Source organism: Streptomyces sp. OR43 (genome assembly GCF_008042275.1).
Lineage (GTDB): Bacteria > Actinomycetota > Actinomycetes > Streptomycetales > Streptomycetaceae > Streptomyces.
The window spans coordinates 625351-683021 of sequence record NZ_RDBK01000008.1; the positions used below are offsets into that span (position 1 = coordinate 625351).

A 57671-nucleotide genomic window follows, 5' to 3' on the forward strand; every position below is an offset into this window, starting at 1 on the left:
CCCACAGCCCGCCCAGCCGGCTCACCGGACCCACCAGCACCACCGCCACCGGGGCGGCCGCGTACAGCACCGACAGGGCCGCCACCGCACCCGCGGCCCACACGAGCCCCTGCCCGGCCGGACGCCCCAGCGGAGCCCGTACGCCCAGCAGGACCAGGCCGCCGCACACCAGGTAGACCTGCACCGCCCAGCCACCGGGCACCCCGGCCGCCGCGACCCCGCCCACCGCGGCGACCGCGGCCAGTCCGGCCACCGCGCCCGCGGCCACCGCGACCGTCACCGGCGCCCGGCGGGCTCCCGCGAGAGCGATCGCCGCACCGGCCAGGAGCAGGACCCCCGGCACCACCGCAGCGGCCGGTCCACCGGCCGACAACGACTCCACCAGAGCCACCAGCAGACCCGCACCGCCGGTGACGCAGAGACCGGCACAGGCCGTGACCCGCACCGCAACTCCCTTGAACCACACCGCGATCGCACAGTCCAGCGCCGCCGTCGCCAGCAGCGCGACGGAGAAGACCAGAGCGTCCGCCTCCGCGGCCCACGCCCACAGCACCAGCGGCAGCTGCGTACTGACCACGGCCAGCGGCAGCGGGAGCCGCAACCGGTCGAGCAGCAGACCGTAGGCAGCCCAGAGCACCGCGAGCACGGCCGAGGCCACGGCCGCGTACCCGAGCCCGCCGGTGTCCGGAACCGCGACCAGGTACAGCGCGACGGAGTCCAGCACCATCAGCACCGAGGCCACCGCCCCGAGCGCCTCCGCCGTCGAGGACAGACCCCGTCGCAGCAGCACCGCGGGCGCGGACAGCGCCGCCACCGTCACGGCGGTCAGGACCGCCGAACGCCCTCCGATCCCCAACTGACCCCAGCTCACCAGGGTGAACGCGATCGCGGCGATCGCCAGCAGCAGACCACCGAGGGTGAGCAGCACGTTCTGCGCGCTGCGGGTACGGACCGGGGGAGCGGGCGGCGCGGACGGCGAACCGGACGAGGCCGGAGTCCCGATCCAGCCCGCACCCCACGCCGCGGCACGCGCCGCGGGCGGCGGGAACTGAGGCGTGTGGGGAGCGGCCGCCCGGGGGCCGGGTGTCTGCAGCACGCTCAGCAGCCAGGTGCGGCGGGTCAGCAGCTCGGACCGGCGCAGATCGAGCCGGGCGAGCTCACGGTCGAGGATGACCAGTTCCTCGGCGGGTGGCGGCACATGTTCCATGGAGGCGAGTGTGGTGCGGGCCACGCGGGCGGGCATGCGCACAGGTACTCAGATACCCGGCTGAGTACGTGCGTAGCGGGCCTCGCGAGCCCGGCCCGGTCCGAACGAGAGGAACCGGGTTCGGCGGCTCGGCCGGAAGCGGTTTGAAGCAGACCCGCCGAGCCCTGTATGGTTCAACCCGTTCCCGGGCGATTAGCTCAGTGGGAGAGCGCTTCGTTCACACCGAAGAGGTCACTGGTTCGAACCCAGTATCGCCCACCCCGGGAGAGGCCGGTCCGTCAGCACCACCGACGGACCGGCCTCTGCGCGTCCGGGGACCGGGACCCGCATGGGCTTGCGCCGTGSCACGGGGCGCAGGGATGCACCCGCTTACGGCGTGGCTCGGAATTCCGGGCACACGCGCTCACGCGGTAGCACGGGACTCCGGCGCCGTATCCGCCTGCGCCGTGGCACGGAACTTCGGGTGCGCCCGCTCACGCCGCAGCGCGGGACTCCGGGCGCATCCGCTCACGCCGCGGCACGGAACTCCGGGCGCAGTGGCCAGGCCGGATCCACCGTCTCGGGTGTCCCGCTCTTGGCGAACCAGGCCTGAAGGCCCCGCGCCTGGGCCGCGTGCCACACCGCCTGGAGGGTGTGCAGCTCCGCCGGGGTCAGCCGCTCCAGACGGGTGGCGAACCGCCGCCCCACCGCCCGGACCAGCTCCAGCGAGGCCGCCGCGTCGGCCGCCGCGTCATGGGCCCCGTCCAGGACCACTCCGTACAGCTCGCAGAGATCCGTGAGCGTACGACGGCCCTTGCGGTAGCGGTCCAGGTGCTTGTCCAGCACCCGCGGATCCAGCACGCACAGCGAGGCGTTCTCCAGATAGCCGCCGAGCGACGATGCCCGGTGCCGTCGCAGCTCGCGGTCCAGCAGCGTCAGATCGAACGGCGCGTTCATCACGACCAGCGGCCGGCCCGCCGCGCTCTGCTCGGCCAGCGCCCTGGCTATCTCCTCCACCACCGGCGCGGGCCACCGCCCGTTGCGCTGGAGATGGTCGTCGGTCAGACCGTGGATCTCCGTCGCCCCCACGGGCACCGGAATCCCCGGATTCACGAGCCAGCGGGTGACGTGCGTCCGCCCGCCGGAACTGTCCTGGACGACGAGCGCGGCCGAAACGATCCGGTCCTGCTCGACGTCCACTCCCGTCGTCTCGGTGTCGAAAGCGGCCAACGGCCCCTCATACCAATGAGTCATCCCCGAACTCCTCGCGCCCGAGCGGCAGATGGTGTGATTCCTCTGCCCGGTTCGGTGATACCCGCACCCTTTGCCTGATACGCCGTTTGAGGGCGGTCCTGTGCGGTGACAACACAGGTGACGGGGACGGAAGTTGAATTACCGCCACGTCCCACACCCATCGGCACAGCCCGGAAGGCATACGGAGCCATGGCGCTCGCGCAGCCCGAACCGAGTGGGCTGCTGCCCCAGCGGACCGCACCGCTGCGCGGCGCACTCGCCACCACCGCCTGCATGGAGACCCTCCAGGTGGGTTACCTGCACGCGGTCGCGGCCGCGGCGGGGTGCTCCCTGTCGCAGCCCTTCCCCGACAACGGCATCGACTGGCACGTCAGCCACGGAGCCCCCGGCCACGTCGTCGACGACGAGGTGACCATCAAGGTCCAGCTGAAGTGCACCTACCAGATACCGCCCCGGCCGCCCGGCCCGACCTTCGCCTTCACGCTCGACAACGCCCACCTCGTGAAGCTCGCCCGGACCCCCGTGTCCGTGCACAAGATCCTCGTCGTGATGCTCGTGCCCCGGAGCCAGGACGACTGGCTGCGCGCCGGACACGACCGCCTCGACCTGCGGCACTGCTGCTACTGGACCAACCTGGCCGGCCACGCCGTGACCGGCCGGCACCGGACGACCGTGCGGATCCCGACCTCGCGCATCTTCGACGACCGAGCCCTCTGCGAGATCATGACCCGCGTCGGGGCGGGAGGGAGACCCTGATGCACCGGCCGATGGACGAGCCCGTCCACGAAGTGTTCCCGTCAGCCGTCCGACCCCACCCCGCCGAACCGGCGGGCCCCTGGCCCACGGCCTCGCCCGCCCATGGCCTCCCCGACCCCGCACGCGTCGACCCCGCGGTCCTCGGCGTCCTGCTCGCCCGCCACGGCTGGCAGCGCCGTGGTGGAGGGTCCAGCGGCTGTACCGCCCGGCCCCTCCACCAGCCTGCTCGTACCCGACACCACCGCGTTCCCCGACAGCGAGGACCTGCTGGCGGAGGCCCTGACCGCCCTCGCCCGCAGCGCCGCTCCCTCCGCCCGCGAGGTCCTGATCGCCCTCGCCGTCCCCAGCGACGAGATCCGCTGGTGGCGCGAGGTGCCCGAACCCGGGACCGGAACCGCCGGGGCGGCCGGCTGGACCGGGGCGGAGCAGCTGCACGGCGCCGCCCGCCAGATCCTGCTGGCCGGCGCACTCGCCGTGCGCGGCCGGGCCGGCTACCACGGCGCCCGCCACCGTCGCCGCGCCATGGCGACGCTCGGCTCGCTCCTCATCGGCCCCGCACCCGGTGGCCGCGAGCTCACGGCGTTCCTCCCCGTCGAGGCGGGCCGCCCCCTCGCCGTCCGGCTCCACCACGCCCTGCATGCCGCCCGGGAGGCCGTCGACTACCAACGGGCCACCGGCGGCATGGAGGCCTTCGACTCCGCGGTCGAGGCGGGCGTCAGCCGGGAACTGACCGAGGCGGTGATCGCGCTCGTCCGGGGCTCGGAGGGGGCCGGCATCGCGCTGGACTGGGCGCCCGCCGCCGGGGCCCCCGACGGCTGCCCGGCACGCCCCGAACCGGTCGAGTTCTCCCCGGGCGACCTGCCGGCCCTGCGCCGGGCCGGTGCCCGCTATCTCCGGGACGAGCCCGCGGTGACCGTACGGATCACCGGCGCCGTCGTGCGCCTGCGCCGCTCGGGGCCGCGCGGAGCCGGGATCGTACGGCTGCGGGTCCTGGCGGGCGCCGAGGTGCCGCACGTGCGACTGGAGCTCGACGAGGAGGCGTACCGGATCGCGGGGCAGGCCCATCTGGTGGGGCTTCCCGTGCGGGTCGAGGGCAGGCTGGAGAGCCGGGGCGGCTTCCGGCGTCTGACCCGGGCCTCGCAGGTGGTTCCGGTGCAGGTCGACGAGGAGGAGCGGGACCGGCTGATGAAGTCGCTCCAGGAGAACGTCGACTCCTTCGAGGAGGCATGCACGGGGGAGTAGCGGGGCGCAGGCGGCCCATTTCGCTAAGGGGGCCGTCGGCTCGGTACGATTCTCCTTGCGTCCGCCATGGGAATGCGGGTGCGCCCCCTCAGTCAGGAGAGACCGGTGTCAGACGTCCGTGTGACCATCCAACGCGATTCCGAGCGGGAAGAGCGCGTGGTGACGACGGGCACTACGGCAGCCGAGCTCTTCCCCGGCGAGCGCACCGTCGTCGCCGCCCGCATCGGCGGTGAACTGAAGGACCTCGCGTACGAGCTCAAGGACGGCGAGAGTGTCGAGCCCGTCCTGATCTCCTCCGAGGACGGCCTCAACATCCTGCGGCACTCCACCGCACACGTGATGGCACAGGCCGTGCAGGAGCTGCACCCCGAGGCCAAGCTCGGCATCGGCCCGCCGGTCAAGGACGGCTTCTACTACGACTTCGACGTCGAGAAGCCGTTCACGCCCGAGGACCTCAAGGCCATCGAGAAGAAGATGCAGGAGATCCAGAAGCGGGGCCAGAGGTTCTCCCGCCGGGTCGTGACGGACGAGGCGGCCCGCGAGGAGCTCGCCGACGAGCCGTACAAGCTGGAGCTCATCGGCATCAAGGGCTCCGCCTCCTCGGACGACGGCGCGGACGTCGAGGTGGGCGGCGGCGAGCTGACCATCTACGACAACCTCGACCCGAAGACCAGCGAGCTGTGCTGGCGCGACCTCTGCCGGGGCCCGCACCTGCCGACCACCCGGTTCATCCCGGCGTTCAAGCTCATGCGGAACGCGGCGGCGTACTGGCGGGGCAGCGAGAAGAACCCGATGCTCCAGCGCATCTACGGGACCGCCTGGCCGACCAAGGACGAGCTGAAGGCGCACCTGGAGTTCCTGGAGGAGGCCGCCCGGCGCGACCACCGGCGACTCGGCAACGAGCTGGACCTCTTCTCCTTCCCCGACGAGATCGGTCCCGGCCTCGCCGTCTTCCACCCCAAGGGCGGCGTCATCCGCCGGGCCATGGAGGACTACTCGCGGCGCCGCCACGAGGAGGAGGGCTACGAGTTCGTCTACTCGCCGCACGCCACCAAGGGCAAGCTCTTCGAGAAGTCCGGCCACCTGGACTGGTACGCCGACGGCATGTACCCGCCCATGCAGCTCGACGACGGGGTGGACTACTACCTCAAGCCGATGAACTGCCCCATGCACAACCTGATCTTCGACGCGCGCGGTCGTTCGTACCGTGAACTGCCCCTGCGCCTCTTCGAGTTCGGCACGGTGTACCGGTACGAGAAGTCGGGCGTCGTACACGGTCTGACCCGCTCCCGCGGCTTCACGCAGGACGACGCGCACATCTACTGCACCAAGGAGCAGATGGCGGAGGAGCTGGACCGGACGCTCACCTTCGTCCTGAACCTGCTCCGCGACTACGGTCTGACCGACTTCTACCTGGAGCTGTCCACCAAGGACCCGGAGAAGTACGTCGGCTCGGACGAGACCTGGGAAGAGGCCACCGAGACGCTGCGCCAGGTCGCCGAGAAGCAGGGTCTGCCCCTGGTCCCGGACCCGGGCGGTGCCGCGTTCTACGGCCCGAAGATCTCGGTGCAGGCGCGGGACGCCATCGGCCGGACCTGGCAGATGTCGACCGTGCAGCTCGACTTCAACCTGCCGGAGCGCTTCGACCTGGAGTACACGGGCCCCGACGGCACCAAGCAGCGCCCGGTCATGATCCACCGCGCCCTGTTCGGCTCCATCGAGCGCTTCTTCGCGGTGCTCCTCGAGCACTACGCGGGCGCGTTCCCGGTGTGGCTGGCGCCCGTCCAGGCGGTCGGCATCCCGATCGGCGACGCGCACATCCCCTACCTCCAGGAGTTCGCGGCGGAGGCACGGAAGAAGGGGCTGCGCATCGACGTGGACGCTTCCTCGGACCGGATGCAGAAGAAGATCAGGAACCACCAGAAGGCCAAGGTGCCGTTCATGATCATCGTCGGTGACGACGACATGAACGCGGGCACGGTGTCGTTCCGGTACCGCGACGGCTCGCAGGAGAACGGCATCGCCCGTGACGAAGCGATCGCCAAGCTCGTTGGCGTGGTGGAGCGTCGCGAACAGGTGTGATGCGTTCCCCGCGTGAGCGGGGGTGACCCGCGCGAGCACCGCAAGCTTGGCAACGCGCTTGATTGCTCCCCGCACACGCGGGGCCCGGCCCCCGGTGAGCTACCCGCTCACCGGGGGCCCTTTCTCGTCCTCCCGCCGGAACACCTGGATCAGCCACGACGAGAACGAGCCCGTCACCGCCCCCAGCAGCGCCAGCCCGCAGGCCATCAGGAACGCCGCGACCACCCGGCCCCACGGCGTCACCGGTACGGCATCCCCGTACCCCACCGTCGTGAGCGTCGCGCACGCCCACCAGACCGAGTCGCCGAAGGTCCGGATCGACGCGTCCGGCGCGTCGTGCTCCTGGTGGTAGACCGCGAGAGCCGCCGAGAAGCCGAGCAGCAGGGCCGCCAGGCCGGCGTACGACATGACCCGTGCGTACAGGCTCAGCCGCGGTTCGTCGTGACGCTTCTGGATGGCCGTGTAGACCTTGATCAGGCGCAGCGGGCGCAGCAGCGGAAGCAGGAGCACGAGCGTGTCGAGCCAGCGGACCCGGACGAAGCGGTGGCCCAGGCCGCTGAGACGGAGCCGTACGGCGTAGTCGATGACGAAGAGGAGCCAGGTGGCGGCGACCAGGGCGAGGGCGAGGTCGTGCCACGGTTCGGCGTCGTGCGGTGCGAGGACGCGGGTCGCGTAGCCGAGGAGGAAGATCAGCGAGGCGGCGAAGAGGGGTAGCTCGGTGCGCTGCTCCCAGAGGGTCAGAGCGGGTGAGGGCCGGGCCGGGCTGCGGTCGCGCATCGGGCCAGCATCGCGCCGGGCGGACGGGATCGGCCCCGGCGACACGCTTCGCGTGGGGTACGCAATATGCTGATCGGCATGACGAGTGAGCCGGAGCAGCAGATCGGAGTGGGGACGCCCGATGCGTTCCAGCGCCTGTGGACGCCCCACCGGATGGCGTACATCCAGGGCGAGAACAAGCCGACCGGCCCGGAGGCCGGCGACGGCTGTCCGTTCTGTGAGATCCCCTCGAAGTCGGACGAGGACGGGCTCGTCGTCGCGCGCGGCGAGAAGGTCTACGCGGTGCTCAACCTGTATCCGTACAACGGCGGGCATCTGATGGTGGTGCCGTACCGCCATGTCGCGGACTACACCGAGCTGGACGGTCCGGAGACGGTGGAGCTCGCCGATTTCACCAAGCGTGCGATGACCGCGCTGCGCGGGGCGTCGGGGGCGCACGGGTTCAACATCGGGATGAACCAGGGTGCTGTGGCGGGTGCGGGGATCGCCGCGCATCTGCACCAGCATCTGGTGCCGCGATGGGGTGGCGACACCAACTTCATGCCGGTGGTGGGTCACACCAAGGTGCTGCCGCAGCTGCTGGCGGACACCCGCGCGATGCTGGCCGACGCCTGGCCGCGCGAGGTCTGACTCCGGCTTCTTTTCTCCGCACCGCGAGGGGCGCCCCCGGAAGACCCGGAGGCGCCCCTCGCGTCTGTCGTCAGGCGTCGTAGAGGTCGGCCTTGCGCGGGGTGGGGTCCTGGACCAGTCCGCTCAGTATCGACGAGCGGTTGTCGAAGCGGTCCGTGTCGACGCCGTTCTCCTCCAGGACCTTCATGGCGGCGCTGTGGACGACGCGCAGGACGGGTGTGGCGGCCCGCATCGCGTCGTCGGCCATGAAGCGGTGGCGCCACGGCTTCTCGGCCCAGGCGTGCCGCAGTCCGAAGGGTTCGGGCAGGGCGATCTTGCCGCCCAGGTAGTCGAGGAGCGGCGGGTACCAGGTGAAGGGGGCGCGCAGGGCGAGGCGGACGACCTCCTTCGACTCGACCAGGGCCAGTGTGATGTCGCGCGTCTCCCAGAACCTGACGGTCTTGTTGACCGTCTTCTTCTTGGCGGCGGGCTTGCTGGTGAACAGGGAGTGGACGGGGCCGAGGGCGTGTCCGGTGACCTCGATGCGCAGGGTCTCGAAGAGCACCGTGACGGTGATCATCATGGTGATGACCAGCTGGCCGTCCCAGAGGGTGAACTGGACGCCCAGGTAGTGGCGGTCGCCGCCGCCGAACTGCTGGTGATTGCAGATCCGCTGTATCTCGTGGGGCTTGACCTGGAAGGTGGCGACGTCCTCGCCCTCGGGGCGGGACACCTCGTCGGTGTTCTCCCCGACGGGCGACACGATCCAGTGGGTGACGGACGGGGTGGGGAATCCGCCGGTGTTCAGGGGGCCGCGCTCCAGCATCTTGAGCTGGTCATGGATGACCCTGATCAGGTCCCAGCTGCGGAACTGGTGGAACTCCTTGGCGGGGTCCTTGGCGACGAGGTCTTCGGCGAGCTGCCAGCTGCCCCAGCGGGTGCCCATGCCGAGGATGCCCTTGGGGCCGGCGTAGAAGACGGAGTTGGACTGCTGTTCGGCGGAGAGCTTCTCCAGGCCCTGGCGGAGTGCCTCGCGGGCGGTCTCGTTGGGGTTCTTCGGCACGGCTTCCGGGATCTTCGCGATGACGCCGCCGCCGGAGAGGAGCCCTTCCCAGCGGGCGCGCATGTCCTGGGCCGACTTCTCGGCGATCCGTTTGGCGATCAGCCAGCCGATGACGGGCGCCACGATCATCGCGCGGAGGTACAGCGCCAGGAGCCCGTCGAGGGGCATGGCGACCAGGAGGAACAGGGCGCCGATGCCGACGATGGGCAGCAGCGCGTTGCCGAGGGCGGCGAGGCCCTTGTCCTTGGTGTTGGCGAGGCCGTCGCGCAGCCGGAACGCGATGACCCACAGCAGCATCCCGGGCAGGAAGACGAAGCCGAACAGGGCGGTCACCGCGGTGAGTTTGGTGTCGCGTGCCTTGCGCAGGCGGGTCGCGGAGAGGCAGTGCTCGACGACGGTCTGGGGGTCGCTGCCGAAGGACTGGATGAGGGCCTTCCGGGCGCCGCCCAGCATGCGTTCCTGGACGGCGCGGGAGAAGGCCTCGCCGAGGTTGGGTTTGAAGTAGTCGGACTTGAAGAGCTTGGAACGCCCCGCCTTGACTTCCGACTTGTGCCATTCGCTGTTGGCTTTGAGGATCTCCTCCACCGGGCTGTCCCGGTACGCGGCAGAGGCGAGGGCGTTGGTCGCCACCGCCGCTCCAGCCGCCCCCTGGAGCGGAATCTGCGCTCCGGGAGAGAAATCGAATCCGTTGCTGGCCACTGTCGCCCCCACTCGCCGCCGAGGAACCGCTCCTGCGGCTGTTTCCCAACTGCCGGGCCCGGCACACTTTCTGACCTGGCAGCACAGCGTATCGTCCGGATCGCCGCCCCGTCCGGCCCTGTGGACAACGCTGTGGACGACGGTGGGCAGCCCGGGGCTCTATGTCCCTTTAGCGCCGTTTTCCTGCTGTCCGTGGAGGCGGTCGGCGAGCTGCGGGGGCATCGCCTCGTGGCGGGCGTACGAGCGGTCGAACCGGCCGGTTCCGTGGGACAGGGAGCGCAGGTCGACCGCGTAGCGTCCGATCTCCAGCTCGGGGACCTCGGCCCGTACGAGGGTGCGTCCGCTGCCGGACTGCTCGGTGCCGGTCACGCGGCCGCGGCGGCCGGAGAGGTCGCTCATCACCGGGCCGACGTAGTCGTCGGGGATCAGGACGCGGACCTCGGCGACGGGTTCCAGGAGCCGGATGCGGGCGTCGCCCGCCGCCTCGCGCAGGGCCAGGGCGCCCGCGGTCTGGAAGGCGGCGTCGGAGGAGTCCACGGAGTGCGACTTGCCGTCCCGCAGCGTGACGCGGACGTCGACCAGGGGGTGTCCGGTGGTCAGGCCGCGGGCGGCCTGGGCGCGGACGCCCTTCTCGACGGAGGAGACGAACTGGCGGGGTACTGATCCGCCGGCCACCTTGTCGACGAATTCGATGCCCGAGCCCGGCGGCAGCGGCTCGACGTCGATCTCGCAGATGGCGTACTGGCCGTGGCCGCCGGACTGTTTGACGTGGCGGCCGCGTCCGGTGGACGGCCCGGCGAACGTCTCACGCAGCGCGACGCGGTGGGGGACGGCGTCGACCTGGACGCCGTAGCGGCTGCGCAGCCGGTCCAGCGCCACGTCCAGATGGGCTTCCCCGAGGCACCACAGGACGACCTGGTGCGTGTCCTGGTTCTGTTCCAGGCGCATGGTCGGATCCTCGGCGACGAGGCGTGCCAGGCCCTGGGAGAGCTTGTCCTCGTCGGCCTTGCTGTGTGCCTCGATGGCGAGCGGCAGCAGGGGATCGGGCATCGTCCACGGCTGCATCAGCAGGGGATGGCCGGGGGCGGAGAGCGTATCGCCGGTCTCCGCGGTGTCCAGCCGGGCGACGCAGACGAGATCGCCGGCGACGCACGCGGTGACGGGCCGCTGCTGCTTGCCGAAGGGGGAGGACAGCGCCCCGACGCGGATCTCGGTCTCGTGGAGGGGCCGGGCGTCGTGACCGGGGTCGTCCAGTCCATGGCCGGAAACGTGCACCGTGTCGTCGGGGCGCAGGGTGCCGGAGAAGACGCGTACGAGCGAGAGCCGGCCGATGTACGGGTCGGAGTCCGTCTTGACGACCTCGGCGGCCAGAGGGCCCTGCGGATCGCAGTCCAGGGCGGGGAGCGAGGCGCCGTGCAGGGTGGTGACGGCGGGCAGTGGGCGCTCGAGCGGCGTGGGGAAACCGCCGGTGATCAGGTCGAGGAGTTCGACGGTGCCGATCCCCTGGCGGGCCCCCTCGGCGGCGGGGGCGGCGGTGAGGACGGGATGGAAGGTGCCGCGTGCGACAGCGCGTTCGAGGTCGTCGACGAGTGTCTTGATGTCGATGCCGGCGCCGCCGAGGTAGCGGTCCATCAGGGTCTCGTCCTCGCTCTCGGCGATGATGCCTTCGATCAGCCGGTTGCGGGCATCCGTCAGGGGCGCCTGCTGGGAGTCGGCCGGCGGCTGCTCCCGCCGTTCGCCGCCGGAGTAGTCGAAGATCTTCTGCGAGAGCAGTCCCGTGAGCCCGGTCAGCGGCGCGTGTCCGTCCGCGGCCTCGGGTCCCTGCACCGGCAGGTAGAGCGGAAGCACGGCGTCTGGGTCGTCGCCGCCGAAGATCTCGCCGCAGATCCGGGTCATCGCGTCGAAGGAGGTGCGGGCGGTGTCCAGGTGGGTGACGACGATGGCACGCGGCATGCCGACCGCCGCGCACTCCTCCCACACGGCGCGGGTGGTGGCGGCGACGGCGTCGGCCTCCTGGGCGGCCGAGACGACGAAGAGGGCCGCGTCCGCCGCGCGCAGACCGGCCCTGAGCTCCCCGACGAAGTCGGCGTATCCGGGAGTGTCCAGCAGGTTGATCCTGACTCCGTCCCAGTCGACGGGGACGAGGGTGAGGGAGATCGAGCGTTGCCTGCGCTGTTCGATCCCGTCGTGGTCGGAGACCGTGGTGCCGTCCTCGACCCGGCCGGCCCGGTTGACCGCGCCCGCGGTCTGTGCCAGGGCCTCGACGAGAGTGGTCTTGCCTGATCCACTGTGGCCGACCAGTACCACGTTCCTGATGGCGGAGGGGTGGCCGGCCGTGGCTGCCCTTCCGGCGGCTCCGATGTGCGTGTGTGCCTTGTCGCCCATGACGCGTGCCTCCCGGGTGGTGGCGCCGGGCGGGGGGACCGCCGGCGCGGGATGGGGAGTGGCTGCGCGGGCACGAAGGAGAGCCGCCGCGGCGGCTACGACGACGCCCGCGGTAGTTCCGAGCTTGGCACTGTGTCCGGGTTGCGTCCATACGCCGTGCACCGCCGCACGGAACCGGGCCTCACGTCCCCGGCCGGTCGACGGCGTCTCCCAGGGTGCCCGGACAGTGGATCCCCGCGGTCGTGACTACGATGGGCCAGCCGGTGGCCGATGGGGCCATGCGGCCCACCGACCCTCGGGAAGGCCATGCTGAACAAGTACGCGCGTGCATTTTTTACGCGTGTCCTCACGCCGTTCGCCGCACTGCTGCTGCGTCTGGGCGTGAGCCCTGACGCGGTCACTCTGATCGGCACGGCCGGGGTGATGGCAGGTGCGCTGGTCTTCTTCCCGATGGGGGAGTTCTTCTGGGGCACGATCGTCATCACGATCTTCGTCTTCTCCGACCTCGTCGACGGCAACATGGCGCGGCAGGCGGGCATCTCCAGCCGCTGGGGCGCGTTCCTCGACTCGACGCTCGACCGGGTCGCCGACGGGGCGATCTTCGCCGGTTTCGCGCTCTGGTACGCGGGCAGCGGCGACGACAACGTCCTGTGCGCGGTCGCGATCTTCTGCCTGGCGAGCGGCCAGGTGGTCTCGTACACCAAGGCGCGCGGCGAGTCGATCGGGCTGCCGGTCGCGGTCAACGGACTCGTGGAGCGTGCCGAGCGCCTGGTGATCTCGCTGGTCGCCGCCGGTCTGGCCGGTCTGCACGCGTTCGGTGTGCCGGGGATCGACATCCTGCTCCCGATCGCCCTGTGGATCGTCGCCGTCGGCAGCCTGGTGACGCTGGTGCAGCGGGTCGTGACCGTGCGCCGTGAGTCGGCCGAGGCCGACGCGGCCGCCGCGGTATCGGCTGCCGGGGACCGGGGGAGCGAGGCGGCGCAGTGAGCGGCGCGGCCGGGGACACCAAGCCCGGTGCCGGCGAGCGGCTGAGCGACGGCCTCTACGGACTGGGCTGGGCCGCGGTCAAGAAGCTGCCCGAACCCGTCGCGAAGGCGCTCTTCCGCACCATCGCCGACCAGGTCTGGAAGCGGCGCGGCAAGAGCGTGCTGCGGCTGGAGTCGAACCTGGCGCGGGTCGTGCCGGACGCGAGCCCGGCCCGGCTCGCGGCACTCTCCAAGGCCGGCATGCGCTCGTACATGCGCTACTGGATGGAGTCGTTCCGGCTGCCCACCTGGACGCCCGAGCGGATCAAGGCGTCCATCGACGTGACGGACGCGCACCGGCTGACCGAAGGGCTCGACGCGGGGCGCGGGGTCGTCCTCGCCCTGCCGCACCTGGGGAACTGGGACCTGGCGGGCGCGTGGGTCACCACGGACCTGAAGGTTCCGTTCACCACGGTCGCCGAGCGGCTCAAGCCCGAGTCGCTGTACGACCGGTTCGTGGCGTACCGCGAGGGCCTGGGCATGGAGGTGCTCGCGCACAACGGCGGGACCGCGTTCGGGACGCTGGCGCGCCGGCTGCGCGAGGGCGGCCTGGTCTGCCTGGTCGCCGACCGCGACCTGTCGGCCTCGGGCGTCGAGGTGTCGTTCTTCGGTGACACGGCCCGGATGCCCGCGGGCCCGGCGCTGCTGGCCCAGCAGACCGGTGCGCTCCTGCTGCCGGTCACGCTCTCGTACGACGACACGCCGGTGATGAAGGCGCGGATCCATCCGCCTGTCGAGGTACCCGGCTCAGGTGACCGCACGGAGAGGACGTCTGTGATGACACAGGCCCTGGCCGACGCGTTCGCCCTGGGCATCGCCGAGCACCCGGAGGACTGGCACATGCTGCAACGGCTCTGGCTCTCCGACCTCGAACCCCGCGGAGACGAGCAGTGAAGATCGGCATCGTCTGCCCGTACTCCTGGGACGTTCCGGGCGGCGTGCAGTTCCACATCCGTGATCTGGCCGAGCATCTGATCCGGCTCGGACACCAGGTCTCCGTGCTGGCCCCGGCCGACGACGAGACGCCGCTGCCGCCCTACGTGGTGTCCGCGGGCCGGGCCGTGCCCGTCCCGTACAACGGCTCCGTCGCCCGGCTGAACTTCGGTTTCCTGTCCGCTGCCCGGGTGCGGCGGTGGCTGCACGACGGCACGTTCGACGTGATCCACATCCATGAGCCGACCTCACCGTCGCTGGGGCTGCTGACCTGCTGGGCGGCGCAGGGGCCGATCGTCGCCACGTTCCACACGTCCAATCCGCGCTCGCGGGCGATGATCGCCGCCTATCCGATCCTCCAGCCGGCGCTGGAGAAGATCAGCGCCCGCATCGCGGTCAGCGAGTACGCGCGCCGGACCCTGGTCGAGCACCTGGGCGGCGACGCGGTCGTCATCCCCAACGGGGTGGACGTCGGCTTCTTCGCGGCGGCCGAGCCCAGGCCCGAGTGGCAGCGCGGCACGATCGGCTTCATCGGGCGCATCGACGAGCCCCGTAAGGGCCTGCCCGTCCTGATGCGCGCCCTGCCCGCGATCCTCGCGGCACGCCCGGACACCCGGCTGCTCGTGGCGGGCCGGGGCGACGAGGAGGAGGCCGTGGCCTCGCTCCCCGAGGAGATGCGCGCACGCGTCGAGTTCCTCGGCATGGTGAGCGACGAGGACAAGGCGCGGCTGCTGCGCAGCGTCGACGTGTACGTCGCGCCCAACACGGGCGGCGAGAGCTTCGGCATCATCCTCGTCGAGGCCATGTCGGCGGGCGCGCCGGTCCTGGCCAGCGACCTGGACGCGTTCGCCCAGGTCCTGGACCTGGGCGCGGCGGGCGAGCTGTTCGCCAACGAGGACGCGGACGCCCTGGCCGCTTCGGCGATCCGGCTGCTGGGGGACCCGGAACGGCGTGCCGAGCTGCGCGAGCGCGGCAGCGCGCACGTGCGGCGCTTCGACTGGTCGACGGTCGGGGCCGACATCCTCGCGGTGTACGAGACGGTGGCGGACGGTGCCGCGTCGGTGGCGACGGACGAACGCACGGGGCTGCGGGCCCGGTTCGGGCTGGCCCGGGACTGATCCCGGGCCGGCGGGCGGGGACCGCGGGCCCCGGACGGCCCCCGCTCACCGGTAGCGTTGCCGCCCGTGACCGAAACCCTCATCTGGACCGCCGTCGTGCTCATCGCGATCGGCCTGTACCTCAGCTGGACCGCGGGCCGTCTCGACCGGCTGCACACCCGGATCGACGCGGCCCGGGCCGCCCTCGACGCCCAGCTCCTGCGCCGCGCCTCGGTCACCCAGGAACTCGCCACGTCCGGTGTCCTCGACCCGGCGGCCTCCATCGTGCTGTACGAGGCGGCGCACGCCGCCCGGCAGTCGGAGGAGGAGCACCGCGAGGTGGCCGAGAGCGAGCTCAGCACCGCCCTGCGCGCGGTCTTCGGCGAGCGGGCACAGGTCGACGCCGTGAAGGAGATCCCGGGCGGCGAGGAGGCCGCCTCCGAGCTGGCCGCGGCCGTGCGCCGGGTCCCGATGGCGCGCCGGTTCCACAACGACGCCGTACGGGCGGCGCGGGCGCTGCGCCGCCACCGCACCGTGCGCTGGTTCCGGCTGGCCGGGCACGCCCCGTTCCCCCTGGCCTTCGAGATGGACGACGAGCCGCCGGTCGCCCTCGCGGACCGCCCGGTGAGCTGACGGCGGGCTGACGGCGGCGGGCGCGGCACGACTCGGCATGCCCGCGCCCGCCGCCACGCCGGGCCGAAGCGATGCGCCCGCCGCCACGCCGGTCCGAACCGATGCGCCCGCCGCCACGCCGGTCCGAACCGGTCCAGCAGGCCAAAGCCCGATTTCCCGTGCCCAAAGCCCGATTCCGCGTGCCCAAAAACGATCCACCGGGCCAAAACGATCCACCGGCCTCCCATTGGCCCTTGCTGTGGACTGGTGCCGGAGCGTTTGCTCAGCAATGCATCAGCCGTGCATCAGCCGTGCACCTTCAGCAGCCCTTTCTCCCAGTGAGGTCGATCCGTGTCCACGAATCCCGCCACCCCGCAGTCCGCCGACGCCCCCGCCACCGGCACCGCCCGCGTCAAGCGCGGCATGGCCGAGCAGCTCAAGGGCGGCGTGATCATGGACGTCGTCAACGCCGAGCAGGCGAAGATCGCCGAGGACGCGGGCGCCGTGGCCGTCATGGCCCTGGAGCGGGTTCCGGCCGACATCCGCAAGGACGGCGGCGTGGCCCGGATGTCGGACCCGACCATGATCGAGGAGATCATCGAGTCCGTCTCCATCCCGGTGATGGCCAAGTCCCGCATCGGTCACTTCGTCGAGGCCCAGGTGCTCCAGTCCCTCGGCGTCGACTACATCGACGAGTCCGAGGTCCTCACCCCGGCCGACGAGGTCAACCACAGCGACAAGTTCGCGTTCACCACCCCGTTCGTGTGCGGTGCCACCAACCTGGGCGAGGCCCTGCGCCGCATCGCCGAGGGCGCGGCCATGATCCGCTCGAAGGGCGAGGCCGGCACCGGCAACGTCGTCGAGGCCGTCCGCCACCTGCGCCAGATCAAGAACGAGATCGCCCGCCTGCGCGGCTACGACAACAACGAGCTGTACGCCGCCGCCAAGGACCTCCGTGCCCCGTACGAGCTGGTCAAGGAGGTCGCCGAGCTCGGCAAGCTGCCCGTCGTCCTCTTCTCCGCGGGCGGCGTCGCCACCCCGGCCGACGCCGCGCTGATGCGCCAGCTCGGCGCCGAGGGTGTCTTCGTCGGCTCCGGCATCTTCAAGTCCGGCGACCCGGCGAAGCGCGCCGCCGCCATCGTGAAGGCCACCACCTTCTACGACGACCCGAAGATCATCGCGGACGCCTCCCGCAACCTGGGCGAGGCCATGGTCGGCATCAACTGCGACACGCTGCCCGAGGCCGAGCGCTACGCCAACCGCGGCTGGTAGTCACTGATGAGCGACACCCCTGTGATCGGAGTCCTGGCCCTCCAGGGCGACGTACGGGAACACCTGATCGCCCTGGCCTCGGCGGACGCCCTGGCCAGGCCGGTCCGGCGTCCCGAGGAACTCGCCGAGGTCGACGGGCTCGTCATTCCGGGCGGCGAGTCCACCACGATGTCCAAACTGGCCGCCCTGTTCGGCATGCTGGAACCGCTCCGCGAGCGGGTACGGGCCGGGATGCCGGTCTACGGCACCTGTGCCGGGATGATCCTGCTCGCCGACAAGATCCTCGACCCGCGCTCGGGCCAGGAGACCCTCGGTGGCATCGACATGATCGTGCGGCGTAACGCTTTCGGGCGGCAGAACGAGTCGTTCGAGGCGGCCGTGGAGGTCGCCGGGATCGAGGGCGGCCCGGTCGAGGGCGTCTTCATCCGGGCCCCGTGGGTCGAGTCCGTGGGCGCGCAGGCCAAGGTGGTGGCCGAGCACGGCGGGCACATCGTGGCGGTACGGCAGGGAAACGCCCTTGCCACGTCATTCCACCCGGAACTGACCGGCGACCACCGGGTCCACGCCTACTTCGTCGACATGGTGCGCGCGGTCACCTGACTCGACCCCGGTAGGATCTCTCGGGTTCGTACGGATTTTGGTGACGCGAAGGAGAAGGCAGATGTCCGGCCACTCTAAATGGGCTACGACGAAGCACAAGAAGGCCGTGATTGACGCCAAGCGCGGCAAGCTCTTCGCGAAGATGATCAAGAACATCGAGGTCGCGGCCCGCACCGGCGGTGCCGATGTGTCCGGCAACCCGACCCTCTTCGACGCCATCCAAAAGGCGAAGAAGAGCTCGGTCCCGAACAAGAACATCGATTCGGCGGTCAAGCGCGGCGCCGGTCTCGAGGCCGGCGGCGCCGACTACGAGACGATCATGTATGAGGGCTACGGCCCGAACGGTGTCGCCGTGCTCATCGAGTGCCTCACCGACAACCGCAACCGCGCCGCGTCCGACGTCCGCGTCGCCATGACCCGCAACGGCGGCTCGATGGCCGACCCGGGCTCGGTCTCCTACCTGTTCAACCGTAAGGGCGTCGTGATCGTCCCCAAGGGTGAACTCACCGAGGACGACGTCCTCGGCGCGGTGCTCGACGCCGGCGCCGAGGAGGTCAACGACCTCGGTGACACGTTCGAGGTCCTCAGCGAGGCCACCGACATGGTCGCGGTCCGCACCGCGCTCCAGGATGCGGGCATCGACTACGACTCGGCCGAGGCCAACTTCGTCCCGACCATGCAGGTCGAGCTGGAGGAGGAGGGCGCGCGCAAGATCTTCAAGCTGATCGACGCGCTCGAGGACAGCGATGACGTGCAGAACGTCTTCGCCAACTTCGACGTCTCCGACGAGGTCATGGAGAAGGTCGACGCCTGAACGGCTGCCGGGCGACCGGCACAGCATTCCGTGGACGGGCCGACGGGGACACACCCCGTCGGCCCGTCGCATTGTCAGTGCGAGCCGATAGCCTGCGGGAACAGTTGACCGATCGGCAGGGAGGGGGCGAAATCGTGCGGGTACTCGGCGTGGACCCCGGGCTCACCCGGTGCGGCGTCGGAGTCGTCGAGGGCGTCGCGGGCCGGCCCCTGACGATGATCGGGGTGGGCGTCGTGCGCACCGCGGCCGACGCGGAGCTCGGCCACCGCCTGGTGGCCATCGAGCGCGGCATCGAGGAGTGGCTCGACGAGCACCGGCCCGAATACGTCGCCGTGGAGCGGGTGTTCGCCCAGCACAACGTCCGTACGGTGATGGGCACCGCCCAGGCCAGCGCGGTCGCCATGCTCTGCGCCTCCCGTCGCGGCATCCCGGTCGCCCTGCACACGCCCAGCGAGGTCAAGGCCGCCGTCACCGGCAGCGGGCGCGCGGACAAGGCGCAGGTCGGCGCCATGGTCACCCGACTCCTGCGCCTGGACGCCCCGCCGAAACCGGCGGACGCCGCCGACGCCCTCGCCCTCGCCATCTGCCACATCTGGCGCGCCCCCGCGCTCAACCGCCTCCAGCAGGCGCACGCGGCGGCCGCAGCGGCTGCCCGCACCCCGCGCGTCCCGCGCACCGCAGCAGCCCCCGTCCGGAAGGTCCCCCGATGATCGCCTTCGTCAGCGGCCCCGTCGCCGCGCTCAGTCCGACCACGGCCGTCATCGAGGTCGGCGGCATCGGCATGGCCGTCCAGTGCGCACCGAACACCCTCGCCGGCCTCCGCACCGGCAAGGAGGCCAAGCTCGCCACCTCCCTCGTCGTACGGGAGGACTCGCTGACGCTCTACGGCTTCGCCGACGACGACGAACGGCAGGTCTTCGAGCTCCTCCAGACCGCCAGCGGAGTCGGGCCCCGGCTCGCCCAGGCCATGCTCGCCACACACAGCCCGGACGCCCTGCGCATCGCCGTGGCCACCGGCGACGAGAAGGCGCTCACCGCCGTCTCCGGCATCGGCAAGAAGGGTGCCCAGAAGCTCCTGCTCGAACTGAAGGACAGACTCGGCGAGCCCGTCGGCGCCCACATCGGCCAGCAGGGCATCGGCACCGCGGTCACCTCCTCCTGGCGCGACCAGCTCCAGGCCGCCCTGATCGGGCTTGGCTACGCCACCCGCGAGGCGGACGAGGCGGTGTCCGCCGTGGCACCGCAGGCGGAGGCGGCCCTCGCGGACGGCGCCCAGCCGCCCGTGCCGCAGCTGCTGCGCGCCGCCCTGCAGACCCTCAACCGCGCGCGCTGAGCGGACCCGGGCACCACCCCTGACGCCCGGCCTGGCACCCCACGGCACGGCACCGAGACACCCGAGGCGGGACTGACGAGATGAACTGGGACGAGACCGGACCCGACACCGACGAGCTCCTCGACGAGCGGCTCGTCGACGCCGGAGCCGACGGCGAGGACACCGCGGTCGAGGCGGCGCTGCGCCCCAAGGACCTCGACGAGTTCGTCGGCCAGGAGAAGGTGCGCGAGCAGCTCGACCTGGTCCTCAAGGCGGCCCGCGCCCGCGGCGCCACCGCCGACCACGTGCTGCTCTCCGGCGCCCCCGGCCTGGGCAAGACCACCCTCTCCATGATCATCGCAGCCGAGATGAACGCGCCGATCCGGATCACCTCCGGCCCCGCCATCCAGCACGCGGGGGACCTGGCCGCGATTCTGTCCTCGCTCCAGGAGGGCGAGGTGCTCTTCCTCGACGAGATCCACCGCATGTCCCGGCCCGCCGAGGAGATGCTCTACATGGCCATGGAGGACTTCCGGGTCGACGTGATCGTCGGCAAGGGTCCCGGGGCCACCGCCATCCCGCTGGAGCTGCCGCCCTTCACCCTGGTCGGCGCGACCACCCGGGCCGGACTGCTGCCGCCCCCGCTGCGCGACCGCTTCGGTTTCACCGGGCACATGGAGTTCTACGCCCCCACCGAACTGGAACGGGTGATTCACCGCTCGGCGGGCCTTCTGGACGTCGCGATAGACGTCGAGGGCGCCGCCGAGATCGCCGGGCGCTCCCGTGGCACGCCCCGCATCGCCAACCGGCTGCTGCGCCGCGTCCGGGACTACGCCCAGGTCAAGGCGGACGGCAGGATCGACCGCGAGATCGCCGCCGCGGCCCTCAGGGTGTACGAGGTCGATGCCAGGGGCCTGGACCGGCTGGACCGCGCGGTGCTCGGCGCCCTGCTGAAACTCTTCGGCGGCGGCCCGGTGGGCCTGTCCACCCTCGCGGTAGCGGTGGGCGAGGAGCGCGAGACGGTCGAGGAGGTCGCGGAACCCTTCCTCGTACGGGAAGGACTGCTGGCCAGGACGCCGCGGGGGCGCGTCGCCACTCCGGCCGCCTGGGCTCATCTCGGGCTGGCTCCTCCGCAGCACGGCGGAAAGGGACAACAGGGCCTGTTCGGGGCGTGATGCATCACAGGTTGACCCACAGAGGAACCACGGTGCCATGCTGGGCGTTGTTCCATCGATGCGGACTCGCTTAGACTCCGCCGATGCCGCCCTTAAAGGTCGGTGTACCCACCCCCGTAGACCAGGCCGCCTTCCAGCGCGGTCGTGCGAAGGAAAATCGTCCCGTGAATCCCGTGACTCTCCTCCCCTTCATCGTGCTCATCGGGGCCATGTTCCTGATGACGCGGTCCGCCAAGAAGAAGCAGGCGGCGGCTGCGAACATGCGCAATGAAATGCAGCCCGGCACCGGCGTCCGGACGATCGGGGGCATGTACGCCACCGTCAAGGAGCTTCACGACGACACGGTCCTCCTTGAGGTCGCCCCCGGCGTCCACGCCATCTACGCCAAGAACGCCATCGGCGCCGTCCTCGACGACGCGGAGTACAACCGCATCGTCCACGGCGACACCGAGGAGCTCGACGTCGACGGCACGGTCGTGCCGGACGACGCCTCCTCGCTGACCGAGGCCGACGAGGCCGCCGACGAGGACGCGAAGACCGACCTGGTCAAGAAGACCGAGGCGGACGACGCGGAGCCGGCCGACGACAAGGCCGACAAGAAGTCCGATGGCAAGGCCGACGGCGAGGCCGACGCGAAGTAGCACACGACCCGGGGATGCCGTGAGCCCACAGGCATCCGGCCATCCCCGGACCGTGCGGTCTTCTGCGGGGGCGGGTCCCCACTAAACTTCGTGGCCGCTCGGGCGCGTACCCGGCGCGGGGCGGTTGGACAGGGAGAAACGAGAAGGTGGCAGCACCGAAGAAGGGCCGAGGACCGGCCGGCGGTCAGGGCAGGCCGGGGCGTTCCCTGGCTCTGATCCTGATCGCCATGGTCGCTCTCACCGGCGGGATGTTCCTGGCCGACCAGCCGACGCCGCGACTCGGCATCGACCTGGCCGGCGGTACGTCCATCACGCTGGAGGCGAAGGCCGAGCCCGGCCAGGAGTCGGCGATCAACAAGACCAACATGGACACGGCGGTCCAGATCATGGAACGCCGCGTCAACGGTCTTGGCGTCTCCGAGGCCGAGGTCCAGACCCAGGGCGATCGCAACATCATCGTCAACATCCCCAAGGGCACGAACTCCGCCCAGGCCCGTGAGCAGGTCGGTACGACCGCCAAGCTCTACTTCCGGCCCGTGCTGACCGTCGCCCAGGGAACGCCGACGCCCCAGCCGAGCGCCTCGTCCACGGACAAGGCCAGCCCGTCCGCGAAGCCGAGCGCCTCGGCGTCGGACAAGGCGAGCCCGTCCGCGAAGCCCAGCACCAGCGCCACCACGCAGGGCCGCGCGGTCACCGGCGCCCTGAAGGCGGACCCCACGCCTTCGCCGAAGACGAGCACCACGCCGAAGGCGAGCGCCACCCCGACCGCCTCCGCCGAGGAGCAGGCGGCCGCCGCCGATCTGCAGAAGAAGTTCGAGGCGCTGGACTGCTCCAGCAAGGCCTCCCGCTCCAAGGCGAGCCAGGGCACCAAGGCCACCGACACGGTCGTCGCCTGTGAGCAGGACGGCAGCGCCAAGTACGTCCTCGGCCCGGCCGAGGTCGACGGCACGGACGTGGACAGCGCCAAGGCCGCGATCAACCAGCAGACCGGTCAGTGGATCGTCCAGATGGAGTTCACCGACGGCGGCTCCAAGAAGTTCAACAAGACCACGGGCAAGCTCGCCCAGCAGCAGCAGCCGCAGAACCAGTTCGCCATCGCGCTCGACGGCGAAGTCGTCTCGGCGCCGTCCGTGAGCCAGGCGCTGAGCAAGAACGCCGAGATCTCCGGCAGCTTCACCCAGCAGTCCGCCGAGGAACTGGCCAACGTGCTCTCCTACGGTGCGCTGCCGCTCTCCTTCCAGGAGCAGAGCGTCACCACCGTCACGGCCGCCCTCGGTGGCGAGCAGCTCCGCGCGGGTCTCATCGCCGGTGCCATCGGTCTGGCCCTGGTGGTCATCTACCTGGTGGCCTACTACCGCGGACTGGCGTTCATCGCGCTGCTCAGCCTCCTGGTCTCCGGCATCCTGACCTACACGATCATGTCGCTCCTCGGCCCGGCCATCGGCTTCGCGCTGAACCTGCCCGCGGTCTGTGGCGCCATCGTCGCGATCGGTATCACCGCGGACTCGTTCATCGTGTACTTCGAACGCATCCGGGACGAGATCCGCGAGGGCCGCACACTGCGCCCGGCCGTCGAACGGGCCTGGCCGCGCGCCCGGCGCACCATCCTCGTCTCCGACTTCGTGTCGTTCCTCGCGGCGGCGGTCCTGTTCGTGGTCACCGTCGGCAAGGTCCAGGGCTTCGCGTTCACGCTGGGTCTCACCACCCTGCTGGACGTGGTCGTGGTCTTCCTCTTCACCAAGCCCGTCATGACGCTCATGGCCCGCACGAAGTTCTTCGCGAGTGGTCACCCGTGGTCCGGACTGGACCCGAAGCGGCTCGGCGCCAAGCCCCCGCTCCGCCGTTCGCGCCGTGTCAACGCCCCCACCGACCCGAAGGAGGCGTGAGATGTCGCGACTCGGCAATCTCGGCGCCCGTCTCTACCGCGGCGAGGTCGGCTACGACTTCATCGGCAAGCGCAAGATCTGGTACGGCATCTCGATCCTGATCACCATCACGGCCATCGTCGGCCTGGCGGTCAGCGGCCTGAACATGGGCATCGAGTTCAAGGGCGGCGCCGTCTTCACCACCCCGAAGACGAGCGTGTCCGTCGACAAGGCGGAGACACTGGCGTCCGACGCCTCGGGGCACCAGGCCATCGTCCAGAAGCTGGGCAACGGCGGTCTGCGTATTCAGATCACCGAGGTCGACACCGCGAAGTCCGACCAGATCAAGGGTGAACTCGCCAAGGGCCTGGACGTCTCCGAGGAGAAGATCGCGGCGGACCTGGTCGGCCCCAGCTGGGGTGAGCAGATCGCCAACAAGGCCTGGACCGGCCTCGGCGTCTTCATGGTCCTCGTCGTGATCTACCTGGCGATCGCCTTCGAATGGCGTATGGCCATCGCGGCCCTCGTCGCGCTGATCCACGACATCACCATCACGGTCGGTGTCTACGCGCTGGTCGGCTTCGAGGTCACCCCGGGCACGGTGATCGGTCTGCTGACGATCCTCGGTTACTCCCTCTACGACACGGTCGTCGTCTTCGACAGCCTCAAGGAGGGCACGAAGGGGATCACCAAGCAGACCCGGTGGACGTACAGCGAGATCGCCAACCGTTCCATCAACGGCACGCTGGTCCGTTCGATCAACACCACGGTCGTCGCCCTGCTGCCGGTCGCCGGCCTGCTGTTCATCGGTGGCGGTGTCCTCGGTGCCGGCATGCTGAACGACATCTCGCTGGCCCTCTTCGTCGGCCTCGCCGCCGGTGCGTACTCCTCGATCTTCATCGCCACTCCGCTCGTCGCCGACCTCAAGGAACGCGAACCGCAGATGAAGGCGCTGAAGAAGCGGATCCTCACCAAGCGCGCCGCGGCCGCGGCCAAGGGCGAGCTCAACGAGGCCGAGCAGGAGGACGAGCGGTCCGCCGAGGACGCCGCGCCCGCCGGTGCGGTCGTCGGACAGCGCCAGGAGCCCCCGAGGGGCCACGGCCGGACTCCGGGGAAGCGTCGATGACCAGCACCACCGAGAGCACCAGGGAACTGCTGCTCAGCCGGATCCGTGATGTGGCGGACTACCCGAAGCCGGGCGTGATGTTCAAGGACATCACCCCGCTGCTGGCGGACCCGGTCGCGTTCACGGCGCTCACCGACGCCCTCGCGGAACTGTGCGTGAAGCACGGCGCCACGAAGATCGTCGGCCTGGAGGCCCGCGGCTTCATCCTGGCCGCACCGGTCGCGGTACGGGCCGGCCTCGGCTTCATTCCGGTCCGCAAGGCCGGGAAGCTGCCCGGAGCAACGCTCGGCCAGGCGTACGAGCTGGAGTACGGCACCGCGGAGATCGAGGTCCACGCGGAGGACCTGTCGGCCGACGACCGCGTCATGGTCATCGACGACGTCCTGGCCACCGGCGGTACCGCCGGTGCCTCGCTGGAGCTGATCCGGCGGGCCGGAGCCTCGGTCGCCGGTGTCTGCGTCCTCATGGAGCTGGGATTCCTGTCCGGCCGGGAAGCCCTGGCACCGCATCTGCGGGGCGCCCCGCTGGAGGCCCTGATCACGGTCTGAGCGGACGCCGGACGGCAGTCGCCACAGCCGGCCGCACCACGCGACGGGCACCTGGGAACAACCGGGTGCCCGTTCCGCGTTGTGAGGGCTCCCACCGTCCCCGGGGGAGCTCCGGCCGCAGGGTCGATACGATGGCCTTTCCGGGTGTCCGGATCCGCACGAGGAGCGCTCTTGCCAGACGAGGCCCAGCCAGTCGCCGCCCCGCAGCCCGACAAGCCCGCGGCGGCCCCAGCCACGCCCGCGAAGCAGCAGCCCCGCCATCAGAGTGGCCGGATCCATACCCAGCTCGGCGAGGATCGTCGTCACGGCGAGCGGATGCGTGATGTACGGATCACCGCTCTTGCGCTTCTGGCCCCGGTGCCAGCGCTCGGCGACCTGGTAGGCCTTCTCGATCTGGCGCAGCGTGGCGCTCTCGATCTTGGCGTCGTTGCTGCGGACGGTACGGAGCAACGGTTCCAGGACCGGGTTGTACGGGCTGGAGCGCTGCACGCCCCCACCGCGCCGAAGCCGCCCGCCAAGCCCGCGGCGACGCCGACCGCCCCCGCAGGCCCGGTGGCCCGAACCGGCGGCGGCTCGTCCAACCGGGTCCGGGCCAGGCTGGCCCGCCTCGGCGTGCAGCGCTCCAGCCCGTACAACCCGGTCCTGGAACCGTTGCTCCGTACCGTCCGCAGCAACGACGCCAAGATCGAGAGCGCCACGCTGCGCCAGATCGAGAAGGCCTACCAGGTCGCCGAGCGCTGGCACCGGGGCCAGAAGCGCAAGAGCGGTGATCCGTACATCACGCATCCGCTCGCCGTGACGACGATCCTCGCCGAGCTGGGTATGGATCCGGCCACTCTGATGGCGGGGCTGCTGCACGACACGGTCGAGGACACCGAGTACGGCCTGGACACCCTGCGCCGCGACTTCGGCGACCAGGTCGCGCTCCTCGTCGACGGCGTCACCAAGCTGGACAAGGTCAAGTTCGGCGAGGCCGCGCAGGCCGAGACCGTACGCAAGATGGTCGTCGCCATGGCCAAGGACCCCAGGGTCCTCGTCATCAAGCTCGCCGACCGGCTGCACAACATGCGCACCATGCGGTATCTCAAGCGGGAGAAGCAGGAGAAGAAGGCCCGCGAGACGCTGGAGATCTACGCCCCCCTGGCCCACCGCCTGGGCATGAACACCATCAAGTGGGAGCTGGAGGACCTCGCCTTCGCGATCCTCTACCCCAAGATGTACGACGAGATCGTCCGCCTCGTCGCCGAGCGGGCCCCCAAGCGCGACGAATACCTCGCCATAGTGACCGACGAGGTCCAGTCCGACCTGCGCGCCGCCCGGATCAAGGCCACCGTCACCGGACGGCCGAAGCACTACTACAGCGTCTACCAGAAGATGATCGTGCGGGGCCGGGACTTCGCCGAGATCTACGACCTGGTCGGCATCAGGGTGCTCGTCGACACGGTCCGTGACTGCTACGCGGCGCTCGGCACGGTGCACGCGCGATGGAATCCGGTCCCCGGCCGGTTCAAGGACTACATCGCGATGCCCAAGTTCAACATGTACCAGTCGCTGCACACCACGGTGATCGGCCCCAGCGGCAAGCCCGTCGAGCTGCAGATCCGTACGTTCGACATGCACCGCCGTGCGGAGTACGGCATCGCCGCGCACTGGAAGTACAAGCAGGAAGCCGTCGCGGGCGCCTCCAAGGTGCGCACCGACGTCCCCAAGAACACCGGCCGCGGCCAGGACACCGTCAACGACATGGCGTGGCTGCGCCAGCTCCTGGACTGGCAGAAGGAGACCGAGGACCCCAGCGAGTTCCTGGAGTCCCTGCGCTTCGACCTCTCCCGCAACGAGGTCTTCGTCTTCACGCCCAAGGGCGACGTCATAGCGCTTCCCGCGGGGGCGACCCCGGTCGACTTCGCGTACGCCGTCCACACGGAGGTCGGCCACCGGACGATAGGAGCACGGGTCAACGGGCGGCTCGTACCGCTCGAGTCGACGCTCGACAACGGCGACCTGGTGGAGGTCTTCACCTCCAAGGCGGCCGGCGCCGGGCCCTCCCGCGACTGGCTCGGCTTCGTCAAGTCACCGCGTGCCCGCAACAAGATCCGTGCCTGGTTCTCCAAGGAGCGCCGTGACGAGGCGATCGAGCAGGGCAAGGACGCCATCGCCCGGGCCATGCGCAAGCAGAACCTGCCGATCCAGCGGATCCTGACGGGCGACTCCCTGGTCACGCTCGCCCACGAGATGCGCTACCCAGACATCTCGTCCCTGTACGCCGCGATCGGCGAGGGACATGTGGCGGCGGCCGGCGTCGTACAGAAACTGGTGCAGGCGCTCGGCGGCGAGGACGCGGCCAACGAGGACCTGGCGGAGAGCTCCCCGCCCTCGCACGGACGCAACAAGCGCCGCGCGAAGGCGGATCCCGGCGTGGTCGTCAAGGGCGTCGAGGACGTCTGGGTCAAGCTGGCCCGTTGTTGTACGCCCGTACCCGGCGACCCGATCATCGGCTTCGTCACCCGCGGCAGCGGCGTCTCCGTGCACCGCGCCGACTGCGTCAACGTGGACTCGCTCTCGCAGCAGCCGGAACGGATCCTCGAGGTCGAGTGGGCGCCCACCCAGTCCTCGGTCTTCCTGGTGGCCATCCAGGTAGAGGCACTGGACCGGTCGCGGCTGCTGTCCGACGTCACCCGGATCCTGTCCGACCAGCACGTCAACATCCTGTCCGCGGCCGTGCAGACGTCCCGCGACCGGGTCGCCACCTCGCGCTTCACCTTCGAGATGGGCGACCCCAAACACCTGGGACACGTCCTGAAGGCCGTACGCGGCGTGGAGGGCGTCTACGACGTCTACCGGGTCACCTCGGCCCGCCGGCCGTAGCGACGACGAGGAGGGCCCCGGTACGCGCCGCGTACCGGGGCCCTCCTTTCGTGCCGGCGGACGGCCGTCAGCCGCCGAACTCCTCCAGGCCCTTGAGTGCCTGGTCCAGGAGCGCCTGGCGGCCCTCCAGCTCACGGGCCAGCTTGTCGGCACGGGCGTTGTTGCCCTGGGCGCGAGCACTGTCGATCTGCGTACGCAGCTTGTCGACGGCCGCCTGGAGCTGCCCGGTCAGACCCGCGGCACGGGCCCGTGCCTCCGGGTTGGTCCGGCGCCACTCCGACTCCTCGGCCTCCTGGAGCGCCCGCTCCACCGCCTGCATCCGGCCCTCGACCTTCGGACGGGCGTCACGCGGTACGTGGCCGATGGCCTCCCAGCGCTCGTTGAGGGACCGGAACGCGGCCCTGGCCGCCTTCAGGTCCTTCACCGGCACCAGCTTCTCGGCCTCCACGGCGAGCTCCTCCTTGAGCTTGAGGTTCTCGCCCTGCTCCGCGTCACGCTCAGCGAAGACCCCGCTGCGCGCGGCGAAGAAGACGTCCTGGGCGCCGCGGAAGCGTTCCCACAGGTCGTCCTCGGCCTCGCGCTGGGCGCGGCCCGCCGCCTTCCAGTCGGTCATCAGGTCGCGGTAGCGGGCCGCGGTCGCGCCCCAGTCCGTGGACCCGGAGAGCGCCTCGGCCTCGACGACCAGCTTCTCCTTGACCTTGCGGGCCTCCTCGCGCTGGGCGTCCAGCGAGGCGAAGTGGGCCTTGCGGCGCTTGGAGAACGCCGAGCGCGCGTGCGAGAAGCGGTGCCACAGCTCGTCGTCCGACTTGCGGTCGAGCCGCGGCAGGCCCTTCCACGTGTCGACGAGTGCGCGCAGCCGCTCACCCGCGGAGCGCCACTGCTCGCTCTGCGCCAGCTCCTCGGCCTCGACGACCAGCGCCTCCTTGGCGTGCTTCGCCTCGTCGGTCTGCTTCGCCTTCTGGGCCTTGCGCTCCTCGCGCCGCGCGTCGACCGTCGCGACGAGCGCGTCAAGACGCTTGCGCAGCGCGTCCAGGTCGCCGACGGCGTGATGCTCGTCGACCTGCCCGCGCAGATGCTCGATGGCGGTCGTCGCGTCCTTCGCCGACAGGTCGGTGGTCTTCACCCGCCGTTCGAGGAGGCCGATCTCGACCACGATGCCCTCGTACTTGCGCTCGAAATAAGCCAGGGCCTCCTCCGGAGAACCGGCCTGCCACGATCCGACGACCTGCTCGCCGTCGGCTGTACGCACGTACACGGTGCCTGTCTCGTCGACACGGCCCCACGGGTCGCTGCTCACAGCGCCTCCTCCACCTGATACCTGTGAGGGGGTTCGCCCCCCTGGCATCGTCCACAGTTTCCTGGGGCGGGCTGCGCGCCCGCCCTGCACAACGCCAATCTAGGCGACAGGCCGCCCGGCTGTCCGCACTCAGCACGGCCGAAATTGGACCGACGGGTCCTGTCCGGCCGCACCGGACGACCGCCGGGCGGATCCTGCCGGTTCTGCCAAGGCTCAGGCCTTGTCGACGGCAGCCTTCGAGATGTTCACGGCCTTCGTCGGCGCCCCGTCGGCTCCGCCGCCGGTCACCCCCGCCTTGCCGATGGCCTCGACGGCCTCCAGGGAGTCCTTGTCCATCGTGCCGAACGGCGTGTAGCTGGGCGGCAGTTTGCTGTCCTTGTAGACCAGGAAGAACTGGCTGCCGCCGGTGTGCGCCTGGCCGGTGTTGGCCATCGCCACCGTGCCGGCCGGATACGTCACCGTGCCGTCGGCGCCCGCCTTGCCCAGCGCGGTCAGGTTCTCGTCGGGAATCGTGTAACCCGGACCACCGGTACCGTCGCCCTTCGGGTCACCGCACTGCAGGACGAAGATGCCGTCCGTGGTCAGCCGGTGACACTTCGTGCCGTCGAAGAACTTCTTGTCCGCCAGGGACTTGAAGGAATTCGTGGTGTGCGGGGTCTTCGCGGCGTCCATCTCGAACGCTATGTCGCCCTGGCTGGTCTTGAGCGACATCGTGTACTTCGACTTCTTGTCGATCTTCATCGCGGGCTCGGGCACCGTCTTCTCGCTCGCCGAGGGCGACGGCTCCGCCGACGGGCTCTGGCTCGCGGCCGCGTCCGCCTTGCTGTCCTTGTCGTCGCCGCTCGTGGCGAAGTACGTGGCACCGCCGATGACCGCCACCACGGCCACTGCGGAGGCGATGACGACGGTCAGCCGCCTCGTCCTCCGACGGGCGTCCTCCCGGCGCTGCTGCTGCCGCTCGAACTTCTCCCTGGCGAGCTGCCGCCGCCGCTGATCGCTGCTGACCACCGGGTGATCTCCTTGTACGTCGTGTGATCGGGCCTGGGTTGCCCCGTACCGTATATGGGTTAGCTGTGGAATGAGGAGCGCCGGTAGGCTCTGAACTGCTGCGACCGCGCAGCCGACCTCCCTCGTCGGACGACCATTAAGGACGATCGTGCTCATTGCCGGGTTCCCCGCCGGGGCCTGGGGGACCAACTGTTACCTGGTCGCCCCCGCCGCAGGTGAGGAGTGCGTGATCATCGACCCGGGCCACCAGGCCGCCTCCGGTGTCGAGGAAGCACTGAAGAAGCATCGGCTGAAGCCCGTCGCCGTCGTCCTCACCCACGGCCACATCGACCATGTCGCCTCGGTCGTGCCGGTGTGCGGCGCGCACGACGTCCCCGCCTGGATCCACCCCGAGGACCGCTACATGATGAGCGACCCGGAGAAGGCCCTCGGCCGCTCCATCGGGATGCCGCTCATGGGCGAACTGACCGTGGGGGAGCCGGACGACGTCAAGGAGCTGAGTGACGGCGCGCAGCTGCTGCTGGCCGGTATGGAGTTCGGCGTCTCGCATGCGCCCGGCCATACGAAGGGGTCGGTGACGTTCAGGATGCCCGAGGCCGCGGACGTTCCGCAGGTCCTCTTCTCGGGCGACCTGCTCTTCGCCGGCTCCGTCGGACGCACCGACCTGCCCGGCGGCGACCAGGCCGAGCTCCTCGAGTCGCTGGCCCGTGTGTGCCTGCCGCTCGACGACTCGACCGTGGTGCTGTCCGGCCACGGCCCCCAGACGACCATCGGCCGCGAGCGCGCCACCAATCCGTATCTGAGCGGTATGGACGCGCCCCGACGAGGAATGTGACGAGAGCGACATCGTGAGCACCTTCAAGGCCCCCAAGGGCACGTACGACCTGACCCCGCCCGACTCCGCGAAGTACCTCGCGGTGCGCGAGGCGATCTCCGCACCGCTGAAGAACTCCGGCTACGGCTACATCGAGACGCCCGGCTTCGAGGACGTGGCCCTCTTCTCCCGCGGCGTCGGTGAGTCCACCGACATCGTGACCAAGGAGATGTACACCCTCACCACCAAGGGCGGCTCGGAGCTCGCCCTGCGCCCCGAAGGCACCGCGTCCGTGCTGCGGGCCGCCCTGGAGGCCAACCTCCACAAGCTCGGCAACCTGCCGGTGAAGCTCTGGTACTCCGGCTCGTACTACCGCTACGAGCGCCCGCAGAAGGGCCGCTACCGCCACTTCTCGCAGGTCGGTGCCGAGGCGATCGGCGCCGAGGACCCGGCGCTGGACGCCGAACTGATCATCCTGGCCGACCAGGCGTACCGCACCCTGGGTCTGCGCGAGTTCCGCATCCTGCTGAACTCGCTGGGCGACAAGGAGTGCCGGCCCGTCTACCGCGACGCGCTCCAGGGCTTCCTCCGCGAGCTCGACCTCGACGAGGAGACCCGCCGGCGGATCGAGATCAACCCGCTGCGGGTCCTCGACGACAAGCGCCCCGAGGTCCAGAAGCAGCTGACCGGCGCGCCCGTGCTGCGCGACTACCTGTGCGACGCCTGCAAGGCGTACCACGAGGAGGTCCGCGACCTGCTGAACGCGGCGGGCGTCGTCTACGAGGACGACGAGAAGCTCGTCCGCGGCCTCGACTACTACACCCGCACCACCTTCGAGTTCGTCCACGACGGTCTGGGTTCGCAGTCGGCCGTCGGCGGTGGCGGCCGCTACGACGGCCTGTCCGAGATGATCGGCGGCCCCGCGCTGCCTTCGGTCGGCTGGGCGCTCGGCGTGGACCGCACCGTGCTCGCGCTGGAGGCGGAGGGCATCGAGCTCGAACTGCCCTCCACGACCAGCGTCTTCGCCGTTCCGCTCGGCGAGGAGGCACGGCGGGTCCTGTTCGGCGTCGTCACACAGCTGCGCCGCGAGGGCGTGGCCGCGGACTTCGCGTTCGGAGGCCGCGGCCTCAAGGGAGCGATGAAGAGCGCCAACCGCTCGGGCGCGCGCTTCACCATCGTGGCCGGCGAGCGTGATCTGGCCGAGGGGAACGTCCAGCTCAAGGACATGGAGTCCGGCGAGCAGACGGCCGTGCCCCTGGCCGAGGTGACCGAGGCGGTCCGTACCCGCCTGGCGTGAACCACCTGTCGTGGGCGGGCCGCTTGGTCCGCCCACGACGGAGGACCCCGCGGTGGTCCCCCCGGCCCGTCAACCTGATGGGTTCGCCTTCATCCGGCCGGGCGATTTCCGTCCGCGGGTGGACGTGACATCCGAGGGCGGGCGGGAACCCGCCGGGAACGACGGCGAAGKCGCTCGTCGCAGCGGTGACGGCCCAACACCCCCTGGTTCCGGGGCGTGTGGCTCCGCGCCCGGACGCACATCTTTATGTTCATCGAACGGAAGACCGGTGCGCCCGTGCGGCACAATGACCGTGCCCCAGCAGGCCACTCACTGACGGAACGGCGATATGACGACTGCAGCGGTTGACCATCCCTCCTCCGACCAGGACGAGGACAGCGGGAAGCGGACCATCGGCGGCAGTCGCGCGCTGGCACTGCTGCTGGTCATCACGGGCGCTGCCGGACTCCTCGCCGCGTGGGTCATCACCATCGACAAGTTCAAGCTGTTGGAGGACCCCAGCTTCGTTCCGGGCTGCAGTCTCAACCCGGTGGTGGCCTGCGGCAACATCATGAAGAGCGACCAGGCTTCGGCCTTCGGCTTCCCGAACCCCATGCTCGGCATGGCGACCTATCCCGTGATCATCGGCATCGGGCTGGCGCTGCTGGCAGGAGCGCGCTTCCGCAGCTGGTACTGGCTGGGGATGAACGCGGGCACGCTGTTCGGCGTCGGCTTCTGCACCTGGCTCCAGTACCAGTCGCTGTACAACATCAACTCGCTGTGCCTGTGGTGCTGCCTGGCCTGGGTCGCCACGATCCTGATGTTCTGCTACGTCACCACGCACAACATCAAGCACCGGATCATCCCGGCGCCGAGCTGGCTGCGCAACGGGCTCACCGAGTTCCACTGGGTGCCCCCGGTCCTGTGGATCGGCATCATCGGCATGCTGATCCTGACCCGCTGGTGGGACTTCTGGACCAGCTGACCGGTCCGTCCGCCGCTGCCGGGCCGGCAGCGGGCCCGGCAGCGATGTCAGTGCGGTGACATAGGCTTCAAAACGTGGAGCCCGACCTCTTTACCGCAGCTGCCGAAGACCGCCAGGAGAAGGACCCGTCCAGCAGCCCTCTCGCTGTCCGGATGCGTCCGCGTACCCTCGACGAGGTCGTGGGCCAGCAGCATCTGCTGAAGCCGGGCTCGCCCCTGCGCCGCCTCGTCGGCGAGGGGAGCGGGGGACCGGCCGGCCCTTCGTCGGTGATCCTCTGGGGCCCGCCCGGCATCGGGAAGACGACCCTGGCGTACGTGGTCAGCAAGGCCACGAACAAACGGTTCGTCGAGCTCTCCGCGATCACCGCGGGCGTCAAGGAAGTGCGCGCCGTGATCGAGGGCGCCCGTCGAGCCACCGGTGGCTACGGCAAGGAGACCGTCCTCTTCCTGGACGAGATCCACCGCTTCTCCAAGGCGCAGCAGGACTCGCTGCTCCCGGCCGTCGAGAACCGCTGGGTCACCCTGATCGCCGCCACCACCGAGAACCCCTACTTCTCGATCATCTCGCCGCTCCTGTCGCGTTCGCTGCTGCTGACGCTCGAGTCACTGACCGACGACGATCTTCGCGGACTGCTGCACCGGGCCCTGACCGACGAGCGCGGACTCGGCGGCGCGGTGACACTGCCGGGGGACGCGGAGGAGCATCTGCTGCGCATCGCCGGGGGCGACGCGCGCCGGGCGCTGACGGCGCTGGAGGCGGCGGCCGGCGCGGCGCTGTCCAAGCACGAGGCGGAGATCAGCCTCGTCACCCTGGAGGAGACCGTCGACCGGGCGGCCGTGAAGTACGACCGGGACGGGGACCAGCACTACGACGTGGCGAGCGCGCTGATCAAGTCGATCCGCGGTTCCGACGTGGACGCGGCGCTGCACTATCTGGCCCGGATGATCGAGGCGGGGGAGGACCCCCGGTTCATCGCCCGCCGGCTGATGATCTCGGCCAGCGAGGACATCGGTCTGGCCGACCCCACGGCGCTGCCCACCGCGGTCGCGGCAGCCCAGGCGGTGGCGATGATCGGTTTTCCCGAGGCGGCGCTCACCCTCAGCCACGCCACCATCGCGCTGGCCCTCGCCCCGAAGTCCAACGCGGCGACGCTGGCGATCTCCGCAGCGCAGGACGACGTACGGAAGGGGCTGGCGGGCCCGGTCCCGGCCCATCTGCGCGACGGCCACTACAAGGGCGCCGCCAAGCTGGGCCACGCGCAGGGCTACGTCTACCCGCACGACGTCCCCGGCGGCATCGCCGCCCAGCAGTACGCCCCGGACGCCGTCCGCGACAAGCGCTACTACCGGCCCACGCGGTACGGGGCCGAGGCGCGCTACGCCGATGTGGCGGACCGGGTCCGCGAGCGGCTGGGCCGTGCGGACACCGATGGCGGCGCGAGCGCGCCGGACGGTGCGTAGCGGCCGGATCCCGATGCCGCGCCGCTCCGGCAGCGGTCCGGCCACGCAGGACTCAGCGGACGGGCAGGGCTCATCGGCCACGCATGGGCTCGTCGGGCGGGCCGGGCTCATAGGACGGGCACGAATCAGCGGACGGGCGGGTCTCAGTGGGCGGCCGCGTCGAAGAGGGTGCGCATGGCATGGCGCAGTTCCGTCATGTCGCGCACCGGCTCGGGGAACTCGAAGCGGGCGTCGAAGCAGGGCCCGTTCCGCTCGAAGAAGCGGACCCGCAGTCCGAGACGGTCCAGCGCGACCGGCACGACGGAGGGCCGGCTCCCGGCCGCGGACCGGTCGCCGAGAAGTTCGCACAGCGTCCCCAGCCGTTCGCCGTGGGCCGCGTGCAGATGCTGCAGCAGCTCCGCCTCGTGGGCGGCGAGCGGGTCGGCGGCCGCGTCCCGCAGCTCCTCCGGCTCGACCGCCTCGGCGCCCCACAGGTCCTCGACGTGGGCCTCGCCCGTCTCCAGCCGCAGCAGCATCCTGCCGGGGCCCGCCATTCCGGGTACGGACGTGAGCCATCCGCAGACCCGGGCCCGGCCGCGGATGCGGTGCGGGACGGAGACGGGGGCGACGTCCGTGATCTCCAGCACGGCCGCCAGCTCGTCGTCCTGCGCGTGCGTCGCGGCCCGCACAGCCGGGGAATCAGCGGGGAATTCGAGGAAGAGATCGCCGTCCGGACCCACGGTCCTGGACAGCGGCATCAGCTGGTCCGAGCCCGCTGTCTCCAGCCCGGGGATGAGCAGCACCGCGGAGCAGGTACTCTGTACGAGAGTTCGTGTGCGCTCGGCTGCTGACGGCATCCGTGTGTTTTCAAGCCCGCTGGGACGCGGCTGACCACGATCAGATCGGCCTTCCGTCGTAGCAGCACCTTTGTGTGTGCTGCCGCTGTCTGTGCTGTCCGTGACGTGTGTGGTGTTCCCAGGGCGAGACATGCGATCTCCTTGAGTAAGGTGAGCCTAACCTAACCTACAACGGAGGTCTGGAGAACGTGCCTAATCAGTCGCGTCCCAAGGTCAAGAAGAGCCGCGCGCTCGGCATTGCGCTGACGCCGAAGGCCGTCAAGTACTTCGAGGCCCGCCCCTACCCGCCGGGCGAGCACGGCCGTGGCCGCAAGCAGAACTCGGACTACAAGGTCCGTCTGCTCGAGAAGCAGCGTCTGCGCGCCCAGTACGACATCAGCGAGCGCCAGATGGCGCGCGCCTACGACCGCGCCAAGAAGGCCGAAGGCAAGACGGGCGAGGCGCTGGTCGTCGAGCTCGAGCGCCGCCTCGACGCGCTGGTCCTGCGTTCCGGTATCGCCAAGACGATCTACCAGGCGCGCCAGATGGTCGTCCACGGCCACATCGAGGTCAACGGTGGCAAGGTCGACAAGCCGTCGTTCCGTGTCCGTCCGGACGACATCGTGATGGTCCGCGAGCGCAGCCGCGAGAAGTACCCCTTCCAGGTGGCCCGCGAGGGTGGTTACGACACCGACGGTGAGACCCCGCGCTACCTGCAGGTGAACCTGAAGGCCCTGGCCTTCCGCCTTGACCGGGACCCGAACCGCAAGGAAATCCCCGTGATCTGCGACGAGCAGCTCGTCGTCGAGTACTACGCCCGCTGATTCAGGCGTAGCCGCTCAACACCGGCGCTCAGGCCCGCCCCTCTCCGATCGGGGAGGCGGCGGGCTTTCGCGTTGTCCCGGCCGGGGACGGCGCCGGCGGCTGCGGCCGCCGCTCGCCGGGCCTGCCCGACAGGGCCCTGGCCACCACCGCGTCGATGCCCAGCCCGGCGCCCGCGCTCCGCTCCGACGCGTACAACGCCTCGCCCAGTTCATGGCGGGCCAGCTCCTCGCACCGGGCCCGGGGCCCGCCGTAGTGCGACGAGCCGAACAGCGGCAGCCCCACCGACGGCCAGATCCGGTCGGCGGCGCCCTGCAGCAGAGCCGCCTCCGCCGCGTCGCCCTCGACCACCGTCACGAGCGCCAGCAGCTCCAGCGTGAGCACGGTGCCCAGGCGGTCATGAAACGTGTGGCTGATGGCCAGCGACTCCCCGAGCAGCTCGCGGGCCCGGGCGGGGCGGCCCCGCTGGAGTGCCGCGAAGCCCAGGACGTACATCGCGTAGCTGAGCGCCCACCGCTCCCCGTGGTCCTCGCAGATCTCCCGTACCTCTTCGCAGATCACGGCCGCGCCGTCCAGATCGCCCTGGAACCCGACCGTCATGGCCAGTTCGATCTGGGCCATCAGCACGTTGCTGTTCAGTTCGCCGAGCTCCCGGTAGCGGCCGAGCGCCTCCTGCAGCAGTTCGTGCGCGCGCGCCATGTCGTCCGTGACCAGGGCCAGGCAGCCCGTGCGGTGCACCGCGTACGCCGATGCCACGGCGTCCCCCGCCCGATCCGCCTCCTCCCGGCACTCCGTCAGCGCGGAGATCGCGCCCACCGGATCGCCCTGGAGTACCGCGACGTACCCGAGCACCCACAGCGCCTTCAACCGTGAACTGTCGTACGGCGTCTCCTCCTCGCGTACGTGCTCCAGCCAGTGCCGGCCCTCCGAGAGGCGTCCGCAGCCGACCCACAGGAACCAGAGCGTGCCCGCCAGGTACTGGGCGAGGTGAGCTTCCTCGGGGCTCTCCAGCGAACATTCCATGGCCCGCCGCAGATTCGGCAGCTCGCTCTCCACCCGGGCGGCCACCTCCGCCTGCCGCGGGCTGAACCAGTCCAGCTCGCACCAGGTCGCCAGCCCCAGGAACCAGTCCCGGTGACGCCGGCGCAGCCGGTCCGTGTCCCCCGTGGCCGCGAGCCACTCGGCGCCGTACTCCCGCACCGTGTCCAGCATCCGGTACCGGGCGCCCACACCGGACTCCTCGCGCAGGACCACGGACTGCGCCAGCAGCCCGGACAGCACGTCCAGCACCGTGTCGGCCGGCAGATCGGGACCGCTGCAGATGTACTCGGCCGCCTCCAGGTCGAACTGTCCGGCGAAGACGGACAGCCGCGCCCACAACAGCCGCTGCTCGGGCGCGCAGAGCTCATGGCTCCAGCCGATGGCCGTACGGAGCGTCTGATGGCGGCCGAGCGCGCTGCGGCTGCCACCGGTCAGCAGCCGGAAACGGTCGTCCAGGCGCTGCAGCACCTGCTCCGTCGACAGCGCCCGCAGCCGGCCGGCGGCCAGTTCCAGCGCGAGCGGAATGCCGTCGAGGCGCCGGCACAGCTCCAGGGCGGTGCCCCGGCTGTGCTCGGACAGCCGGAAGTCGGGCTGCACCGCGGCGGCCCGCTCGGCGAAGAGCAGCAACGCGTCCTCGTCGCACATCGTCGCGAGCGGGTAGCCGCTCTCTCCATCGAGGTCCAGCGGCAGCCGGCCCGCGGCCAGTACCCGCAGCCCCGGTGCGCGGCGCAGCAGATCCCGTACCAACTCCGCACAGGCGTCGACCAGATGCTCGAAGCCGTCGATCACCAGCAGGAGCCGGCGCTCGGCACAGTGTTCGAGGAGTGTCGAGCGGGGCGGCCTGCTCGTGTGGTCCGTGAGGCCCAGCGCGTCGACCAGGGCGTGCTCCAGCAGCGCCACGTCGTGGACCGCCGACAGCTCCACCAGCCAGACGCCGTCGCAGTACCGTTTCTCCACGAGCGCCGCCACCCTGGTGACCAGCCGGGACTTGCCGACCCCGCCCACCCCGACGACGGTGACGAGCCGCGACTCCTCCAGCAGCCCGGCGACGTCGGCCACTTCTCTGTCGCGACCCACGAACCTGTTCAGCTCCGCCGGCAGATTGCCCGGGTGACGGGGCGTCGGAGCCCCGGGGGAGGCGGTCGGGGGGCCGGGATCGTCGGAGGACGGAAAGGGGCGCTGAGTGCGTCGCATGAAACACGCAGAGTACTGGCCCGAAAGCGCTCCGTACAATCTCGTTGCCGGAACTCCCGCCGGGCCGACCGGTCATGCGGTACAGGGCGCGAGCCCCGGCGCGATAGGCTCGGGGCACGGCGACCGGCCGCCGCGACGGCCCCGCCGAACAGCAGGAAACAAGACAGACAGACGACAAACCAGAGAGCGGTGCACTGTGTCCGGTGGTGAGGTGGCCGGGATCCTGGTGGCCGTCTTCTGGGCGATCCTGGTCTCGTTCCTCGCCGTCGTACTGGTGAGGCTCGCCCAGACGCTCAGGGCGACCACGAAACTCGTGGCGGACGTGACCGAACAGGCCGTCCCGCTGCTCGCCGACGCCTCCGCGACCGTACGTTCCGCGCAGACCCAGCTCGACAAGGTCGACGCGATCGCGACGGACGTCCAGGAAGTCACCTCCAACGCCTCGGCCCTCTCCACCACCGTCGCCTCCACGTTCGGCGGCCCGCTGGTCAAGGTCGCGGCGTTCGGCTACGGGGTCCGGCAGGCCATCGGCCGCAAGGCGAGCCCCGAACCGGAAGCGCGCTCGCGGCGCGCGGTGATCGTCGGCCGGACCGTGCCGTCCGCGCGCGCGAAGAAGCGCAACGGCAGAAACTCCCGCGGATCGAAGGACTGACGCAGCGATGTTCCGCCGTACGTTCTGGTTCACCGCCGGCGCAGCCGCCGGCGTCTGGGCCACCGCCAAGGTCAACCGGAAGATCAAGCAGCTGACCCCCGAGAGCCTCGCGGCGCAGGCCGCCGACAAGGCGCTCGTGGCCGGTCACAAGCTCAAGGACTTCGCCCTGGACGTCCGCGAGGGCATGGTCAGGCGCGAGGCCGAACTGGGCGAGGCGCTCGGGCTCGAAGCCCCCGTCGACCCCGATCTCCCCGTGCGGCGCCACTTCGCCGTCGAGGCGCCCGAGCCCGAGGCGCCCCGCAGACTTCCCCCCACGTCACGCACCTACAACTCGTACAACCGGAATGAGGACCACTGATGGAGTCGGCAGAAATCCGCCGCCGCTGGCTGAGCTTCTACGAGGAGCGCGGTCACACCGTCGTTCCTTCGGCGTCGCTCATCGCGGACGACCCGACTCTGCTGCTGGTCCCGGCCGGCATGGTGCCCTTCAAGCCGTACTTCCTCGGCGAGGTCAAGCCGCCCGCCCCGCGCGTCACCAGCGTGCAGAAGTGCGTCCGTACACCGGACATCGAAGAGGTCGGCAAGACCACCCGGCACGGCACGTTCTTCCAGATGTGCGGGAACTTCTCCTTCGGTGACTACTTCAAGGAAGGCGCCATCGAGTACGCCTGGGAGCTGCTGACCAGCTCCGTGGCGGACGGCGGCTTCGGTCTCGACCCCGAGCGGCTGTGGATCACGGTCTACCTCGACGACGACGAGGCCGAGCAGATCTGGCGCGACAAGATCGGCGTCCCGGCCGAGCGCATCCAGCGCCTCGGCAAGAAGGACAACTTCTGGTCCATGGGAGTCCCCGGCCCCTGCGGCCCCTGTTCCGAGATCAACTACGACCGCGGCCCCGAGTTCGGCGTCGAGGGCGGCCCGGCCGTCAACGACGAGCGGTACGTGGAGATCTGGAACCTGGTCTTCATGCAGTACGAGCGCGGCGCCGGCGACGGCAAGGACGACTTCCCGATCCTCGGCGACCTGCCCTCCAAGAACATCGACACCGGCCTCGGCCTCGAACGCCTCGCGATGATCCTGCAGGGCGTGCAGAACATGTACGAGACCGACACCCTGCGCGTCGTCATGGACAAGGCCACCGAGCTCACCGGGGTCCGCTACGGCTCCGCCGCCGGCACCGACGTCTCGCTGCGCGTGGTCGCCGACCACATCCGCACCTCCGTCATGCTCATCGGCGACGGCGTCACCCCCGGCAACGAGGGCCGCGGCTACGTGCTGCGCCGCATCATGCGCCGCGCGATCCGCAACATGCGGCTGATGGGCGCCACCGGATCGGTCGTGAACGAACTGGTCGACGTGGTGATCAACACGATGGGGCAGCAGTACCCCGAGCTGATCACCGACCGCAAGCGCATCGAGACCGTCGCGCTCGCCGAGGAGGCCGCCTTCCTCAAGGCACTCAAGGGCGGCACCAACATCCTGGAGACCGCCGTCACCGAGACCAAGGCCGCCGGCGGCCAGGTCCTCGCCGGTGACAAGGCGTTCCTGCTCCACGACACGTGGGGCTTCCCGATCGACCTCACCCTGGAGATGGCCGCGGAGCAGGGCCTGTCCGTGGACGAGGACGGCTTCCGCCGCCTCATGCAGGAGCAGCGGGACAAGGCCAAGGCCGACGCCCGGGCCAAGAAGACCGGTCACGCGGATCTCTCCGCCTACCGCGAGGTCGCCGACAACTCGGGCATCACCGAGTTCACCGGCTACCTCTCCACCGAGGGCGAGTCGACCATCGTCGGTCTCCTCGTCGACGGCGTCTCCTCGCCCGCCGCCTCCGAGGGCGACGAGGTCGAGGTCGTCCTCGACCGCACCCCGTTCTACGCCGAGGGCGGCGGCCAGCTCGCCGACCAGGGCCGGATCCGGCTCGACAACGGCGCCGTGATCCAGGTACGCGACGTGCAGCAGCCGGTTCCCGGCGTCTCCGTGCACAAGGGCTCGGTCCAGGTCGGCGAGGTGACGGTCGGCGCCTCCGCCTTCGCCGCCATCGACAACACCCGCCGGCGCGCCATCGCCCGCGCCCACAGCGCCACCCACCTCACGCACCAGGCGCTGCGCGACGCGCTCGGCCCGACGGCCGCCCAGGCCGGTTCGGAGAACTCCCCGGGCCGCTTCCGCTTCGACTTCGGTTCGCCCGCCGCCGTACCGGGCACGGTCCTCGTCGACGTCGAGCAGAAGATCAACGAGGTCCTCTCGCGGGAGCTCGACGTCCAGGCCGAGGTCATGTCGATCGACGAGGCCAAGAAGCAGGGCGCCATCGCCGAGTTCGGCGAGAAGTACGGCGAGCGGGTCCGTGTCGTGACCATCGGTGACTTCTCCAAGGAGCTGTGCGGCGGCACGCACGTCCACAACACCGCCCAGCTCGGCCTGGTGAAGCTGCTCGGCGAGTCGTCCATCGGCTCCGGTGTGCGCCGTATCGAGGCCCTCGTCGGCGTCGACGCGTACAACTTCCTCGCCAAGGAGCACACGGTCGTCGCCCAGCTCCAGGAGCTGGTCAAGGGCCGCCCCGAGGAGCTCCCGGAGAAGATCGCCTCCATGCTCGGCAAGCTGAAGGACGCCGAGAAGGAGATCGAGAAGTTCCGTGCGGAGAAGGTCCTGGCGGCCGCCGCCGGGCTGGTCGACTCCGCCAAGGACGTCCGGGGCGTCGCCCTGGTCACCGGTCAGGTGCCGGACGGCACCTCGGCCGACGACCTGCGCAAGCTCGTCCTCGACGTCCGTGGGCGCATCCAGGGCGGCCGGCCGGCCGTCGTCGCCCTGTTCACCACGGCCAACGGCCGCCCGCTCACCGTCATCGCCACCAACGAGGCCGCCCGTGAGCGCGGTCTCAAGGCCGGTGACCTGGTCCGTACGGCCGCCAAGACGCTCGGCGGCGGTGGCGGCGGCAAGCCGGACGTCGCCCAGGGCGGCGGCCAGAACCCGGACGCCATCGGTGACGCCGTCGCCGCTGTCGAACGCCTCGTCACCGAGACGGCGTGACGCCGGACATGACGATGCGCCGCGGTCGCCGGCTGGCGATCGACGTCGGGGACGCCCGCATCGGGGTCGCCTCGTGCGACCCCGACGGGATCCTTGCCACGCCGGTGGAGACCGTGCCGGGACGCGATGTCCCGGCCGCCCACCGGCGGCTCGGGCAGATCGTCGCGGAGTACGAGCCGATCGAGGTCATCGTCGGTCTGCCCCGCTCCCTGGGCGGCGGTGAAGGGCCGGCCGCGGCCAAGGTCCGCGCCTTCACCGAGGTGCTCGCCCGTGCGGTTGCACCCATTCCGGTGCGATTGGTGGACGAGAGGATGACCACAGTGACGGCCAGTCAAGGGCTGCGCGCATCGGGTGTGAAGTCCAAAAAAGGCCGATCCGTCATCGATCAGGCTGCCGCTGTGGTGATCCTCCAGAACGCTCTGGAGTCCGAACGGGCTTCGGGCAATCCACCCGGCGAGGGCGTCGAAGTGGTTGTCTGATCGCGATACGGTAACGTTCCGCGCGATGCGGCGGTGTTCGAACAAACACCGCACAGCAAAGAGACGGAACCTCGTCTCGCGGCTCAAGGGGATCGATGACTGAGTATGGCCGGGGCCCCGGCTCCGAACCGTGGCATCCCGAGGATCCCCTGTACGGGGACCAGGGATGGGGAGGCCAGCAGCCTGCCCACGGCCAGAGCCAGTACGGCGGCCAGCAGCCCGACCCATATGCCCAGCAGCAGCCGCAGGAGCCTTACGCGCAGCAGCCGCAGGACCCGTATGCCCAGCCGCAGGACCCGTACACGCAGCAGCATCAGGTCCCGTACGGCCAGCAGCAGGACCAGTACGCCCAGCCGCAGGACCCCTACGCCCAGCAGCACCAGTCGCAGTACCAGCAGCAGCCTTCGTACGGCACGCCGCAGGACCCGTACGCCCAGCAGCAGCCCTACAACGGTGGCTGGGACACCGGTCAGCAGCCCGCCGCTATGCCGTACGAGGGCCAGCCGGACCCCGCGTACGGCTACGGCCAGACCAACGACTACTACGGCACGCCTGAGGCCTACCCGCCGCCGCAGCCCCCGAACCGCCGCGAGGCCGAACCGGCCCCCGCGCAGAACCCGGACTGGGACCCCGAGGTCCAGCCGGAGGAGACCCACCCGTTCTTCACGGGGGCGGACGACGGCAAGGCCAAGGACGACGACTACGACGAGGACGACCCACGCGAGTCCCGTCGCGGCGACAGCGGCGGCGAGCGCCGCGGCAAGGGCAAGAAGAAGAAGGGCCGCAGCGGCTGCGCCTGCCTGGTCGTCTCCCTCGTCCTGGCCGGCGGCCTCGGCGGAGTGGGCTACTTCGGCTACTCCTTCTACAAGGACAAGTTCGGCTCGGCGCCCGACTACGCGGGCAGCGGCTCGGGGTCGGTCGAGGTGGAGATCCCGAAGGGCGCGTACGGGTACGACATCGGCAACATCCTGAAGAAGGCCGGCGTCGTCAAGAGCGTCGACGCGTTCGTCTCCGCGCAGAACGAGAACCCCAAGGGCAAGTCGATCCAGGCCGGGGTCTATCTCCTCCACGAGGAGATGTCGGCGTCCGAGGCCGTGAAGATGATGGTCGACCCGAAGAGCCAGAACCTTCTGGTGATTCCGGAGGGCACGCGCAATGTGGCCGTCTACGCGATGGTCGACAAGAAGCTCGGTCTCAAGAAGGGCACGACCCAGGGCGTCGCGAAGTCCAAGAAGTCGGATCTGGGCCTGCCCGACTGGGCAAGCAAGAACAAGGACATCAAGGACCCGCTGGAAGGATTCCTCTATCCGGCCGCGTATCCGGTGACGAAGGAGACCAAGCCGGAGGCCATTCTCGAGAAGATGGTCTCCAGGTCCAACGAGGAGTACAAGGACCTCGGCCTCGAAGCGGCTGCCAAGAAGTACAAGCTGGACGGCCCGTGGCAGGTGCTCACCGTGGCCAGCCTGGTCCAGGCGGAAGGGCTCACGCACGACGACTTCCGGAAGATGGCGGAGGTGGTCTACAACCGGCTGAAGCCCGACAACGTGGCGACCAACCGCAAGCTCGAATTCGACTCGGCGTTCAATTACCTCAAGAACCAGAGCGAGATCAAGATCAGGTCGAACGAGATCCGGACGAACCCGGACCCGTACAACACCTACTATCACGCCGGTCTGCCGCCCGGGCCCATCGGCAACCCCGGGGACGAAGCCCTGCGCGCGACGATCAGTCCCACTGCCAGTGGGTGGATGTTCTTCATCTCGCTCGACGGCAAGAAGACCCAGTTCACCAAGACGGTGGCCGAGCACGAGAAACTCAACGAGAAGTTCAAGGAACTGCATGACCTCGACTGACGGGCGTCAGCGGGCAGCCGTCCTCGGCTCGCCCATCGCCCACTCGCTCTCCCCGGCCCTCCACCGGGCCGCGTACACCGAACTGGGCCTCGACACCTGGTCATACGACCGGTTCGACGTGGGCGAGGCGGCGCTCCCCGGCTTCGTCGAAGGTCTGGACGGCTCTTGGGCGGGGCTCTCCCTCACCATGCCGCTGAAGCGGGCGATCATTCCGCTGCTGGACGAGATCAGCGAAACCGCTGCCACGGTTGAGGCTGTGAACACGGTGGTCTTCACCGAGGACGGTCGATGCGTCGGTGACAACACCGACATCCCCGGCATGATCGCCGCCCTGCGCGAGCGCGGTGTCGAGAAGACCGAATCCGCCGCCGTCCTCGGCGCAGGCGCCACGGCCTCGTCCGCTCTCGCCGCGCTCTCGCAGATCTGCACGGGGCCGGTCACGGCCTATGTCCGCAGCCGGGAGCGCGGTGTCGAGATGCGCGGCTGGGGCGAGCGACTCGGGGTCGAGGTGCACATCGCCGACTGGGCCGAGGCCGAGCAGGCGCTGCACGCCCCGCTGATCATCGCGACCACCCCGGCCGGTGCCACGGACGGGCTGACGGTCGCCGTACCCGAGCGTCCCGGCACACTGTTCGACGTGCTGTACGAGCCCTGGCCCACCGGGCTCGCCTCCGCCTGGACGAGTCGCGGGGGCGCAGTCGTCGGAGGTCTTGACCTCCTGGTCCACCAGGCCGTCCTCCAAGTCGAACAGATGACGGGCCGTTCGCCCGCGCCGCTTGCCGCCATGCGCCGGGCCGGCGAAGAGGCCCTCGCCGCCCGCTGACCGCATGCCCGGCCCGGCCGGTCCGTCCGTCTGCTGGACCGGCGGCGGGCCGGAGCGGCCGGGCGTGGGAGGATCGAGGGCGGCGGGCCAGGGCCGCGCACCCGGTCGCGCCGTTGCAGTTAACAGGCGCGAGCATGAGGAGCACCGTTGAGCAGGTTGCGCTGGCTGACCGCCGGAGAGTCGCACGGCCCCGCACTGGTGGCGACGCTGGAGGGTCTTCCCGCCGGTATCCCCGTCACCACGGAGATGGTGGCCGACGCGCTCGCCAGGCGACGGCTCGGATACGGGCGCGGCGCCCGGATGAAGTTCGAGAAGGACGAGGTCACCTTCCTCGGCGGGGTCCGGCACGGCCTGACCATGGGCTCGCCCGTCGCCGTGATGGTGGGCAACACCGAGTGGCCCAAGTGGGAACAGGTCATGTCGGCCGATCCGGTCGACCCCGAGGTACTGGCCGCCCAGGCCCGTAACGCCCCGCTGACCCGCCCCCGGCCCGGCCACGCCGACCTCGCCGGCATGCAGAAGTACGGCTTCGACGAGGCCCGGCCGATCCTGGAGCGCGCCAGCGCCCGGGAGACCGCGGCCCGCGTCGCCCTCGGCGCCGTCGCCCGGTCGTACCTCAAGGAGACGGCCGGCATCGAGATCGTCAGCCACGTGGTGGAGCTCGCTGCGGCCAAGGCGCCGTACGGCGTCTACCCGGTGCCCGCCGACGTCGAGAAGCTGGACGCCGACCCGGTGCGCTGCCTCGACGCCACCGCGAGCAAGCAGATGGTCGCCGAGATCGACCAGGCCCACAAGGACGGCGACACGCTCGGCGGCGTCGTCGAGGTGCTGGCGTACGGAGTGCCCGTCGGCCTCGGTTCGCACGTGCACTGGGACCGGCGGCTCGACGCCCGCCTCGCCGCCGCGCTCATGGGTATCCAGGCCATCAAGGGAGTCGAGGTCGGCGACGGCTTCGACCTCGCCCGGGTGCCCGGTTCGCAGGCGCACGACGAGATCCTGGTGACCGACGACGGGATCAGGCGCGCCTCCGGCCGTTCCGGCGGGACCGAGGGCGGACTGACCACCGGCGAGCTGCTGCGCGTCCGCGCCGCGATGAAGCCGATCGCGACCGTGCCGCGCGCGCTCGCCACCGTCGATGTGCAGACCGGTGAGCCGGCCAAGGCCCACCACCAGCGCTCCGATGTCTGTGCCGTTCCGGCCGCCGGCATCGTCGCCGAGGCGATGGTCGCACTCGTCCTCGCCGACGCCGTCGCGGAGAAGTTCGGCGGCGACAGCGTCGCCGAGACGCACCGCAACGTCCAGTCGTACCTCGACAACCTCCAGATCCGATGAGCGCTCCGACAGGCGATTCGATGAGCGATCCGACGCGCGGTCCGCTGATCGTCCTGGTCGGGCCGATGGGCGTCGGCAAGTCCACGGTCGGCGAGCTGCTCGCCGACCGGCTGGGCACCGGCTACCGGGACACCGACGCCGATGTCGTCGCGCAGGCCGGCAAGCCCATCTCGGAGATCTTCTACGACGAGGGCGAGGAGCACTTCCGCGCGCTGGAGCGGCAGGCCGTCCGGGCCGCGGTCGCCGAGCACGGGGGAGTCCTCTCGCTCGGCGGCGGTGCCGTCCTCGACGAGGCGACGCGTGCCCTGCTCGCCGGCCATGCCGTCGTCTACCTCTCGATGGACGTCGACGAGGCGGTGAAGCGGGTCGGGCTCAACACCGCGCGCCCGCTGCTCGCCGTGAACCCGCGCCGGCAGTGGCGCGAGCTCATGGAGGCCCGCCGCCACCTCTACACGGAGGTGGCCCGCGCGGTCGTCGCGACCGACGAGCGCACACCGGAAGAGGTCGCCCAGGCGGTCCTCGACGCACTGGAGCTGCCGGACGCACCGTCCGGCCGGGAGAGAACAACGATGACCGAGCAGGCCCCCACCCGCATCCAGATCGCCGGCAGCGCGGGCACCGACCCGTACGAGGTGCTGATCGGCCGGCAACTCCTCGCGGAGCTGCCCGCGCTCATCGGTGAGCGCGCCCAGCGCGTCGCGGTCCTGCACCCGGAGGCGCTCGCCGAGACCGGCGAGGCGGTCCGCCAGGACCTCGCGGACCAGGGCTACGAGGCCATCGCGATCCAGCTGCCCAACGCCGAGGAGGCCAAGACCGTCGAGGTCGCCGCCTACTGCTGGAAGGCGCTCGGCCAGACCGGCTTCACCCGTACCGACGTCATCGTCGGCATCGGCGGCGGCGCGACCACGGACGTCGCCGGCTTCGTCGCCGCCTCCTGGCTGCGCGGGGTGCGCTGGATCGCCGTACCCACGACCGTGCTCGGCATGGTCGACGCGGCCGTCGGCGGGAAGACCGGCATCAACACCGCCGAGGGCAAGAACCTCGTCGGTGCCTTCCACCCGCCGGCCGGTGTGCTCTGCGACCTGGCCGCGCTGGACTCGCTGCCGGTCAACGACTACGTCTCCGGCATGGCGGAGATCATCAAGGCCGGCTTCATCGCCGACCCGGTGATCCTCGACCTCGTCGAGGAGGACCCGCAGGGCGCGCGTTCGCCGCAGGGGCCGCACACCGCCGAGCTCATCGAGCGGGCCATCCGGGTCAAGGCGGAGGTCGTCTCCAGCGACCTCAAGGAGTCCGGGCTCCGGGAGATCCTCAACTACGGGCACACGCTGGCCCACGCGATCGAGAAGAACGAACGCTACAAGTGGCGCCACGGCGCGGCCGTCTCGGTCGGTATGGTCTTCGCCGCCGAACTCGGCCGCCTCGCCGGACGCCTGGATGACGCCACCGCCGACCGGCACCGCACCGTCCTGGAGTCCGTCGGACTGCCGCTCACCTACCGCGGCGACCAGTGGCCCAAGCTGCTGGAGAACATGAAGGTCGACAAGAAGTCCCGCGGCAACCTGCTGCGCTTCATCGTCCTGGACGGCCTCGGCAAGCCGGCCGTTCTGGAGGGCCCCGACCCGGCCGTGCTGCTGGCGGCGTACGGCGAGGTCTCGGCGTGACCCGCCGGGTGTTCGTCCTCAACGGGCCCAACCTCGGCCGGCTCGGCTCCCGGGAGCCCGACGTCTACGGAGCCACTTCGTACGCCGGCCTCGTCGACACCTGCCGCACCCTCGGCAAGGAGCTCGGCTTCGACGTCGACGTCCGCGAGACGAACGACGAGGGCGAGCTGATCCGCTGGCTGCACGAGGCAGCGGACGGTTCAATTCCGGTCGTTCTCAACCCGGGCGCCTTCACCCACTATTCGTACGGGATGCGGGACGCGGCGGCCCAGCGCACCGCGCCGCTGATCGAGGTGCACATCTCGAACCCGTACGCGCGTGAGGAATTCCGCCATCACTCCGTGGTCGCGCCCGTGGCCACCGGGACCGTGGCCGGATTCGGTATCGGCTCCTACCGGCTCGCCCTGCGCGCGCTGGCGGACGAGCTGACGGACTGACGCACCTGCGCACCGGAAGGCAGGCTGGCCGACGGGGCACTGTGGACCCTCCCCGGCCGTTGCCTCCATGGCGGCCGGGGAAGGTACGGTTGCCGTTCCACCAGCGCCAGTTGCCTGTACGAGACGGAGTGCCACCGGATGCAGCACGCAGTGGGGGCCCCGCTGCCGCCGCCCCAGGGACCCGGAAACGGGCCCGTCGGCTGGTCGCACCAGGCCSAGCACCCCGGCCACGGTCCCGGTGGCCACGGGCGCGACCACGGAGTGATGGCGGAATTCCTCACGCGCGTACGGGTTCGAGATGTGCACCTCGATCAGCGGCGCGGTGCGCTGGGCCGCCGCGTCCCGCATCCCGTACGAATAGTGGGTGAAGGCGCCCGGGTTGAGAACGACCGGAATTGAACCGTCCGCTGCCGCCCCCGCCCCGGTCTCCAGGGAGACCACCGGGCACATCCAGCTGCCGCCCGGCGGACCCGTGGCGCTGCCCGTGCCGCCCGCCGGGCCCGGCACCGGCACCGCGACCCTCGCCGTCCTCCTGATCGGCCCGGCAGGCGCCGGGAAGACCACGGTGGCCAAGCTCTGGGCCGCCCGCCGCCGCGTCCCCACCGCCCACGTCAGCCTCGACGACGTCCGTGAGTGGGTCTGCTCCGGCTTCGCCGACCCGCAGGCGGGGTGGAACGACCAGTCCGAGGCCCAGTACCGGCTGGCCCGCCGCACCTGCGGCTTCGCGGCCCGCAACTTCCTCGCCAACGGCATCTCCTGCATCCTCGACGACGCGGTCTTCCCGGACCGCCCCGTCGTCGGCCTCGGCGGCTGGAAGCGCCACGTCGGCCCCGGGCTGCTCCCCGTCGTCCTCCTGCCCGGCCTGGAGGTCGTCCTGGAGCGCAACGCCGCCCGCAGCGGCAACCGCCGCCTCTCCGACGAGGAGGTCGCCCGGATCCACGGCCGGATGGCCGGCTGGTACGGCTCCGGCCTGCCGATCATCGACAACTCCACGTACGACGTGGAGACCACCGCCCGCGTCCTGGACGACATACTCGCCCGCTCCCTGGCGAGCCCTCCGGCCTGGTGAACCGGTAGTGGCCCACCCGGCCGACGGCCCGGCTGACGGCCGGGCGCCGACGGCCGGGCGTTGAGGGCGGGCGCTGAGGGCCGGGCGCTGAGGGGCTGAGGGCCGGGCGCCCCCCGGTCGGGTGCGCTGACCGCGCGGGCCCGGGCCCGCGCTCGTACGCTCGATGCATGTCAGAGGTGTACGCCGTCCGCCGCGGGCTGCTCCGCGACCGGTGCGCCGCAGTCGGATCCGCGGCCGCCCTGGTCTCCCGCCCCGCCAACGTCCGCTACCTGGCGGGCGGTGCGCCCCCGGGGGCCGTGCTGCTGCTCGGCCCCGACGAGGACGTCCTGCTCTGCCCCCGCCCCCCGACCGGTGATCCGGCCGACGGGCGCACCGACGAACAGCTGCGGGTCGACCTCCTGTCGATGACCGGAGGCGATCCCGTGGTAGCGGCCGCCGGTCTGGCGACCGTGGGCGGGGCCGAGTCCCTGGCCGTCGAGGAGCACGATCTGACCGTCGCCCGGCACCGGGCCATGGCCTCGGTCGCCCCGAAGCTCCGGCTGGCCGACCTCGGCGCCAACGTCGAGCAGCTGCGCATCGTCAAGGACGAGGAGGAGATCGGCTGCCTGCGGATCGCCGCCGAGATCACCGACCAGGCACTCGGTGAACTTCTCGAATCGATCCTCGTCGGCCGCACGGAGCGGCATCTCGCGCTCGAACTGGAACGCCGGCTGGTGGACCACGGAGCCGACGGGCCCGCCTTCGCGACATCCGTCGCCACCGGCCCCCACTCCGGCCGGGGCCGTCACCGGCCCTCTGACCGACGGGTCGAGGAAGGAGATTTTCTCTCCGTCTGCCTCGGCGCCAACTATCGCGGCTACCGGGTCGAGATCGGCCGCACCTTCGTCATCGGAACGGCTCCTGCCGACTGGCAGATCGAGCTCTACGACCTGGTTTTCGCCGCTCAGCGGGCCGGACGCGAGGCTCTCGTGCCCGGCGCCGCCTACCGTGACGTGGACCGTGCGGCCCGCCAGGTACTGGACTCCGCGGGGCACGGTGAGGGCCTCGCACCCTGGACCGGACATGGGGTGGGGCTCGAAATCGACGAGGACCCGCAGCTGGCACCCGCTGCCATGGGTAAACTGGACGCTTGTGTGCCGGTCACCGTCGAACCGGGGGTCCACCTCCCGGGCCGGGGCGGAGTCCGGATCGATGACACGCTCGTCGTGCGCCCCGAGGCGGACGGCGGACCCGAGCTACTCACCATTACGACCAAGGAGCTGCTCGCGCTCTAGGGAACTCCTCGCGGAGGCTCCGGCGCGCATCCTTGGCCGTTCCACCAGCTTCAGTCCAGGAGATTCCGCAACCGTGGCTTCCACGAACGACCTCAAGAACGGCCTGGTGCTCAAGCTCGACGGAGGCCAGCTCTGGTCCGTCGTCGAGTTCCAGCACGTCAAGCCCGGCAAGGGCCCGGCCTTCGTGCGCACCAAGCTCAAGAACGTGCTGTCCGGCAAGGTCGTCGACAAGACGTTCAACGCCGGCGTGAAGGTCGAGACGGCCACCATTGACCGGCGCGACATGCAGTTCTCGTACATGGACGGCGAGTACTTCGTCTTCATGGACATGGACACGTACGACCAGCTGATGGTCGACCGCAAGTCCGTCGGTGACGCCGCCAACTTCCTGATCGAGGGCTTCACCGCCTCCGTCGCCCAGCACGAGGGCGAGGTGCTCTACGTCGAGCTGCCGGCCGCCGTCGAGCTGACCATCCAGCACACGGACCCGGGCGTCCAGGGCGACCGGTCCACCGGTGGCACCAAGCCCGCCACGCTGGAGACCGGCTACGAGATCGGCGTCCCGCTCTTCATCACCACCGGTGAGAAGATCAAGGTCGACACCCGCTCGGGCGATTACCTCGGCCGGGTGAACAGCTAACCGTGGCTGCCCGGAACACGGCCCGCAAGCGAGCCTTCCAGATCCTCTTCGAGGCCGACCAGCGCGGTGAGTCCGTGCAGACGGTCCTCGCGGACTGGGTCCGGCACTCGCGGTCCGACACCCGTCAGCCGCCGGTCACCGAGTACACGATGGAGCTCGTCGAGGGGTACGCGCAGTACGCGGACCGCATCGACGACCTCATCGTCACCTACGCCGTGGACTGGGAGATCGACCGCATGCCGGTCGTCGACCGGAACATCCTGCGGCTCGGTGCGTACGAGCTGATCTGGGTGGACGCGACACCCGACGCGGTGGTGATCGACGAGGCGGTGCAGATCGCCAAGGAGTTCTCCACCGATGACTCCCCGTCCTTCGTGAACGGCCTGCTGGCCCGCTTCAAGGACCTCAAGCCGAACCTGCGCCGGGAGCAGTAGCCCCCGGCGGCGTTCTGCCGACGAAGGGCCCACGGTCGCGAGACCGTGGGCCCTTCGGCATGTCCGGGACGCCCGGTGCGGGCTGCCCGGAAAACGGAAACGCCGGGTCCGGCGGGTGCCCGGAAAGGGCCCCGCCGACCCGGCGGTACGTTTCTGCTGGGGTGGTCAGCCCTCGTCGTGAGCGACCGCGCGGCGCGCGTCGGCGTCCAGGACACCCCAGCTGATCAGCTGCTCCGTGAGCACGGACGGCGACTGGTCGTAGATCACGGCCAGCGTGCGCAGGTCGTCCTGGCGGATCGAGAGCACCTTGCCGTTGTAGTCGCCGCGCTGGCTCTGGATCGTCGCCGCGTAACGCTGCAGGGGTCCGGCCTTCTCCGGCGGGACGTGGGCGAGGCGCTCGAGCTGGAGCACGAGCTTCGGCGGCGGCTCGGCGGCCCCGCCGGGCGTCGTGCCGGGCAGGAGCTCCTGCACCGGGACCCCGTAGAAGTCCGCCAGCTCGGCCAGGCGCTGCACGGTCACGGCACGGTCGCCGCGCTCGTACGAGCCGACGACGACGGCCTTCCAGCGGCCCTGCGACTTCTCCTCCACGCCGTGGAGGGAGAGGCCCTGCTGGGTGCGGATGGCGCGGAGCTTGGCCCCGAGCTGTTTTGCGTATTCGCTGGACATAAGGCTCCCCGGACGCTGGAACATTGTGCGGCTCCGCCGCGTGGCTGGTAACTCACTGTGAGGTTACGCAGCGTTACTTGGGTGCGTCAAGCTGAATGGTCCGGACCGGCACCTCCCGGGGGTGGGGCAAGGGCCCTGCTCAGGCCCTGGTAACGTGGATGACGCAATTTCGACGTCCTTTAAGATCCGTCCAGTGAGGCGGAGAAGGAGGTCCGTTTCTTATGGACGCACAGCACGACGCCACCGGCAATGCGGCACGCCCCGTTCTCGAGGCTCCCGACATCGCCCGAGTACTGACCCGCATCGCCCACGAGATCGTCGAACGCGCCAAGGGCGCCGACGACGTGGTGCTCCTCGGCATCCCGACCCGGGGCGTCTTCCTCGCCCGCAGGCTGGCCGACAAGCTCGAAGAGATCACCGGCCGGAAGATGCCGGTCGGATCGCTCGACATCACGATGTACCGCGACGACCTGCGGATGCGCCCCGCGCGCGCCCTGGCCCGCACCGAGATCCCCGGCGAGGGCATCGAGGGCCGTCTGGTGGTCCTCGTCGACGACGTCCTCTTCTCCGGCCGTACGATCCGCGCCGCACTCGACGCGCTCGGCGACATCGGCCGGCCCCGTGCGGTGCAGCTCGCGGTCCTCGTCGACCGCGGACACCGCGAACTCCCGATCCGTGCCGACTACGTCGGCAAGAACCTCCCCACGTCGCTGCGGGAGACGGTCAAGGTCCAGCTCGCCGAGGAGGACGGCCGCGACGCCGTGCTGCTCGGGGTCGAGCAGGCCGCCCCGGCGGTCGAGCGCTAGCTGCCCTCCCGTACGGCCCACCTGCCGTACGGCGGCTTCCGCACGCCCGCACGCCTGAACCCTCCAGCCACCCGGAGAACACCCAGATGAAGCGCCACCTCATCTCGGCCGCCGACCTCACCCGCGACGACGCCGTCCTGATCCTCGACACCGCCGAGGAGATGGCCAGGGTCGCGGACCGGCCGATCAAGAAGCTCCCGACCCTGCGCGGCCGTACCGTCGTCAACCTCTTCTTCGAGGACTCGACGCGTACCCGCATCTCCTTCGAGGCGGCCGCCAAGCGGCTGTCCGCCGATGTCATCAACTTCTCCGCCAAGGGCTCCTCGGTCTCCAAGGGCGAGTCCCTCAAGGACACCGCGCTGACCCTGGAGGCGATGGGCGCCGACGCCGTCGTCATCCGGCACGGCGCCTCCGGCGCCCCGTACCGTCTGGCCACCTCGGGCTGGATCGACGGCGCGGTCGTCAACGCGGGCGACGGGACGCACGAGCACCCCACCCAGGCCCTCCTGGACGCCTTCACCATGCGCCGCAGGCTGGTCGGGCCCGACACCGGGCTCGGCAAGGACCTCGACGGCCGCCGGATCACGATCGTCGGCGACATCCTGCACAGCCGCGTCGCCCGCTCCAACGTCCACCTGCTGACCACCCTCGGCGCCCACGTCACCCTGGTGGCCCCGCCCACCCTGGTCCCCGTCGGCGTCGAGCAGTGGCCCTGCGACATCAGTTACAGCCTCGACGAGGTGCTGCCGAAGTCGGACGCTGTGATGATGCTTCGTGTGCAGCGTGAGCGGATGAACGCCGCGTACTTCCCGACCGAGCGCGAGTACTCCCGCCGCTACGGCCTGGACGGCGAGCGGATGGCGAAGATGCCCGAGCACGCCATCGTGATGCACCCCGGCCCGATGGTCCGCGGCATGGAGATCACGGCGGAGGTGGCCGACTCCGACCGGTGCACGGTCGTCGAGCAGGTCGCCAACGGCGTCTCGATCCGCATGGCCGTGCTCTACCTGCTGCTCGGCGGCTCCGAGCCCGCCGCCCCGACCTCCCACCCGTCACCCGCCGCCACCCTTGACCGAAGCGCTGCGCGCCCTACTGTTCCCGCCCGTACCGAGGAGAACAAGTAACCATGAGCAAGATCCTTATCCGCGGCGCGAAGGTCCTCGGCGGCGAGCCCCAGGACGTCCTCATCGACGGCGAGACCATCGCCGCGGTCGGCACCGGGCTCGACGCCGGCGACGCCACCGTGATCGAGGCGGCGGGCCAGGTCCTGCTGCCCGGCCTGGTCGACCTCCACACCCACCTGCGCGAGCCCGGCCGCGAGGACTCCGAGACCGTCCTGACCGGTACCAAGGCCGCCGCGGTCGGCGGCTTCACCGCGGTGCACGCCATGGCCAACACCTTCCCGGTCGCCGACACCGCCGGAGTCGTCGAGCAGGTCTGGCGGCTCGGCAAGGAGTCCGGCTACTGCGACGTGCAGCCCATCGGCGCCGTCACCGTCGGCCTGGAGGGCAAGCAGCTCGCCGAACTCGGCGCCATGCACGACTCGGCCGCCGGAGTGAAGGTCTTCTCCGACGACGGCAAGTGCGTCGACGACGCGGTGATCATGCGCCGGGCCCTGGAGTACGTGAAGGCCTTCGACGGTGTCGTCGCCCAGCACGCCCAGGAGCCCCGCCTCACCGAGGGCGCCCAGATGAACGAGGGCATCGTCTCCGCCGAGCTCGGCCTCGGCGGCTGGCCCGCCGTCGCCGAGGAGTCGATCATCGCCCGCGACGTGCTGCTGGCCGCCCACGTCGGCTCCCGCGTCCACATCTGCCACCTGTCGACCGCCGGCTCCGTGGAGATCGTCCGCTGGGCCAAGTCCAAGGGCTGGAACGTCACCGCCGAGGTCACCCCGCACCACCTGCTCCTCACCGACGAGCTGGTCCGGTCCTACAACCCGGTCTACAAGGTGAACCCGCCGCTGCGCACGGAGGCCGACGTCATGGCCCTGCGCGAGGCGCTCGCCGACGGCACCATCGACTGCGTCGCCACCGACCACGCCCCGCACCCGCACGAGGACAAGGACTGCGAGTGGGCCGCGGCCGCCATGGGCATGGTGGGCCTGGAGACCGCGCTCTCCGTCGTCCAGCAGACGATGGTGGACACCGGGCTGATCGACTGGGCGGGCGTCGCCGACCGCATGTCCTTCCGCCCCGCCGCCATCGGCCGCCTCGACGGACACGGCCGGCCCGTCTCGGAGGGCGAGCCCGCCAACCTCACCCTGGTCGATCCGGCATACCGTGGAGTCGTGGACCCCGCGGGATTCGCCTCCCGCAGCCGCAACACCCCCTACGAGGGGCGCGAGCTGCCGGGCCGAGTGACCCACACCTTCCTGCGGGGCCGTGCCACGGTCGTCGACGGGAAACTCGCGTGACAACACTCAGCCCCACCCACCAGCTCTACCGACTGGCCGCCGAGCAGAAGTCGGCGGAGGTCACCGACTGGTCCGCCCGCATCAGCTGGGTGATCGGCCTGGCCGTCCTCATCGCCTTCGTCTACTGGCTCATGCGCCAGGGATGGAAGTGGCGCGGCAGCCTCCAGTCGGATCTCACCGACCTCGCGACCACCCCGGACGGCTTCGCGGACGGCGAGAAACTGCTCACGCTGACCGGGCGCTACCACGCCTCGACGACGGCCGGGCAGTGGCTCGACCGCATCGTCGCCCACGGCCTCGGCACCCGCAGCCGCGTCGAGCTCACCCTCACCGAGCAGGGCCTCGACGTCGTACGGCCCGGCGCGACGGACTTCTTCGTCCCTGCCGCAGACCTGCGCGAAGCCCGGACCGACAAGGCCCTGGCGGGCAAGGTCCTGCCCGAGGGCGGTCTGCTGGTCATCACCTGGGCGCTCGGCGACCAGCTGATCGACTCCGGATTCCGCTCCGACCACTCGGCCGAGCACGCCGCCTGGGTCGACGCCGTCAACGGGCTCACCACCACTCAACTCACCAGCACTACGGAAGGCACCGCACGATGACGATCTCCACCCGGGGAGCCGCCAAAGCTCCCGCCGTACTCGTCCTGGAGGACGGCCGCGCCTTCCGCGGCCGCGCCTACGGGGCTGTGGGGGAGACCTTCGGTGAGGCGGTGTTCTCCACCGGCATGACCGGCTACCAGGAGACGCTGACCGACCCCTCGTACCACCGCCAGGTCGTCGTGATGACCGCCCCGCACGTCGGGAACACCGGTGTGAACGACGAGGACCCCGAGTCGAAGCAGATCTGGGTCGCCGGCTACGTCGTCCGCGACCCCGCCCGGGTGCCGTCGAACTGGCGCTCCCGCCGGTCCCTGGACGAGGAACTCGCGAGCCAGGGCGTCGTCGGCATCAGCGGCATCGACACCCGCGCCCTCACCCGCCACCTCCGCGAGCGCGGCGCGATGCGCGTCGGCATCTTCTCCGGCAACGCCATCGCGGACGAGGGCACGCTCCTCGCCCGGGTGCGCCAGGCCCCCGAGATGAACGGCGCCGACCTGTCCGCCGAGGTCGCCACCAAGGAGACGTACGTCGTCCCCGCGATCGGCACCAAGAAGTTCACCGTCGCCGCGATCGACCTCGGCATCAAGGGCATGACCCCGCACCGGCTGGCCGAACGCGGCATCGAGGTGCACGTTCTGCCCGCCACCGCCACGCTGGACGAGGTGTACGCGGTCCAGCCCGACGGAGTCTTCTTCTCCAACGGCCCCGGCGACCCCTCCACCGCGGACCACCCGGTCTCCGTCATGCGGGGCGTCCTGGAGCGGAAGACCCCGCTCTTCGGCATCTGCTTCGGCAACCAGATCCTGGGCCGCGCGCTCGGCTTCGGCACGTACAAGCTGAAGTACGGCCACCG

At 70.6% G+C, this 57671-nt stretch carries 49 protein-coding genes, 1 tRNA gene and 5 pseudogenes (1 of these 55 running past the window's edge); 44 read left to right on the plus strand and 11 right to left on the minus strand.

What is annotated here, in order from left to right:
• Positions 1-1207, minus strand: a pseudogene (locus EAO72_RS06860) (SCO7613 C-terminal domain-containing membrane protein); the annotation flags it as partial.
• Positions 1208-1393: 186 nt separating this feature from the next.
• Here EAO72_RS06860 and EAO72_RS06865 point away from each other — a divergent pair.
• Positions 1394-1465 (plus strand) — tRNA-Val (locus tag EAO72_RS06865).
• 249 nt (positions 1466-1714) lie between these two features.
• On the opposite strand, the gene EAO72_RS06870 is transcribed toward EAO72_RS06865, so the two are convergent.
• Entirely contained in the window at positions 1715-2440 is a 726-nt protein-coding gene (locus EAO72_RS06870) for a 3'-5' exonuclease (RefSeq protein ID WP_148016275.1), read from the minus strand.
• Between the two features lie 189 nt (positions 2441-2629).
• Between EAO72_RS06870 and EAO72_RS06875 the strand changes: the two genes are divergently transcribed.
• The 3 genes and pseudogenes from EAO72_RS06875 (at position 2630) to thrS (ending at position 6520) form a co-directional block, all read left to right on the plus strand.
• Positions 2630-3196, plus strand: a complete 567-nt coding sequence (locus EAO72_RS06875; protein ID WP_148016276.1) for a DUF4365 domain-containing protein — start codon at positions 2630-2632, stop codon at positions 3194-3196.
• A pseudogene (locus EAO72_RS06880) lies at positions 3196-4438 on the plus strand (hypothetical protein). Before EAO72_RS06875 ends, EAO72_RS06880 begins: the two are co-directional and overlap by 1 nt.
• A 105-nt stretch (positions 4439-4543) precedes the next feature.
• Positions 4544-6520: a threonine--tRNA ligase gene (gene thrS, locus EAO72_RS06885; RefSeq protein ID WP_148016277.1), complete on the plus strand. Its 1977-nt coding sequence runs from the start codon at positions 4544-4546 to the stop codon at positions 6518-6520.
• A gap of 99 nt (positions 6521-6619) precedes the next feature.
• Here thrS and EAO72_RS06890 read toward each other — a convergent pair whose 3' ends face one another.
• Positions 6620-7297: a potassium channel family protein gene (locus EAO72_RS06890; protein ID WP_148016278.1), complete on the minus strand. Its 678-nt coding sequence runs from the start codon at positions 7295-7297 to the stop codon at positions 6620-6622.
• Between the two features lie 66 nt (positions 7298-7363).
• On the opposite strand from EAO72_RS06890, the gene EAO72_RS06895 reads away from it, so the two are divergent.
• Positions 7364-7927, plus strand: a complete 564-nt coding sequence (locus EAO72_RS06895; protein ID WP_148016279.1) for an HIT family protein — start codon at positions 7364-7366, stop codon at positions 7925-7927.
• A gap of 70 nt (positions 7928-7997) precedes the next feature.
• Here the strand turns inward: EAO72_RS06895 and EAO72_RS06900 are convergent, their stop codons facing one another.
• Both EAO72_RS06900 and EAO72_RS06905 read right to left on the minus strand, forming a co-directional pair.
• Entirely contained in the window at positions 7998-9668 is a 1671-nt protein-coding gene (locus EAO72_RS06900; protein WP_148016280.1) for a hypothetical protein, read from the minus strand.
• A gap of 159 nt (positions 9669-9827) precedes the next feature.
• A complete protein-coding gene (locus EAO72_RS06905) occupies positions 9828-12053 on the minus strand; it encodes an elongation factor G-like protein EF-G2 (RefSeq protein ID WP_148016281.1) in 2226 nt (741 codons plus the stop codon).
• Between the two features lie 306 nt (positions 12054-12359).
• On the opposite strand from EAO72_RS06905, the gene pgsA reads away from it, so the two are divergent.
• The 15 genes from pgsA (at position 12360) to EAO72_RS06980 (ending at position 27938) form a co-directional block, all read left to right on the plus strand.
• Positions 12360-13040 (plus strand): phosphatidylinositol phosphate synthase, encoded by a 681-nt coding sequence (gene pgsA, locus EAO72_RS06910; protein WP_148016282.1) that lies wholly within the window; start codon positions 12360-12362, stop codon positions 13038-13040.
• Positions 13037-13972 (plus strand): phosphatidylinositol mannoside acyltransferase, encoded by a 936-nt coding sequence (locus EAO72_RS06915; RefSeq protein WP_148016283.1) that lies wholly within the window; start codon positions 13037-13039, stop codon positions 13970-13972. Before pgsA ends, EAO72_RS06915 begins: the two co-directional genes overlap by 4 nt.
• Positions 13969-15129 (plus strand): glycosyltransferase family 4 protein, encoded by a 1161-nt coding sequence (locus EAO72_RS06920; protein WP_148016284.1) that lies wholly within the window; start codon positions 13969-13971, stop codon positions 15127-15129. Before EAO72_RS06915 ends, EAO72_RS06920 begins: the two co-directional genes overlap by 4 nt.
• A 66-nt stretch (positions 15130-15195) precedes the next feature.
• Complete coding sequence (locus tag EAO72_RS06925) at positions 15196-15741, plus strand: hypothetical protein (protein ID WP_148016285.1); 546 nt, start codon at positions 15196-15198, stop codon at positions 15739-15741.
• 330 nt (positions 15742-16071) lie between these two features.
• Complete coding sequence (gene pdxS, locus EAO72_RS06930; protein WP_148016286.1) at positions 16072-16992, plus strand: pyridoxal 5'-phosphate synthase lyase subunit PdxS; 921 nt, start codon at positions 16072-16074, stop codon at positions 16990-16992.
• A gap of 6 nt (positions 16993-16998) precedes the next feature.
• Complete coding sequence (pdxT, locus tag EAO72_RS06935) at positions 16999-17592, plus strand: pyridoxal 5'-phosphate synthase glutaminase subunit PdxT (RefSeq protein ID WP_148016287.1); 594 nt, start codon at positions 16999-17001, stop codon at positions 17590-17592.
• A gap of 61 nt (positions 17593-17653) precedes the next feature.
• Positions 17654-18406, plus strand: a complete 753-nt coding sequence (locus EAO72_RS06940; RefSeq protein WP_148016288.1) for a YebC/PmpR family DNA-binding transcriptional regulator — start codon at positions 17654-17656, stop codon at positions 18404-18406.
• A 134-nt stretch (positions 18407-18540) separates the two neighbouring features.
• Complete coding sequence (gene ruvC / locus EAO72_RS06945) at positions 18541-19116, plus strand: crossover junction endodeoxyribonuclease RuvC (RefSeq protein WP_148016289.1); 576 nt, start codon at positions 18541-18543, stop codon at positions 19114-19116.
• Positions 19113-19739 (plus strand): Holliday junction branch migration protein RuvA, encoded by a 627-nt coding sequence (gene ruvA / locus EAO72_RS06950; RefSeq protein ID WP_148016290.1) that lies wholly within the window; start codon positions 19113-19115, stop codon positions 19737-19739. The genes ruvC and ruvA overlap by 4 nt, the downstream gene beginning before the upstream one ends.
• Positions 19740-19819: 80 nt before the next feature.
• Entirely contained in the window at positions 19820-20893 is a 1074-nt protein-coding gene (gene ruvB, locus EAO72_RS06955) for a Holliday junction branch migration DNA helicase RuvB (RefSeq protein WP_148016291.1), read from the plus strand.
• A 164-nt stretch (positions 20894-21057) separates the two neighbouring features.
• Positions 21058-21534 (plus strand): preprotein translocase subunit YajC, encoded by a 477-nt coding sequence (gene yajC, locus EAO72_RS06960; RefSeq protein ID WP_148016292.1) that lies wholly within the window; start codon positions 21058-21060, stop codon positions 21532-21534.
• Positions 21535-21680: 146 nt separating this feature from the next.
• Positions 21681-23420 (plus strand): protein translocase subunit SecD, encoded by a 1740-nt coding sequence (gene secD / locus EAO72_RS06965; protein WP_148016293.1) that lies wholly within the window; start codon positions 21681-21683, stop codon positions 23418-23420.
• A 1-nt stretch (position 23421) separates the two neighbouring features.
• On the plus strand, positions 23422-24525 hold the full coding sequence (gene secF, locus EAO72_RS06970) for a protein translocase subunit SecF (protein ID WP_148016294.1): 1104 nt from the start codon (positions 23422-23424) through the stop codon (positions 24523-24525).
• A complete protein-coding gene (locus EAO72_RS06975; RefSeq protein WP_148016295.1) occupies positions 24522-25073 on the plus strand; it encodes an adenine phosphoribosyltransferase in 552 nt (183 codons plus the stop codon). The genes secF and EAO72_RS06975 overlap by 4 nt, the downstream gene beginning before the upstream one ends.
• A 315-nt stretch (positions 25074-25388) precedes the next feature.
• Positions 25389-27938 (plus strand): RelA/SpoT family protein, encoded by a 2550-nt coding sequence (locus EAO72_RS06980; RefSeq protein WP_261991357.1) that lies wholly within the window; start codon positions 25389-25391, stop codon positions 27936-27938.
• Between the two features lie 67 nt (positions 27939-28005).
• Here EAO72_RS06980 and EAO72_RS06985 read toward each other — a convergent pair whose 3' ends face one another.
• A complete protein-coding gene (locus EAO72_RS06985) occupies positions 28006-29235 on the minus strand; it encodes a DUF349 domain-containing protein (protein WP_148016297.1) in 1230 nt (409 codons plus the stop codon).
• 213 nt (positions 29236-29448) lie between these two features.
• Positions 29449-30243, minus strand: coding sequence for a peptidylprolyl isomerase (locus EAO72_RS06990; RefSeq protein WP_148016298.1), 795 nt, complete (start codon positions 30241-30243; stop codon positions 29449-29451).
• Between the two features lie 148 nt (positions 30244-30391).
• On the opposite strand from EAO72_RS06990, the gene EAO72_RS06995 reads away from it, so the two are divergent.
• The 4 genes from EAO72_RS06995 to EAO72_RS07010 all read left to right on the plus strand — a co-directional run bounded on the left by EAO72_RS06995 (position 30392) and on the right by EAO72_RS07010 (position 34778).
• The gene (locus EAO72_RS06995; protein WP_148016299.1) at positions 30392-31078 is read left to right on the plus strand and encodes an MBL fold metallo-hydrolase; all 687 of its coding nucleotides are present in this window, start codon (positions 30392-30394) and stop codon (positions 31076-31078) included.
• Positions 31079-31091: 13 nt separating this feature from the next.
• Positions 31092-32354 carry a histidine--tRNA ligase gene (gene hisS, locus EAO72_RS07000; protein WP_148016300.1) on the plus strand — a complete coding sequence of 421 codons (1263 nt, stop codon included), beginning with the start codon at positions 31092-31094 and terminating at the stop codon, positions 32352-32354.
• Between the two features lie 328 nt (positions 32355-32682).
• On the plus strand, positions 32683-33318 hold the full coding sequence (locus tag EAO72_RS07005) for a vitamin K epoxide reductase family protein (protein WP_148016301.1): 636 nt from the start codon (positions 32683-32685) through the stop codon (positions 33316-33318).
• Between the two features lie 74 nt (positions 33319-33392).
• Positions 33393-34778, plus strand: coding sequence for a replication-associated recombination protein A (locus tag EAO72_RS07010; RefSeq protein WP_148016302.1), 1386 nt, complete (start codon positions 33393-33395; stop codon positions 34776-34778).
• Positions 34779-34921: 143 nt separating this feature from the next.
• Here EAO72_RS07010 and EAO72_RS07015 read toward each other — a convergent pair whose 3' ends face one another.
• Positions 34922-35614 carry a DUF2470 domain-containing protein gene (locus EAO72_RS07015; RefSeq protein ID WP_148016303.1) on the minus strand — a complete coding sequence of 231 codons (693 nt, stop codon included), beginning with the start codon at positions 35612-35614 and terminating at the stop codon, positions 34922-34924.
• 188 nt (positions 35615-35802) lie between these two features.
• On the opposite strand from EAO72_RS07015, the gene rpsD reads away from it, so the two are divergent.
• Positions 35803-36417, plus strand: a complete 615-nt coding sequence (rpsD, locus tag EAO72_RS07020; RefSeq protein WP_136327444.1) for a 30S ribosomal protein S4 — start codon at positions 35803-35805, stop codon at positions 36415-36417.
• A 15-nt stretch (positions 36418-36432) separates the two neighbouring features.
• On the opposite strand, the pseudogene EAO72_RS07025 reads toward rpsD, so the two are convergent.
• Positions 36433-38650: pseudogene (locus EAO72_RS07025) on the minus strand (ATP-binding protein).
• 211 nt (positions 38651-38861) lie between these two features.
• Here EAO72_RS07025 and EAO72_RS07030 point away from each other — a divergent pair.
• The 10 genes and pseudogenes from EAO72_RS07030 to EAO72_RS42860 all read left to right on the plus strand — a co-directional run.
• On the plus strand, positions 38862-39302 hold the full coding sequence (locus tag EAO72_RS07030; protein ID WP_148016463.1) for a DUF948 domain-containing protein: 441 nt from the start codon (positions 38862-38864) through the stop codon (positions 39300-39302).
• A 7-nt stretch (positions 39303-39309) separates the two neighbouring features.
• Positions 39310-39660: a DUF6167 family protein gene (locus tag EAO72_RS07035; RefSeq protein WP_148016305.1), complete on the plus strand. Its 351-nt coding sequence runs from the start codon at positions 39310-39312 to the stop codon at positions 39658-39660.
• On the plus strand, positions 39660-42329 hold the full coding sequence (alaS, locus tag EAO72_RS07040; RefSeq protein WP_148016306.1) for an alanine--tRNA ligase: 2670 nt from the start codon (positions 39660-39662) through the stop codon (positions 42327-42329). The genes EAO72_RS07035 and alaS overlap by 1 nt, the downstream gene beginning before the upstream one ends.
• Before the next feature lie 14 nt (positions 42330-42343).
• Positions 42344-42808, plus strand: coding sequence for a Holliday junction resolvase RuvX (ruvX, locus tag EAO72_RS07045; protein ID WP_399265229.1), 465 nt, complete (start codon positions 42344-42346; stop codon positions 42806-42808).
• A 95-nt stretch (positions 42809-42903) separates the two neighbouring features.
• Complete coding sequence (gene mltG / locus EAO72_RS07050; RefSeq protein WP_148016308.1) at positions 42904-44661, plus strand: endolytic transglycosylase MltG; 1758 nt, start codon at positions 42904-42906, stop codon at positions 44659-44661.
• Positions 44648-45484, plus strand: coding sequence for a shikimate dehydrogenase (locus EAO72_RS07055; protein WP_148016309.1), 837 nt, complete (start codon positions 44648-44650; stop codon positions 45482-45484). Before mltG ends, EAO72_RS07055 begins: the two co-directional genes overlap by 14 nt.
• A gap of 147 nt (positions 45485-45631) precedes the next feature.
• Positions 45632-46816, plus strand: coding sequence for a chorismate synthase (gene aroC, locus EAO72_RS07060; protein ID WP_148016310.1), 1185 nt, complete (start codon positions 45632-45634; stop codon positions 46814-46816).
• Between the two features lie 20 nt (positions 46817-46836).
• Entirely contained in the window at positions 46837-48480 is a 1644-nt protein-coding gene (aroB, locus tag EAO72_RS07065) for a 3-dehydroquinate synthase (protein ID WP_148016311.1), read from the plus strand.
• A complete protein-coding gene (gene aroQ / locus EAO72_RS07070) occupies positions 48477-48917 on the plus strand; it encodes a type II 3-dehydroquinate dehydratase (RefSeq protein WP_136327435.1) in 441 nt (146 codons plus the stop codon). The genes aroB and aroQ overlap by 4 nt, the downstream gene beginning before the upstream one ends.
• Before the next feature lie 138 nt (positions 48918-49055).
• A pseudogene (locus tag EAO72_RS42860) lies at positions 49056-49112 on the plus strand (hypothetical protein); the annotation flags it as partial.
• Positions 49113-49139: 27 nt separating this feature from the next.
• Here the strand turns inward: EAO72_RS42860 and EAO72_RS07075 are convergent.
• Positions 49140-49328, minus strand: a pseudogene (locus tag EAO72_RS07075) (type II 3-dehydroquinate dehydratase); the annotation flags it as partial.
• Here EAO72_RS07075 and EAO72_RS07080 point away from each other — a divergent pair.
• The 4 genes from EAO72_RS07080 to nusB all read left to right on the plus strand — a co-directional run bounded on the left by EAO72_RS07080 (position 49297) and on the right by nusB (position 52334).
• Positions 49297-49986, plus strand: coding sequence for an ATP-binding protein (locus tag EAO72_RS07080; protein WP_261991345.1), 690 nt, complete (start codon positions 49297-49299; stop codon positions 49984-49986). The pseudogene EAO72_RS07075 and the gene EAO72_RS07080 overlap by 32 nt on opposite strands.
• 167 nt (positions 49987-50153) lie before the next feature.
• On the plus strand, positions 50154-51260 hold the full coding sequence (locus tag EAO72_RS07085; protein ID WP_148016312.1) for an aminopeptidase P family protein: 1107 nt from the start codon (positions 50154-50156) through the stop codon (positions 51258-51260).
• A gap of 73 nt (positions 51261-51333) precedes the next feature.
• Complete coding sequence (gene efp, locus EAO72_RS07090) at positions 51334-51900, plus strand: elongation factor P (protein WP_014157376.1); 567 nt, start codon at positions 51334-51336, stop codon at positions 51898-51900.
• A gap of 2 nt (positions 51901-51902) precedes the next feature.
• Complete coding sequence (nusB, locus tag EAO72_RS07095) at positions 51903-52334, plus strand: transcription antitermination factor NusB (protein WP_024490948.1); 432 nt, start codon at positions 51903-51905, stop codon at positions 52332-52334.
• Between the two features lie 165 nt (positions 52335-52499).
• On the opposite strand, the gene bldD is transcribed toward nusB, so the two are convergent.
• Positions 52500-53000: a transcriptional regulator BldD gene (gene bldD, locus EAO72_RS07100; RefSeq protein ID WP_018103903.1), complete on the minus strand. Its 501-nt coding sequence runs from the start codon at positions 52998-53000 to the stop codon at positions 52500-52502.
• A 221-nt stretch (positions 53001-53221) separates the two neighbouring features.
• On the opposite strand from bldD, the gene pyrR reads away from it, so the two are divergent.
• From pyrR to carA, 5 genes are all read left to right on the plus strand, one after another.
• Positions 53222-53806, plus strand: coding sequence for a bifunctional pyr operon transcriptional regulator/uracil phosphoribosyltransferase PyrR (gene pyrR, locus EAO72_RS07105; protein ID WP_148016313.1), 585 nt, complete (start codon positions 53222-53224; stop codon positions 53804-53806).
• Between the two features lie 86 nt (positions 53807-53892).
• Positions 53893-54930, plus strand: a complete 1038-nt coding sequence (locus EAO72_RS07110) for an aspartate carbamoyltransferase catalytic subunit (protein WP_148016314.1) — start codon at positions 53893-53895, stop codon at positions 54928-54930.
• A 2-nt stretch (positions 54931-54932) separates the two neighbouring features.
• Complete coding sequence (locus EAO72_RS07115; RefSeq protein WP_148016315.1) at positions 54933-56219, plus strand: dihydroorotase; 1287 nt, start codon at positions 54933-54935, stop codon at positions 56217-56219.
• Positions 56216-56818 carry a PH-like domain-containing protein gene (locus tag EAO72_RS07120; protein ID WP_148016316.1) on the plus strand — a complete coding sequence of 201 codons (603 nt, stop codon included), beginning with the start codon at positions 56216-56218 and terminating at the stop codon, positions 56816-56818. Before EAO72_RS07115 ends, EAO72_RS07120 begins: the two co-directional genes overlap by 4 nt.
• Positions 56815-57671, plus strand: partial view of a glutamine-hydrolyzing carbamoyl-phosphate synthase small subunit gene (gene carA / locus EAO72_RS07125; RefSeq protein ID WP_148016317.1) — the 5' portion only. Its footprint extends 286 nt past the window's final position; the window shows 857 of its 1143 coding nt (coding positions 1-857); it begins with the start codon at positions 56815-56817; its stop codon lies beyond the right edge, outside the window. Before EAO72_RS07120 ends, carA begins: the two co-directional genes overlap by 4 nt.

Bases quoted from the DNA above. Each gene is read 5' to 3' on its own strand.
- EAO72_RS06975 (WP_148016295.1), top strand. From the start codon at position 24,522: ATGACCAGCACCACCGAGAGCACCAGGGAACTGCTGCTCAGCCGGATC.
- EAO72_RS07015 (WP_148016303.1), bottom strand. From the start codon at position 35,614: ATGCCGTCAGCAGCCGAGCGCACACGAACTCTCGTACAGAGTACCTGC.
- ruvA (WP_148016290.1), top strand. From the start codon at position 19,113: ATGATCGCCTTCGTCAGCGGCCCCGTCGCCGCGCTCAGTCCGACCACG.
- EAO72_RS06875 (WP_148016276.1), top strand. From the start codon at position 2,630: ATGGCGCTCGCGCAGCCCGAACCGAGTGGGCTGCTGCCCCAGCGGACC.
- EAO72_RS07110 (WP_148016314.1), top strand. From the start codon at position 53,893: ATGAAGCGCCACCTCATCTCGGCCGCCGACCTCACCCGCGACGACGCC.
- ruvB (WP_148016291.1), top strand. From the start codon at position 19,820: ATGAACTGGGACGAGACCGGACCCGACACCGACGAGCTCCTCGACGAG.
- EAO72_RS06940 (WP_148016288.1), top strand. From the start codon at position 17,654: ATGTCCGGCCACTCTAAATGGGCTACGACGAAGCACAAGAAGGCCGTG.
- EAO72_RS07115 (WP_148016315.1), top strand. From the start codon at position 54,933: ATGAGCAAGATCCTTATCCGCGGCGCGAAGGTCCTCGGCGGCGAGCCC.
- ruvX (WP_399265229.1), top strand. From the start codon at position 42,344: ATGCGCCGCGGTCGCCGGCTGGCGATCGACGTCGGGGACGCCCGCATC.
- EAO72_RS06890 (WP_148016278.1), bottom strand. From the start codon at position 7,297: ATGCGCGACCGCAGCCCGGCCCGGCCCTCACCCGCTCTGACCCTCTGG.
- EAO72_RS07035 (WP_148016305.1), top strand. From the start codon at position 39,310: ATGTTCCGCCGTACGTTCTGGTTCACCGCCGGCGCAGCCGCCGGCGTC.
- mltG (WP_148016308.1), top strand. From the start codon at position 42,904: ATGACTGAGTATGGCCGGGGCCCCGGCTCCGAACCGTGGCATCCCGAG.
- aroB (WP_148016311.1), top strand. From the start codon at position 46,837: ATGAGCGATCCGACGCGCGGTCCGCTGATCGTCCTGGTCGGGCCGATG.
- alaS (WP_148016306.1), top strand. From the start codon at position 39,660: ATGGAGTCGGCAGAAATCCGCCGCCGCTGGCTGAGCTTCTACGAGGAG.
- EAO72_RS06905 (WP_148016281.1), bottom strand. From the start codon at position 12,053: ATGGGCGACAAGGCACACACGCACATCGGAGCCGCCGGAAGGGCAGCC.
- pdxT (WP_148016287.1), top strand. From the start codon at position 16,999: ATGAGCGACACCCCTGTGATCGGAGTCCTGGCCCTCCAGGGCGACGTA.
- pgsA (WP_148016282.1), top strand. From the start codon at position 12,360: ATGCTGAACAAGTACGCGCGTGCATTTTTTACGCGTGTCCTCACGCCG.
- EAO72_RS06895 (WP_148016279.1), top strand. From the start codon at position 7,364: ATGCTGATCGGCATGACGAGTGAGCCGGAGCAGCAGATCGGAGTGGGG.
- EAO72_RS07055 (WP_148016309.1), top strand. From the start codon at position 44,648: ATGACCTCGACTGACGGGCGTCAGCGGGCAGCCGTCCTCGGCTCGCCC.
- EAO72_RS06870 (WP_148016275.1), bottom strand. From the start codon at position 2,440: ATGACTCATTGGTATGAGGGGCCGTTGGCCGCTTTCGACACCGAGACG.
- EAO72_RS06980 (WP_261991357.1), top strand. From the start codon at position 25,389: ATGCGTGATGTACGGATCACCGCTCTTGCGCTTCTGGCCCCGGTGCCA.
- secF (WP_148016294.1), top strand. From the start codon at position 23,422: ATGTCGCGACTCGGCAATCTCGGCGCCCGTCTCTACCGCGGCGAGGTC.
- pyrR (WP_148016313.1), top strand. From the start codon at position 53,222: ATGGACGCACAGCACGACGCCACCGGCAATGCGGCACGCCCCGTTCTC.
- bldD (WP_018103903.1), bottom strand. From the start codon at position 53,000: ATGTCCAGCGAATACGCAAAACAGCTCGGGGCCAAGCTCCGCGCCATC.
- EAO72_RS07005 (WP_148016301.1), top strand. From the start codon at position 32,683: ATGACGACTGCAGCGGTTGACCATCCCTCCTCCGACCAGGACGAGGAC.
- EAO72_RS07085 (WP_148016312.1), top strand. From the start codon at position 50,154: ATGTCAGAGGTGTACGCCGTCCGCCGCGGGCTGCTCCGCGACCGGTGC.